Source organism: Gryllotalpicola protaetiae, assembly GCF_003627055.1.
Lineage (GTDB): Bacteria > Actinomycetota > Actinomycetes > Actinomycetales > Microbacteriaceae > Gryllotalpicola > Gryllotalpicola protaetiae.
This window is the reverse complement of record NZ_CP032624.1, coordinates 3,161,731-3,215,058: the sequence shown is the minus strand read 5'-3', so window position 1 is coordinate 3,215,058 and position 53,328 is coordinate 3,161,731. Positions and strand designations below refer to the sequence as shown.

Sequence of the window (53,328 nt, the reverse complement as noted above, 5' to 3'; positions counted from 1 at the left end):
CATCCGTGCCCATCTGGCCGAGCGCCGCGCATGGCACGACCCGGGTCGCCGCGGTGCAGGGCGACGGGCCGGCCGGCTACTTCGACCCGAAGAACGTGTACGGCGCCGTCGAGGACGCGCAGGTCGACGCGACGGTGCCGCTGATCGGCAAGGGGCCGTTCAGCATGGTCGTGTGGCCGGAGGGCGCGGCCAGCGCGAACCCGCTCGAAGACGCGCACAGCGCGAGCGTGCTGAGCGCGCTCTCGAACACCCTCAGCGCCCCGCTCGTCGTCGGCGCCATCACGGAGGATGGCAGGAAGACCTTCAACTCCTCGCTGCTGTGGGACGGCACGAAGGGCAAGACCGCCCAGTACGACAAGCAGCTTCCCGTGCCGTTCGGCGAGTACATCCCGTACCGCACGGTCTTCCACGCGATCGCGCCGGCGCTCGTCGACCTCGTGCAGCGCGACTACACGCCGGGTACGCGGCCGAACGTCTTCGACATCCGCGGCATCAAGGCCGGCATCTCGATCTGCTTCGACATCATCGACGACCGGCAGATCCCGCAGATGATCGACGGGGGAGCCCAGCTCATCCTCGCGCAGACCAACAACGCCGACTTCGGGCAGACGGAGGAGAACGTGCAGCAGCTGGCCATCGCCCGCATGCGTGCCGTCGAGGCCGACCGCTCGGTCGTGAACATCTCGACCGTCGGGACGAGCCAGGTGATCGCGCCCGACGGGCGCACGATCGCATCGATCCCGGCGTACAAGCCGGGGCGACTGGTCGCAGACGTGCCGCTGTCGAGCGGCGTGACACCTGCGATCATCATCGGCTCGGGTGTCGAGGCCGGCGCGGCGACGCTGGGAGCGGCAGGGCTGATCGGATGCTTCGTGCTGGTGCTCCGCGACAGAAAAGGCCGGGCCCTTTCGGACCCGGCCTTGACCGAAGTGCGCTCTTATACGTTCGCGTCCTGGCCGCGGCGCGAGCGCAGGTAGGTGAGGCGCTCCTGCAGGAGCTCCTCGAGCTCCGCCTCTGTGCGACGCTCAAGCAGCATGTCCCAGTGGCTGCGCGGGGCCTTGGCCTCCGCGCGGTCCACCTCGACCGGCTTGTCGTCGACCAGCAGCGTCGCCTCCTGGCCGCAGTACCGGCACTCCCAGGTGTCTGGGGCATCGGCCTCTGCGGCGAACACCATGGTCGTCTCGCGACCGCAGCTCGCACACGCGTAGGTGTGGCTCGCGCGCGGCGAGAAGGCGACGCCCTCTTCGCTCTGCAGGCTCTGAGCACCGAGCCTCATTCCACGTAGGCTTCGATCTGCCATTCGGGACTCCTCCACGCTCGATACGAATTCATGAGGTCCAACGCATTCGCGTTCCCGGTGCTTCCCAGTGAAGCGGCAGACTCAGGGGTTTGCCAGGTCCTTGACAACACTCACAGCGAGATCGACGCGATCTGTCACGATTCCGTCGACGCCCAGCGCGATCAGTCGCCGCATCGCCGCCGCGTCGTTCACGACCCAGACGTGAACCTCGGCCCCCGCGCGGTGCACCGCGTCGATGAAGCGTGGCGTGACGACCGAGAGCGGCCCCTGGCGCTCCGGCACCTGCACGGCATCGACGCCGGCCAGGGCGGCGCGCACGAGGAAGCCCAGGCCGAGGCGCGCGCCGACGAGCGCCCAGATCACACCGCGCTGCGATGCAGAGGTCGCGGCGGCGTGCGATCCGCCGAGCGCAGCGAGCGTTGCCCGGCGGGTGGCGTCGTCGAAGCTCGTGATGAGCACCCGGCGGGTGGCGCCGGCGCCGAGAACCGCGCCGGCCACGGCATCCGCCGCCGCCCTTGCCTTCACGTCGATGTTGAAGCGCGCGTCGGGGAATGCCTCGAGCGCTTCGGCGAGCGTCGAATACGACTGCCCGTGGCCCAGGTCGACCTTCGCCAGCTCGGCGCCGGTGAGCTGCGCGATGCGCGCCTCGCGCCCGGCGAGCCGCTTCAGGTCGGGGTCGTGGCTCACGACCGCGACCCCGTCGGCCGAGACGTGCACGTCGGTCTCGATGTACGGCGCGCCGGCCGCAAGCGCCGCCGCGAAAGCGAGCAGCGTGTTCTCGGGAGCGCTGGTCGCAAGACCGCGATGCGCGAGCACGCGCGGGCGCGGCGGTGCGAAGTAACCGCTGTCGCGGCCGGTCGTTGGGCTCAGGAGCTACTCCGCAGGTGGAGCCGCAGGTGCGCCTGCGCCGGGCAGCTTCGCGCCGAACGCCGAACTGAAGCCCTCGAGCGCCTTGGTGAGCTCGGCCGGGATCATCCACACCTTGTTCGCCTGCCCGTTGGCGATCAGCGGCAGGGTCTGCAGGTACTGGTAGGCGAGGAGCAGGTCGTCGGGCTTGCCTTCGTGGATCGCGGTGAAGACGGTGTCGATCGCCTTCGCCTCTCCCTCTGCGCGCAGCACGGCGGCCTGCTTGTCGCCCTCTGCCTTGAGGATCGCGGCCTGCTTGAAGCCTTCCGCGTTGAGGATCTCGGACTGCTTCGTGCCCTCTGCGGTCAGGATCGCGGCGCGCCGGTTGCGCTCTGCGCGCATCTGCTGCTCCATCGAGTCCTTGATCGAGGCGGGCGGGTCGATCGACTTGAGCTCGACACGGCCGACGCGGATGCCCCACTTGCCCGTTGCCTCGTCGAGCACGATGCGCAGCTGCGAGTTGATGTTGTCGCGGCTGGTCAGCACCTCTTCGAGGTTGAGACCGCCGACGACGTTACGGAGCGTGGTGGTGGTCAGCTGCTCGACCGCGGCGAGGTAATTGGCGATCTCGTAGGTGGCCGCGCGGGCGTCCGTCACCTGGAAGTAGATGACGGTGTCGATCGAGACGACCAGGTTGTCCTCGGTGATCACGGGCTGGGGCGGGAACGACACGACCTGCTCGCGAAGGTCGATGAGCGGCCGCAGGCGGTCGACGTAGGGAACCAGCAGGTTCAGGCCCGGCAGGAGCGTCTTGTGGTACCGGCCGAGCCGCTCGACGACGCCCGCGCGCGCCTGCGGCACGATTCGGATCGCCCGGAAGAGAGTCACGATCACGAAGATGATGACGATGATGACGACGATCACCACGATGATGGCGCCTACTTCGTCCATTTTTCCCCCTTTGTTGTTCCGGGTTATTCCGGCGCGATGACGACGGATGCGCCGTCGACAGCCAGCACGCGCACCTCGGCGCCCGGCGGGATGATCGCTGCGCCGCCCTCCGGTACGCGGGCGCTCCAGGTCTCGCCGTTCGCGAGCTTGACCTGACCGCCGGTCTGCGTCACCTGAAGCAGCACGCGGCCGGTCGTTCCGACGATCGCGTCGATGTTGCTCTTGGTCGGGTCGCCGCTGCGCTCGAGCAGATGCAGCAGCCGCGGCCGCAACAGGAACGTGCCGAGCACGGCGATCGCCGCGGCGATGACCGTCGCGAGCCACCAGGGCGCGCCGAGCAGATCGGCGATCAGGCCGCCGAGCGCACCCAGCGCGAGCAGCATGAACTCGATCTCGGCCGTGAGCATCGCGATCACGACGAAGACGATGATCAGCGCGGCCCAGATGATCCACTCGAAGCCGCCCATGAACCTCACCCTAGCGGCGTTGGTAGGGTCAGTGGGGGCTTTTATCGACCCTGATTCGCACCCCCATTAGGAGTTCCTCGTGACCAACCCCCTCGCCCCCGGATCGCTCGCAGGAAAACGTGTGCTCGTCACGGGCTCGAGCCGGGGCATCGGCGCCGACACCGTCGGGTACCTCGCCGCGGCGGGCGCGAAGGTCGTCATCAACTACCGCAACAAGGCGGCACGAGCCGAGAAGCTGGCGGCGCAGCTCGCTGAGAACGGCACGGAGGCGCTCGTGATCGCGGCGGACCTGACCGATCCGGCATCCCTCGCCGCCATGTTCGCGCAGGTGCAGCAGGAGTGGGGCGGCCTCGACGTGCTCGTGCTGAACGCCTCCGGCGGCATGGAGACCGGCATGGGCGCGGACTACGCCCTGCGCCTCAACCGCGACGCGCAGGTCTCGGTGCTCGAGGCGGCACTGCCGCTGCTGGGGCAGGGCGGCCGGGTGGTGTTCGTGACGAGCCACCAGGCGCACTTCATCCGCACCACACCGACCATGCCGGAGTACGAGGCGGTCGCGACGTCCAAGCGCGCCGGCGAGGACGCGCTGCGCGAGCGGATTCCGGAACTCGAATCCCGCGGCATCGACTTCGTCGTCGTCTCCGGCGACATGATCGAGGGCACGATCACCGCCACCCTGCTCAACCGCCTCAACCCGGGCGCCATCGACGCGCGCCGCCAGTCGGCCGGCAAGCTCTACAACGTGTCGGAGTTCGCCGCAGAGGTCGCTCTCGCCGCGGTCGACCCGGTGCCCGCAGACCACACCCGCCTGGTCGGCGACACGAGCGACTTCGCCGGCGAGTAGACGCGGATGAAGCCGGCCGACCTTCCCCTGATCAACACGGTCTCCGCGCCGTCGCTCCACCCGGGCGGCGGTCGCGCCGTCGTCGCGGTCACCCGGCCCGACCTCGACGCGGACAGCTATGTCGGTCAGCTCTGGGTCGTGCCGCTGTCCGACGATGCGGCTGCGTTCCGGCTCACGCGCGGCTTCCGCGACACCGCTCCGCGGTTCTCACCGGACGGCGGGCTGATCGCCTTCCTGCGCGCAACCCCCAGCGGCCCCGCGCAGCTCTATGTCGTCGCCGCCGACGGCGGCGAGCCGGTGCAGGTCACCGACCGCAAGCTGGGCGTCGGCGCGTTCGCCTGGTCGCCCGACGGCGCGCATCTCGCGTTCTCGAGCCGCGAGCCCGAGGCGGGCCGCTACGGCACGGTCGAAGGAGTGGGGCCGGATGCCGAGCGCGCGCGTCGCTTCGACGGCTATCACCGCACGTCGAACGGTCTCGGCTACTACCTGGACCGGCCGAACCTGCTGTTCGTCGCTCCGACCCCCGACGTGCGGGCCGAGCCGCTCGTGCAGCCCGTCGGCTCGGACGCCGGGCCGGCTGAGCCACGGCCGCTCGTCGCCGAGCCGCTCCGCATCTCGCGGCACGAGGTCGATCACGGCGACTTCGCATTCTCGCCGGACGGGCGGATCCTCGCGGCCGTGGCCGCCGTGCACGCCACTCGCGATGAGGACCTGCGCTCGAGTGTCGTACTGCTTCCGATCGAGGGCGACGCCGAGGCCGTCGACGCCACCATCACGTATGGCGACCTCTCTGTCGACTCGGTCGAATACGGCCCCGACGGCCGCCTCTTCTTCGTCGCGAGCGAGGTGGGGGCACAGGGCGTCGACTTCGTCGGCCGCAACTCCTCGCTCTATGTGATCAGCGCACCCGGCGCCCGTCCCCAGCGGCTCACCGACCCCGCGCAGCACGACCTCGGCGCGAACAGGGTCATCGTGCCGCTGGCCGACGGATCGGTGCTCACCGACGAGGGCTCGCGGGGGACCCACCAGCTCGTGCGCGTCGGCACCGAAGGGTCGGTCACAGCGCTCACCTCGGGTGACGTCGAGGTGAGCGGGGCGGATGCCGCAGGCGGCACGATCGTGGTCGGGTGCTCGCACCCGGGCAGCTACGGCGATGTCGCCGTGGTCGAGGACGGCCGTCTGCGGACGCTCACGGATTTCTCGGCGGCGCTGCGTGCGCGGGGGATCGTGACACCCGTCGAGCTGACGGTGCCAGGAAACGACGGCTACCCCGTACACGGCTGGATCGCCGTGCCAGAGGGCGACGGCCCGCACCCGGTGCTCCTGATGATCCACGGCGGCCCGTTCGCCGAATACGGCGTGCACTTGTTCGACGAGACGCAAGTGCTCGCGGCCGCCGGCTATGCGGTGGTGTACTGCAATCCGCGGGGGAGTCGCACCTATGGCGAGAGCCATGGGCGCAGCATCCGCCAAGCAATGGGCACGGTCGACCTCGATGACGTGCTCGCCTTCCTCGACGGCGCGGTCGCGGCCGATGCGCGCCTCGACGGCTCGCGCACGGGAATCCTCGGCGGCTCGTACGGCGGCTATCTGACCGCCTGGGCGATCGCGCACGAGCACCGCTTCGCCGGGGCCGTCGTCGAGCGCGGCTACCTCGACCCCGAGTACTTCGTGGGCACAAGCGACATCGGCTGGTTCTTCAGCGGACAGTACGTCGGCGACGACCCCGAACGCATCGCGGCGCAAAGCCCACAGGCCGTGGTCGACCGGGTGACGACGCCGACGCTGGTGCTGCACTCCGAGCAGGATCTGCGCTGCCCGCTGGGGCAGGCCGAGCGCTACTACCACTCGCTCAAGCGCAACGGGGTCGAGACCGAACTGGTCGTCTTCCCCGGCGAGAACCACGAGCTGAGTCGTGGAGGCAGGCCGCGCCACCGTGTGCAGCGGTTCGAGATCATCCTCGACTGGTGGCAGCGGCACCTGCCTGTGTGAGCCGGGCGTGCGCTACCAGCCGCTGAACGTGTCCGGCCAGGGGGCGACGTCGACTTCGTTGCCCTCCGGGTCCGCGAGGGTCCACCACTCTGGGCCGTTGTCGAGAACGACGGTGCCGCCTGCGGCGAGTGCCGCCTCAATGCGAGCGGGCGCGAGGTCGGCCGGAACGTAGAGGTCGACGTGGATGCGGTTGCGCTGAGGGCGGGGCTCGTCCATCTGCTGGAACCAGACGTTCGGGCCGACGGCGCCGGGGCCTCCCACGTCCTCGTCGCCGAACAGCTCGTAGCCGAGGACGGCAGCCCAGAACGGCCGCACCTTCGGGATGTCGAGCGCGTCGATCGCGATCTGCATGGCCTGCACCTTGGTCGGATCGGCTGTGATGCCGAGTTCGCGCGCCGCGTGCGAGATCTGCGCCGCCAGGGCGCTGTCGCGTTCGCTGAGCACCCAGCCCTGCTCCATCACCTCATGGGTGAGCAGGCGCACCGTCACACCGCCGTAGCGGAGCTCGACGTCGGGGTGGTGGTTCGCCGCCTCCGCCAGCTCGCCGATGCGATCGACGAGCGCGACGCCCGTCGCGAAGGAACCGGTCACGAAGTGCGCCGCAGCACCCGTGGACAGCACACGCCAGTCCTCGACCCCTGGCGCGGCGTGGAACCGCTGAGACGTGATGACCTCGACCATGGCCGCAGGCTACGCGGGTATCGGGGGTGCGCTCTAGCCTCAAGTCATGACCTCACTCGGTGTGATCTTCCAGCCATGGTCCCCGCCCGAACGGCTCCGCGAGACGGCCGTCGCGGCCGAGCGTGCAGGGCTCGACGAGCTCTGGGTGTGGGAGGACTGCTTCAAAGAGAGCGGCGTGACCTCGCTCGTCGTCGCGCTCACGACGACCGAGCGACTGCGGGTCGGCGTCGGCATCCTGCCGATGCCCCTGCGCAACGTCGCAGTGCTCGCGATGGAGGCCGCGATGATCCAGCGGCTGTTCGCCGGCCGTGCCCGGTTCGGCGTCGGCCACGGCGTGCTGGACTGGATGGGGCAGGTAGGCGCCAGAGTCGCCTCGCCGCTCACGCTGATGCGCGAGTACGTGCCGGCGCTGCGACGGCTGCTCTCGGGTGAGGAGGTGACGGCGGCGGGCCGCTACGTGAACCTCGACCGGGTGAAGCTCGACTGGCCGCCGGCGGTGCCGGTGCCGGTGCTCGCCGCGGCTGAGGGCCCGAAGACGACGGCGCTCGTCGGCGAGGTCGCCGACGGGCTGGTTCTCACCGGCGGCTGGAGCGCCGACATGGTGCGTGACAGCGTGACACGGGCCCGGGCTGCGCGATCCGCTGCCGGGGTCGAGGGCGCTTTCGAGGTGGCGGTATTCCTCATGACCGATTTCGGAGAGGGCGCCGCCGAGCGGATGGAGGCGGAGTTCGACCGCTGGGAGTTCACCGGGGAGCGACGCTATGCCGCGCTGGGCTCGGTGGAAGAGGTCACCGCGACGGTGCGCGAGGTGTTCGACGCCGGGGCGACCTCGGTGCTGCTGCAGTCGCGCACCGACTCCGACGACATCGAGGGCTTCGTCGCGAACGCAGGCAGGGTGCGCGAGCTGCTGCTGCGCTGAGTCAGTGCTTCTTGGCGACCGCGAACGCCGCGTCGAGCTCGTCGAGGTCGAGCGCGCGCTCGGGCAGCGCGCCGCAGGCCGTGTTGCGCAGCCCGTCGAGCAGCAGCCACAGGTAGCGCTTCCAGACGGGCCGGTCGACCGCTTCGCTCGCGAGGAACGTGGAGCCCATCATGAGCAGGATGGCGGCGATGTCTGTGGGGGAGGCGTCTGCACGCAGGCATCCGCCCGCCTTCGCCCGCTCGACGAGCGCCGTGACGGGCTCGAACAGCGCCTCGCGCATCGTCTCGGTCTTGCCGTCGACGTGCATGGGGTGCTCGCCCATGGTGCCGGCCGTCATGATCTCGTACAGCCCGCGGTCTTTGGCGTGCTTCGTGACCGTCGTCTCGACGAAGCTCACGAGCGCGTCCCACGGGTCGTCGACGTCGAGCGCGTCGCGCGCCGACTCGACCATCTGCTCGAGGTCGTCGGCGAAGATCGCCGCGGCGAGCTCCTGCTTGTTGGCGAAATGCCGGTACGCGGTCCCGACGCCGACGCCTGCGCGATGGGCGATCTCGTCGAGCGTGGCCTCGAGACCGCGCGACGCGAACACCTCGCGGCCCGCGTCGACAAGGGCGCTGCGGTTGCGGGCCGCATCGCGCCGAAGCGGCCGGGTAGGGGAATCAGCGGTGCTCGTCACACCGTCCTCCTTTCCGGCCGCTTCGTCGCATGCCTTATGCGTGAATCATCGCAGGCTCGCCTGAGGAGTGGACGAACTCCTCCGGCACGCCGCGGCGCAGCACGATCGCGGTGACGAGCGCGCCGCCCGCGAAGATCGCGGCCGCCAGCCAGAATGCCACGTGATAGCCGTTGATCGCCGCCTGCGCCTGCACACCCAGCTGGGCGGCCTTGGTGGTGGCGTGCGCGATGTGGTCGGCGATGTATGCGGTGATCGTGGTCGTCGCGATGGTGTTGAGCAACGCCGTGCCGATCGAGCCGCCGACCTGCTGCACCGTGTTGACGGTGGCCGAGCCGACGCCGGCGTCTTCGTCGCGGAGGCGGAGCGTCGAGATGCTCATCGCGATCGCGAACAGCGTTCCCATGCCGAGTCCGAGCAGGATCAGACCGGGGAGCACGTCCTGGGCGTAGTGCCCGACGACGCCGATGCGGGTGAAGGTCGCGAGCCCGATCGCGCCGAGCAGCATGCCGACCGGAACGAGGACCTTCGGGCTCACGCGACGCTGCAGGCGCGGCATGATCAGCGCCGCGGTCAGGACGATCGCGCCCGGCAGCGGCAGGAACGCCACTCCCGTCTTGACGGCGCTGTAGCCGAGGTTCGACTGCAGGTAGTAGGTCATGAACAGGAAGACGCCGAACATGCCGGTGGTCGCGAGGAACATGGCGATCAGGCCGCCGCCGCGGTTGCGGTCCAACACGATGCGCAGGGGGAGCAGCGCATGCTTGGAGCGCGCCTCGATGAAGACGAAGGCGATCAGCAGGATGCCGGAGGCGATCAGGAATCCGATCGTCTTGCCGTCGCCCCAGCCGTCGGTGTCGGCGAGTGAGAACCCGTAGACCAGCGCGAACAGGCCCGCCGTGATCGTGACGGCGCCCGGCAGGTCGAGCTTCGGGCGGTGCTGGCTGGCCGAGTGGCGCAGCAGCACGAAAGCGCCGATCAGCGCCGGGATCGCGAAGAAGATGTTCACGAACATCGTCGCGCGCCACGAGAAGTACTCGGTCAGCACGCCGCCGAGCAGCAGGCCGAGCGCCGCACCGCCGCCGCCGATGGCACCGAAGATGCCGAAGGCGCGGCCGCGCTCCTTGCCGTCGACGAACGTCGTGGTGAGGATCGCGAGGACGGCGGGCGCGAGGATCGCGCCGAAGGCGCCCTGGATGACGCGGGCAGTGACGAGCATCTCGAAGTTCGTGGCGAGGCCGCCGAATGCGGAGGCCAGCGCGAAGCCCGCGAGGCCGATGATGAGCGCCCACTTGCGGCCGAACAGGTCGGCGAGACGGCCGGCGAACAGCAGCAGGCTGCCGAACGCGAGGGTGTAGCCGGTGATGATCCACTGCCGGTCGTTGTCGCTGAAGGCGAGGGCCTTCTGCGCGGTCGGCAGGGCGATGTTGACGACGGTGGAGTCAAGGATGACCATGAGCTGGCTGAGCGCCAGGACGACGAGGATGACCCAGCGACGCGAGTGGTGATGCTCAGCGTGCGGGTCCGCGGCCACGATGGGCGCGGTAGCGGTAGCGGACAAAGGGGCTCCCGAGATAGTGAACCGGATTCGGAGAGAAGTACTCCGGTTACTGTACGTCGAAAACGGAACCCTTACCTCCGGATTGGCTGGGTGTCCGGTTTCGCGCTCGTGAACGGCAGGGGAGCGGTGATGTTTCAGGCCTCCAGGCGCGGGCGCAGCAGGCAGAACTCGTTGCCATCGGGGTCCTGCAGGACGTGCCAGGATTCCTCGCCGGTCCGCCCGATGTCGGCCGGGCGGGCGCCGATCGACAGAAGGCGCTCGAGCTCGGCGTCCTGATCCCGATCCGTCGGATTCAGGTCGATGTGCAGCCGCAGCCGCTCGGGCCGCGGGTCCGAGCTTCTGACGAAGAACAGGGTCGGCTGCAGGCCGCCGAAGCCTTCAGCGGGCCCCACTTCGGCGAAGCCGTCGCCGCGGTCGATCACCGTGAAGCCCAGCACCTCGGCCCAGAAATCCGCGAGCCCCTGCGGGTCTTCCGACTTGATCACCAGTTCAGAGAAACGGGATGCCATGGGGGAACGGTACCCGCCGCTGGCGCATCCGGGTGGGTCGCGCTCGACAGGCTCGTCGGCCATTCCAGCGGCCGCCCGGTGTGCGAGAACTATCTCGTCAAGGACGCGGGCGACAGCCCTTGGGCGATGCCGAATTGAGCATCGATTCTTCCTCTCGAGAAAGATTTCTTCCTGGTACGGTGGATGTGTGGCGCTCAACATCAAGGATCCGGATACGGACCGCCTCGCGCGCGAACTCGCCGCGGCGACGGGGGAGTCCATCACAGTGGCCGCTCGGGTCGCGCTTGAAGAAAGGCTGGCGCGAGTTCGCGCACGCACCAATGCGAGTCTTCAAGCTGCCGATCTCGACGCGATCATCGAACGCGGGCGGGCACGAAAGGTTATCGACGCCCGGTCTGCGAACGAGATCCTCGGTTACGACGAGCACGGACTTCCGGCCTGACCGATGGCGATTGCAATCGATACGTCAGCGCTCATTGCAGTGATTTTCGGCGAACCGGATGCGTCGAGCATCGCGCGCACGATGCTCGCGAACGCGGGGGACTGCTCCCTCAGTGCCGCGACCCTCGTTGAGGCTTCGATCGTCGTCGAGGCGAAGCAGGGACCGGCAGCCACGCAGGATCTGCAGTTGCTGATCGAGCGGATCGGCGCAGAAATCATGCCGGTCGACGCACAGACCGCCGCGACTGCGATTTCGGCCTGGAGACGATTCGGCAAAGGCAGGCACCGCGCCGGGCTCAATTTCGGCGACTGCTTCGCATACGCACTGTCCAAGAACTCCGGATTGCCGCTGCTCTTCAAGGGCGACGACTTCACCCAAACAGACATCGCGCAGGCCGGCTGACCGCCTCAGCGGCAAGCGTCAGGCGTTTCGCTCGTCGCGCCAGGCGAGCAGGTCGCGGATCGGGCCCACGTCCCACGTCGGCGCCTCGAGGCCGACGGTGAACAGCCGCGTCCCGACGGCGTAAAGCTTCTCGGCGGAGGCGGGGTAGTCGGCGAGGTCCTCGGGGAAGCGGCCGGGCCTCGGGCTCACGCCCGCCGATCGCTCGATCTCACCCGGGTCGCGGCCGATCTTCGCACACCACTCGTCGAGCACGGCGTGCTTGCGGGCGATCGTCTCGGCGTCGCCGAAGGAGTGCCAGATGCTCGCGTGCTCGGCCGCGATGCGCAGCGTCACCTTCTCACCGCCGCCGCCGATCAGGATCGGAATGTCGCGCGTGGGCCGCGGGTTCAGCTTTCCCCAACGCGCGCGGATGCCGGGCAGGTCGTCGCGCAGCTTGCGCAGCCGGTCGGGGGCTGTGCCGAACTCGTAGCCGTATTCGTCGTAGTCGCGCTCGAACCAGCCGGCGCCGATGCCGAGGATCAGCCGGCCCTCGCCGCCCTTGGCGCTGATGTGGTCGACGGTGCGCGCCATGTCGGCGAGCAGGTTCGGGTTCCGGTATCCGTCGGATGAGACGAGCGCGCCGATCTCGATGCGCTCGGTCGCCTCAGCCCAGGCCGCCAGCATCGTCCACGACTCGAAATGCGCGCCGTCAGGGTCGCCGGACAGCGGGAAGAAATGATCCCAGTTGAACAGCACGTCGGCGCCGAGCTCTTCGACGAGCGCCGCAGCTTTGCGGATCTCGGCGTAGCTCGCGTGCTGCGGCTTGATCTGGACGGCGATGCGGATGGGTCGCTCTGACATGGTCCGAGCCTATGAGGCAACGCCGCTCAGGGGAGGCGGCTCGATCAGGTCCCAGAGCATTCCGGCGGGGTCCTCGAACAAAGCGACGGTGCCGTATGCCTCATGCCGGGGCTCTTCCCGGAACACGATGCCGAATTCGAGCATGCGCTTGTGCTGCGCCATGAAATCGTCGGTCTCCAGGAAGAACGCGACGTCCTCGCCGGCTTGGCGCCCGATTTGCTCCGTGGCCGTGGGGACTAGCACGAACCCTGTGCCGCCGTCTGCGGGCCCGACCACGACCCGCCGCCAGCCGCCGTCGAAGGTCTCGTCTTGCCGCACCACAAAGCCCAGCGCGTCAACGAAGAACCGGATGCCGTCATCCAGGTCACGGACCAAGTAAGTCGCATTCTGCAAACGAATCACCATGCGACCGTATGCGAGCCCTGTTTCACGGGAGTGAACGCTCGCCAGAGCGGCTGTTGTGGGTCGGAAATGCCGCCACAGAACGGGCTGCCAAAGAGATCAGCTCGGCAGCGGCCTGAGCCTGAACATGAGGATGCCGTCATCGTCGATCACAACCCTCCCACGCGGTCAACGGCGATAGGCGTCGCGACGGTGAGCGATTGAGACGACCTCGACGAGAAGCCGGTCTCCAACGATCCGGTAGAGCACGCGGTACTCGCCGCGGCGGGCCGAGTACAGGGGTGCCAACGGTTCCCTTAAGGGCTTGCCCACCCGGTGTGGGTTTTCGCGCAGAGCGCCCATGATGAACTCGAACGCCGCCGCCGCCACTTTCTCTGGCAAGTCCTGTTCCAACGCGCGCCGGGCTGCACGCGTGAAGACGACCTCGTAGAGGTCGCTCACCGAGAAAGCCGACCGCGCGCGATCATCGCTTCCCGCACTTCCTCTGCGGTCGAGACCTCTCCCGCGACCAGATCGGCCAGTCCCTGGCGGATCGCCTCGACCTCATCGGGACGGCTGAGGATATCGACGGTTTCCAACAGTGCGTCATAGTCGTCGGCGCTCAGCAGCACGGCGGCGCGGGCGCCGTTACGGGTCACCTCGAAACGCTCATGCGTGGTGATGGCCGACTCGATCAGCTTGGAGAAGTTCGCGCGGGCATCCGCTACAGAAAGCGTTGTCATGTACACAATTATAGCGTTGTGACGCGCGTGCGAGGCAGCTGACGGATGCCGGATCCCACAACTCGACGACGTATTCGCTGCGGTAATCGCCGCCGATGAGCAGGTGCTCGCCGCATTGTCGACCGACGATCGCGCGGACCTGACGCGAATCCTTGGCGGTTGGATCCGAAGCTCCGGCTTGGACTTCTCCGCTCCTCAATAACTTCCGATAATGCCAGTTATGTCAAGAAGCGGATCTCGCCGCTCTCCCCTTCTTGCCACCGACGCCTGGCACCGACGTGATCTGCGTCATCCATGCGGCGAGCTGAGCCTCATCGATGTCGTCGAGCGACGCGAGCTCCACGCCCCGGGTCGCCTTGCCCATTCCCACCGGCGTCACCGGCGGCACCGGGTCGAGCGTCACCCCGTTGATGAACATCAGCTTGACGTGGGACGCGAAGCCGCCGCAGCTGAAGCACCAGCCGTCGCCGACGCCGTAGTAGGCCATCCCCCACTTCACCGAGCGCTGGAGCCTTGGCAGCGTCGTGGCTGCCAGCGCATCGACCGCCTCGGCGATGCCGCGCTGCGGCTGCGGCAGGCTCGCAAGGTAGGCGAAGACGGGCTTGTCGCCGACAGCGGCCTTCGCCGGGCTCGCCTTTCCAGTCATCGCCTCAGGCAGCTGGAACGCCGCCCGCCTCGAGCCTTCCTCATTGCTGGCCATGTTGGAGCGTAGCGCTCGGCCGCGCCTGCGGCACGCCGAAGACGGGTCAGCCGACGATCTCGCCGTCGGCGAAGACGACGCCGCTCGCGCCGCCCTCGGGCAGCGTCGCGGCCTGGGCGATCCAGGCGGCAGCGACCGACGGCGGCACGTCCTCTTCGTCGGTGCCGAGCTCGGGGTGCGTGTCGGCCCGGCCCGGGTCGACCGAGTTGACGAGCACCTTGGTGTCGCGGAAGGCCGCGGCGAGAATCTGCGTGAGGTAGTTCAGCGTGTGCTTCGCGAAGGAGTACGCCGGGGCACCCACGTCGCCGGGGTTCTGCGGCAAAGAGGCGATCTGCTGGTACGCGCCGCTCGACAGATTGACGACGCGCGCCGCCGGCGCGGCCTCGAGCACGCCGCGCAGCGCGACGGTGAGCAGCCACGGACCGATGACGTCGACGTCGAACGCCGCCTTCACATGCTCGATCGAGACGTCGAGGGCGGAATCAACGCCCATATCGGGAAAAACGCTCGCGTTGTTGATGAGGGCGTCGAGGTGGCCGTGGTCGACGCGGATCCGTTCGGCGACGCGCGCGAACTCGGTCGGGTCGCCGAGGTCGAGGCGGTAGCCCTCTGCGCTGAAGCCCGCCTCGCGCAGCGACTGCGCCTGTTCCTCGGACTGCGCGTCGCTGCGTGAGGTGACGATGATGTGGAAGCCCAGCTCGGCGAGCGCCTGAGCGGTGGCCATGCCCAGTCCGTTGGCACGCCCGGCGCCGGTGACGAGTGCGACCTTCTGGGTCATGTTGGCTCCTCTTTCGGTTGCTGGAACCCATACTCTCGTGGAATGAGCGGCATCCAGGCATCCGATCGTCTGCCCGTCGCGCTCGTGACGGGCGCCACACGGGGAATCGGGCGCGCGATCGCGCTCGAATTGGGGCACACGCACCACGTGCTGATCGGCGGACGCAATGCGGATGCCACAGCCGAGGTGGCGGCGCAGCTGCCGTCGGCCGAGCCGTATGTCGCCGATCTCGCGGCGGGCGGGCTGCCGCCCCTCCCCCAGCGGCTCGACGTGCTCGTGCACTCGGCCGGCGTCGAAGAGGGCGGCCGCATCGGCGACACCGACCGCGCGACCTGGGAGCGCGTGTTCGCCACCAACGTCTTCGCCGTCGCCGAGCTGACCCGCCTCGCACTGCCGGCGTTGCGCGCGGCCCATGGCATCGTCGTCACGATCAACAGCGGATCGGGGTTCAACTCGGGGCCGGGCGGTGGGGTCTACGCCGCCTCCAAGTTCGCGTTGCGGGCCTTCGCCGACGCGCTGCGGGAGGAGGAGCGCGCGGGTGGTGTGCGGGTCTCGAGCGTGCACCCCGGCCGCACCGACTCGGACATGCAGCGGGCGCTCACGGCGAAGCTCGGCGAGGACTACGACACCGAGTTCTTCCTGGCGCCCGAAGACGTCGCCGCCGCCGTACGACTCGTCGTCGACCTGCCCCCTCGCGGCACGGTCGAGACGCTCTCGGTGCGGCCGACCCGGCGGCGCTGAATACCATCGCATCGTGACCTCTGCAGAAACAGACGCTCCCGCCCGCATCGGCGATGCCGTGCTGCGCCGCGCGCAGCCCGGCGATGAGGCGGGCATCCTCGCGTGCATCCAAGCACTCGCCGACTACGAGCATGAGCCGGATGCCGTGAAGAACACGCCTGAGGCGCTCGCCGCCGCGCTGTTCGGCGAGGTGCCCTCGGTGTTCGCGCACGTCGTCGAGAGGGGCGGCGAGATCGTGGCGATCGCGATCTGGTTCCTCAACTACTCGACGTGGAACGGCACGAACGGCATCTACCTCGAGGACCTGTTCGTCAAGGAATCCGAGCGGCGCAGCGGCTTCGGCCGTGCGCTGCTGCAACGGCTCGCCGCCATCGCGGTCGAGCGCGGGTACGAACGATTCGAGTGGTCCGTGCTCGACTGGAACACGCCGTCGATCGCGTTCTACCGATCGATCGGTGCGATCGGCATGGACGAGTGGACCGTGCAGCGCGTCTCGGGCGATGCCCTGACCGCGCTCGCCGCGCCGCGCGGCTAAGCCGCATCCGGCCCGTTCGTCAGCTCGCTGCGCAGCTCGATCGAGATCTCGGTCGCGTCGAGATTGGTGAGCGCGCTCGCCAGCAGATCGGCATCGAACGTGCCGCTGTCGCGAGCGTCGAGCAGCGCCGCGCGCTGCGCGGTGATGACCGCGAGGCGGTGAGTGCGTGCGGCGTCGAAGCGCGCGGCATCCGGCTCGCCTTCAAGCTTCGGCAGCCCGGGCACGCTCTCGGCGCTCGTGCGCAGGATGTCGAAGATGCTCTTCCGCTCGGCGTCGGCCTGCTCCTTCTGGGTGGCAGCGTCGACCTTCGGCGCGAGCCATTTGAGCAGCCAGCCGACGGTGCCGCCCTGCACGAGCAGCGAGAGCGCGGCGACCGTGAACGCGATCAGCACCAGCATCGAGCGCATCGGAGTGCCGTCGGGCAGCGACTGCGCCGCCGCGACGGTCACCGCGCCGCGCATGCCCGCCCACACGACGACCGTGCCCTCGCGCCAGCCGAGCGGCTGACGGCGGAAGTAGTCGATGTCGGCGAGCATCTGCGTGATGCGGCGGCCGACGCGCTCGAACTGCCGCTCTGAGGCCGGCCGGCCGAGCGCCTTGGCCCGGTCGATCGCCTCGAGCCGCCCGGTGGGCGTGCTGATCTTGTCCTGCATGGTGAGCAGGCGCTCCTGCGTCTGCTCACCGCGCTCGCGGCGGCGTCCGAGCACTCCGAGCAGCGGCGCGACGTAGGCGGCGCGCACCACGATGGTCAGGCCGAGCGCTGCGGCCGCGATCAGCACGGCCGCGAGCACGCCGGCATGATCGCGCTGCACGCCCACGACGATCTCTCTGATCTGGATGCCCATGGTGAGGAACACCGCGCCCTCGAGCACCAGCTCGACCGTGCGCCAGTTCTGCGAGTCCGACAGCCGGTTCTGCGGCGACAGATCGCGGGGCGCGCGGATGCCGGTGACGAGTCCCGCCACAACGGCGGCCACGAGCCCAGAGGCCTGCAACGCCTCCACCGGCACCGACGCGAGGAACGGGATGGTGAACGAGATCAGGGTGTTGACCGTCGGCTCCGTGACGCGCTTGCGCACGAACAGACCGAGCCAGCCGACGGCCCAGCCGATCACCACCGCGACGACCACCGAGTACGCGAACGTGCCGACCGCGCCCCAGAACGAGAACGCGGCCGCGGTTGCGACGATCGCCGTGCGCAGCAGCACGAGGGCGGTGGCGTCATTGAGCAGGCTCTCGCCGTCGAGCAGCGCGACGACGCGCTTCGACACCGGGGTCTTCTTGATGATCGACGTCGCGACGGCATCCGTCGGGCTCACGATCGCGCCGAGCGCGACGCCCCAGGCGAACCCGAGCCCCGGCACGACGAGGGCGAAGAACGCGCCGAGCACGAGCGCGCTGCCCACGACGAGGATCACCGACAGTCCGCTGATCGCGCCGAACTCGCGCCGGAAGTTCATCGCCGGCATCGACACCGCCGACGAGTACAGCAGCGGCGGCAGTACCCCGGCGAGAATCAGCTCCGGCTCGATGTGCACGTCGGCGAACACGGGAAGGAAGCTCGCCGCGACGCCGACGGCGACGAGCACGAGCGGCGCGGCGATGCCGAGGCGCGGGCCGAACACGCTCGCCCCGGCGATCGCCACGAAGGCGGCCACCATCACGATCAGCAGTTCGGTCACGCCTCAAGAGTGGCATGATCGCCGCGTGGGGCTCACGCACTCAGCAGACGGCACACCGATCGCGTTCGAGACGGCGGGCGGCGGGCGCCCCGTCGTCATCGTGAACGGTGCGTTCTCGACGGGCCGCGATGCGGCGGCGATCGCCGCCGAACTGGCGCAGAACGGATTCCTCGCCGTGACCTACGACCGGCGTGCCCGCGCCGGCAGCGGCGACACCAAGCCCTACTCCCCCGAGCGCGAGGCAGAGGACCTTGCGGCGGTGATCGCCGAGGTCGGCGGCAGCGCGGCGGTGCTCGGCCACTCCTCCGGCGCGGTGCTGGCGCTGTTCGCGGCATCCGTCGGCGTGCCCGTCGACCACCTGTTCCTGTCGGAGCCGCCGTTCCATTTCGGCGAGGACGAGCCTCCCGCCGACCTGCCGGAGCGCTTGCAGGGGCTGGTCGACGCGGGTCGCCCGGCCGACGCGGTCACGACCTTCCAGCTCGAGGGCATCGGCCTACCGCCCGCCGGCGTCGATCAGATCAGGCAGAGTGCGATGTTCGCCGCGCTCACCGCGCTCGCGCAGTCGACGGTCTACGACGCGGCGCTCACGCGCGAGCTGTCGAGCCCGACGCCCGCCATGCTGACCGCCGCGCCTGCCGTCGTGCTCTGCGGCGTCGACACCTTCCCGTTCCTGAGCGCCGCAGCCGAGCGGCTCGCAGGGCTGATGCCCGGCGCCGAGCTCGTCATCGTGCCCGAATCGGTCGGGCACCGTGTCGAGCCGGTGGCCACGGCTCGCATCATCGCAGCGCGACTCGGTGGCGCAGCGCGCGAACTCTAGCGAGTGACCGCCGTCACGATCCCGAGCACGAGGAACACGCCTCCGGCGATCAGGAGGCCCCAGGTCACGAGCGGCCGCAGATCGCGCTTGAGCAGCCGCGCATAGGACCGGTTTACGCGGGTGGCCACGCCGGGCATCCGTCGCCAGACATAGCCAGCAGCCAGATACGGGCCGACGACGGCCGCGATGAACACGGCGAAGCCGACGACCTGAAGCGTGAGATGCGGGGTCGCGCCCGAGATCACACGCCCGGTGACGTACATCGTCACGGGCGGCCACACGCCGATCGCCGTGTTCGCGAAGCCGACGCCGATCATCGCCTGCGGGTGCTGCTCACGCACGTGCACCTCAGCAGGCACGTGCGGCCGCCTGGGCCGCCGCGCGAACCACGCGAACACCAGACCTCCGATGATCAGCACGGCGCCGGCGATGAAGTCGACGACCGCCTGCACGAGCAGGCGTGCGACCTGGCCGCTCAGCGCCTGGGCGAGCGTGGTGGGGTCGAAAGTGCGGAAGGCGAGCAGCAGAACGGTCGCGCTGAGCGCCATGCCGATGGTCAGGAAGACGATCGGGCGCCGCGGACTGCCGCCGCGCGCCAGCAGGTGCAGGGTGACGCCGTACAGCGGCGGGCTGAAGCCGTAGGTGAGCCCGAGCAGCACGAGGCTGACGAGCGCACCGAGCAACCGCGCCAGTTCACCGCTCACTCCCCGATCGTAGGGTCAGCGGCGGGCCGGGCTCAGCCCCCGCGCCGCGCGCTCTCGGTGGGCGACGGGAGCGGCTGCGGCGGCTGCGTGGGTTGGCGCGGTGCAGGTGCGGTCGTATGGGCCGCAGGCGAGGGCGGCGACGGATGCCCGTGGCCGACGTGGCCCGGCTGCGGGCCACGCACCGGTGCTGTGCCGCCACCGCCCGCGGGCGAGACAGTAGAGGTGGGGGTCGGAGACGACGTCGGAGCGGCGTGGGCCGCCGGGGCGTCGCTCGGAGCGGGGTAGTACGTCGGGGCCGGGGCCGCCGACCACCAGCTGCCCCGCGAGGAATGGGGCGTCCAGGCCGTCCGCGACCAGGTCGAACCGCCCGTCGCCGACGGGCCGTAGCCGACATCGGGTGCCCGGTCACCGCTGGCACCGGCGGGGCTCAGATCAGTCTCCGCCGTCGGAGCGCGGCGGTCATCGCCCGCGGTCGGCGCCGGCGCCCGGCGGCTGGAGTCGGGGTCGGCCGCACGCGGCGGATCTGCGGTCGGCGAGGCGACCGCCTGGTCGGCGTCGGCCGGAAGCACGATCGGCGCGACTCCGACGACGAAGCGCTGCACCGGCTCAGGCAGTCGGTCGGTGGCCGCCGCGCTCAGGCCGCCGCCCGCGGCGACCACGATCGAGACCCCCAACGAGATGCCCCACAGCCCGCCACGGCGCCGCAGGCGGCGGCCACTGCCGCTTGCGGCGCCGCGCGGGGCGATCTCGTCGACCGCGGCCACGATACCGGCGAGGACGGTTACGGCGTGATCGGCTCCGGAATCCGCAGCGCCTGCGGCGATCGCGTCGAGCAGCGCGTCGTCCGCCTCGATCTGCGTCACACCGTCTTCCGGGGTCATCACGCCCCCTTCGCCGTGCTGTCGGTGCCGGGGGCGCCTCCGAGCCCGGCGCGCAGGCTCGCCAGCGCTCGATGCTGGATGACACGCACATTCGCCGCCGTGGTGCCGAGCGCCTCGCCGACTTCTTCTGCACTGAGCTCCGCGACGACGCGCAGCAGCAGCACGTCGCGGTGGCGGTCGGGAAGACCGTCGAGGTGGGCGAGCAGCCCGCGCAGCGCGTCGTCGCGCTCGGCCTGCTCGAGCGGGCCGGGCACGGTCGAGCCCACATCGGGGATGTCCGCGACCGCGACCTCGGGGCGGCGACCACGCGCGCGTTGCGACATCAGCACCTTGTGGGATGCGATGCCGAAGACGAACGATGTGAATCTGCCCGAATCGCCGTCGAATCGGGGCAGGGCTTCCGTCAGCGCCACGCACGTCTCCTGCGTCACGTCTTCTGCTTCCTCTCGGGTCCCGATGCGCGCCATTGCGTATCGGAAGATGCGACCGCGCACCTGGCGGATGACATCGCTCACCGCGGCTGCGTCGCCGGCCTGCGCCCGACTGACCAACCCCGACAGCTCGTCTCCCCCGTCTGCCTGTCGCATCGTCGCCTATTGTCCCCCGTAAGGGGGGTCTGCAATCAAGCGGAGCTCCGGCCGGCGCGACCTGCCTCGCCGACCGGAACGTCTCGTGGTCAGCGGTGGCCGCCGAATGCGGCCTCTCCGCGCGCGACGGGGAATGCCGCATGGCGCGGCAGCTCGGGTGCGGGGTCTGTGGGGTGCGTCGGCTGGGGCGCACGATCAGGCGACGCCGACGGGCTCGGCGTCGGCGCCGAGTCGACGGGTGCCGCGGGCGCCTCGGCCGCCGTGGAGACGATCGCTCTCGGTGTGCTCGCGTTCGCGGCAAATGCTGCGGCCGCTCCGCCGCCGGCGACGGCGACGATACCCGCCGAGAGCGTGATCAACTTTCCGGGCCGGTGCATGGTCGGATGCCTCCGTTCCGTTTCCCCCTGCGGCGGCCGAGGCGGCCGTCATGAGGGTGCATTGCCACGCCCCCCGAAAGTGTTACAGATTCAATCCGCTTCCCATTGGAACCAGCGGATGCCGACGCCGGCGAACACGACGAGATAGCCGGCACAGGCGAGCACGGCCCCGGTCTGCGCCCACGACCATGACGACAGGTCGAGGACGCCGGTGAACACGATGATGAGCGCGCCGACGGGGCTCCAGTTGGAGACCGTCTGCAGTGCGTGGCCGAGCACGCCGGTCGAGCCGAGAACGCCGGTGAGGATGAGCACCACGTAGATGACCCGGCCGACGGCGTTGACGGCTGTCGTGCTGCGGATCAGGCCGGCGATCGCCTGGCCGATGCCGAGGAACATCGCCGCGCCGAAGATCGCGACCGCGAAGATCAGCAGGTACGCGCCGGCGCTGAAGACGACGTGGTGGATGATGCTGCCGACGACGATCACGACGATGGTCGTCACGACAGCGGCCGCGAACTGCACGAGCAGTCGGCTCATCATGATCGCCCACGTCGGCACAGGGGCGACACGAAGTCGCTGGAACACCCCGGCCTCGCGGTCGCGGGCGATCGTCACCGAATAGCCCATCAGCGCGGAGGCGATCAGCCCGAAGGTGATCGCCATGGCGATCTCGAAGCCCGCGCTGCCGAGCAGCGCGACGCGCGACTGGGATGCCGCGGCGCCCTGCTGCTGCGAGCCGGCGAAGCTCGTCACGACGAGGATCAGCAGCGGAACGAAGAGGTTCAGCACGAAGGTCTGCCGCGCGCGCAGCATGACCTGGAGGTCGGCGGTCAGCAGCGAGCGCAGCGCCAGCCCGATCGACGGCTGCGGAGCGGTGGCGGCGCGGGTGTCAGTCACGGAAGTCGCTCCCGGTCAGGGCGATGAACACATCTTCAAGGGTGGGCTCGCCGTGCGCGAGCTCGAGCACGCGCGGGTCGCTGCGATGCCGATCGATGAGCTCCGCGGGGCTGCCGGTGGTCACGAGTCTGCCGTGGTCGATGATGACGATGCGGTCGCAGACCGCCTGCGCCTCCTCCATCGAGTGAGTCGTGAGCAGGATGCTTCCGCCGTCGCGCCTCGACTTCTCGATGCGCGCCCACAGGCTGCGCCGCGACTGCGGGTCGAGGCCGCTGGTCGGCTCGTCGAGCAGCAGGATGAGCGGGTCGTGCACGCTCGCGATGAGCAGCGAAAGCCGCTGCTGCTGCCCGCCGGAAAGTCCCTTGAACCGCTTCCCCGCCTCACGCTCGAGGCCGATCTCATTGAGCGCGTCGAGCGCACCCTGATGCGTCAGCGGGACGCCGTAGAGCCCTGCGTACAGGCGCACGATCTGCTCGATGCTGAGCTCGGGCTGGAACCCCGAGCTCTGCAGCTGCACGCCGAGATCCGCCCGTGCTCCGACCGGGTCCTTGAGCGCGTCGACGCCGTTGACCGTGACGCGGCCGGCCACAGGAATCCGCAACCCCTCGATGACACTGAGCGTCGAGGTCTTCCCGGCACCGTTGGGCCCGAGCAGCCCGACGATCTCTCCACGGCCGATCTGGAACGTGACACCGTCGACGGCGGTGCGCGCCCCGTACTTCACGACCAGTCCCTCGACTTCGAGCACCGCGCCGCCGCCCTGCGTGACCATGTCCTCCCCTGAGCCAGGGTCAGCATTCCACATCGGCGGATGCCGGGCTATGCAACTCGCTGGCCGGCATGGCCGATCATGCGGTTGAGCAGGGTCTGCAGCTGCGCCTGCGACGCGGCGTCGAGCCCGTCGATCAGCGGTGCGAGGGCGGCGGCGACAGCCGCGCGCACCTGGACGGCGAGCCGCTCCCCCGCCGGCGAGATGGTGACGCGGGATGCCCGCCCGTCGGCGTCGTCGGGAACGCGCTGCAGCAGCCCGCGCTTCTCTGCGCGCACGACGAGCCCCGAGAGCGTCGACTTCTCGAGACCGAGGAACTGCGCGAGCTCGCTCATGCGCAGCGTTCGGTCGCGCAGGATCGCGATCGCTCGGAACTGCGTCAGCGACAGATCCCTGTCGGAGGCGGCGGCGCTCAGCACCGCCATCGTCGCGAAGGCCACCTGGGCGAGGGCGTCGATCAGGTCCTCTCCTCCACTCTGCGTCTCGGTCATGAGCGGAGCCTACTTGACAAGGTTCGTATCACCAACTATTTTGATTCGTAACACGAACCAATCAGGAGGTGCCCCATGAAGGCAGCCGTCGTCACCGACTTCACCCAGCCGCCGCGCTTCGCCGACTTCCCCGAGCCCGTCGCGCGCGACGAGGACGAGCTCGTCGTCGAGGTTCTCGCCGCAGGCCTTCACCCCCGGGTGCGCTCGCAGGCGAGCGGCTCGCACTACACCTCGACCGATGCGCTGCCCATGGTGCCCGGCGTCGACGGCGTCGGGCGCGACACGGAAGGACGGCTGCGCTACTTCGTGCTCGACGACCCCGTGCTGGGCGCGATGGCCGAGCGCACGGTGATCGACGCGCGCCGCAGCGTGGTGCTGCCCGATGAGGCCGATCCCGTGGCCATCGCTGCGGCGATGAACCCGGTGATGTCGTCATGGCTCGCGCTCAAGCAGCGGGCCGCCTTCCAGGCTGGGTGCAGCGTGCTGATCCTCGGCGCGACCGGAAGCGCCGGGCGCATGGCCGTGCAGGTCGCGAACCATTTCGGCGCGGCGCGCATCGTGGTCGCCGGACGCGATCCGGAGCGGTTGGCGCTCGCCGCGGCCGGCGCCCAGGCATCCGTCTCTCTGCTCGGCAGCGACGAAGAGATCGCCGCAGCCATCGCGCGCGAGGCCGCCGAGGTCGACGTCGTGCTCGACTACGTCTGGGGACCGCTCACCACCCTCGCGATGACGGCGCTCGTGACCGCGCGGCCCGACCGCGACAAACCGCTGACCTGGGTCGAGATCGGCTCGGTCGGCGGCCAGGCGGCCGCGATCCCATCGGCCGCGCTTCGGCAGGCGAAGCTCGCACTGGTCGGCAGCGGTCAGGGCTCCGTGGGAGTGCGCGAGATCCTGGGCGAGCTGCCCGCGATGGCCGCGGCGATCGCGTCGGCGGTGTTCACCGTCGACGCCGTTCCTGTGCCGCTCGCCGAGGTCGAGCGAGCGTTCGCCGACCCGGCTCTCGCCGAGGCGCGCGTCGTCATCGTGCCCTAGTCAGCCCGCCGCCGCGGCGAGCGCCGGAAGCACGTTGTCGCGCAGCATCGGCGCGAGGTCGTCGGGCAGCTCGCCGTTCGGATCCAGCCAGCGCAGCTCGGCGATCTCGGCTGCGGGCCCCGCGATTTCCACGGTCGGATGCGTGAAGACCGTGCTCTCGAGGCGGTGATCCGGCTCGTTCGCGGCCGCCGAGTGGAAGGTGCCGAGCGGGGCGAGCAGCGCCGGGTCGAGGACGACGCCGAGCTCTTCGTGCGTCTCGCGCAGCGCCGTCTCGACAGCGGTCTCGCCGGGCTCGGGCTTGCCGCCCGGAAGCATGAAACGGCTGGTGCCGCGCTTCCGCACGGTGAGCACGCGGCCCGACTCGTCGCGCAGCACGACGGCGCTCACCCGGATCAGCTTGTCCACAGGGAAAGCCTAGGGCGAGGCATCCACTCTTCCTGGCCGACCTCGCTCAAACGGGGCCGGCCTTCCGCGTTCTAGGGTCGAGTCATGACCGACAGTCCAGCGCGCGTCGTCGCGGTCCATCTGAGCCCGGCGCACTCGTTCTCGAAACCCGACGTCGGCGAGATCCAGCTGCACGAAGGCCGCGGGGTCGTCGGCGACGCGCACTACGGGGTCACCGTGCAGCACCGCTCGCGGGTACGCGCCGACCCGTCGCAGCCGAACCTGCGTCAGGTGCATCTGATGCACGCCGAGCTGTTCGACGAGCTCGCGGACGCCGGGTTCCACGTCAGCCCCGGCCAGCTGGGCGAGAACATCACGACCCGGGGCATCCACCTGCTCGAGCTGCCCGTCGGCACGCGCCTGGCGATCGGCGACGCCGTCATCACCGTCACCGGCTTGCGCAATCCGTGCCAGCAGATCAACGACTTCCAGGACGGGCTGCTGAAGCGGCTCATCTTCACCGACGGCGAGGGCGGCGTCGTGCGTCTCGCAGGCGTGATGGGCATCGTCTCGCGATCGGGGCCCGTGCGGCCCGGCGACGAGATCACCGTCGAGCTGCCCGCCGAGCCCCGCTTCGCGCTCACGCGGGTGTGAGATGCGCTTCTTCGTCGTCGTCCTGCCGCTCGCGCCGCTCGCGGTCGGCGCGGGATTCCGACGCGACAGCTGGCCTGCGCACGTCACGCTGATCCCGCCGTTTGAGACGGATGCACATGCCGAGCCCGTTCTCGAGGCGATCCGCGCCGGCGCGGACGGTCATGCGCCGCTGCTGGCGCGCGGCGAGGGCCGCGCGAGGTTCGGGCGCCGCCGCGACGTGCCCGTCACGACGATCGAGTTGTCGCCCGAGTTCGAGGCGCTGCACGTCGACGTGCTCGCCGCGGTCGACCGGTTCCTCGGTCGCGGCGTGCACCTCGCGCACGTCGGTCCGCGCAACTACCGGCCGCACGTGACGGTGCAGGCCGGCGGCGGGCTCGAGCCCGGCGCGTCCGTCACGCTCTCCCAACTCGCCGTCATCGATATGCGCCCGCACGGCGACGCGCGCCACCGCGCGGTCGTCGCGACCGTGCCGCTCGCGAAGGAGGCCGAATGAGGTCCGAGCGGCTCGCCATCGCCCGTGTGGGCGAGTACCCCGGCGACCCGATGCCGCGGAAGCAATGGCCCGCGACGATTCCCGCGGTGCGGCAACTGCTCGACGAGGGGCTCGAGCTCGGGCCGGCGACCGTGTTCGTCGGCGAGAACGGCGCAGGCAAGTCGACGATCGTCGAGGCGATCGCCGCTGCGTTCGGACTGTCGGCGGAGGGAGGATCGACCGGCGCGAACCTGCACACCCGTCGGTCGGAATCCGAGCTCTGGGAGCACCTCTCGATCGCGCGGGCGCCGGGCGGCCCGCGGCGCGGGTTCTTCCTGCGCGCCGAGACGATGCACGGCTTCTTCACCTACCTCGAGCAGAACCCGCCGCCGGCGGGGCGCGAAGAGCCCGTCTTCCACGAGTTGTCGCACGGCGAGTCGTTCCTCGAGCTCATCGTGAACCGCTTCCAGGGCCGCGGCCTGTGGGTGCTCGACGAGCCGGAGTCGGCACTGTCGTTCAGCGGGTGCCTCGCGCTGCTCGGGGCGCTTCAGCAGCTGCTCGTCGATGGCGGGTCGCAGGTGATCATGTCGACGCACTCCCCTGTGCTCGCACGGCTCGAGGGCGCGCAGATCCTCGAGGTGGGCGAGTGGGGCATCCGGCCGAGCGCATGGGAGGACCTCCAGCTCGTGCGCAACTGGCGCTCCTTCCTCGATGCGCCCGAGCGTTATCTGCGGCATCTGCGCTGACGCGAGCATCCCGATCGGGCGCAGATGCGCCGATCGGGGGGACCGCCGCGCGCGATTCATGCGCCCGATCGTCTCGTTCGCGCCCGATCGGCCCCCGCACTCAACGCCGCTGCGCCTGCGCCTCTGCTGCGCGCTTCAGGGCGCCGAGCTGCTGCTGCCACGAGCGCGCGAGCGATTCGAGCCACTGCGCCGTGTCGATGAGCGCCTCTGGCTGCGCCGCGAATACGTGCTCCCGCCCGCGCCGCTCGCGCGCGACGAGGCCGGCGCCCTCGAGCGCCGCGAGGTGCTTGACGAGGGCCTGTCTGGTCAGCGGCATCCGCTCGGCCAATCTCGACGCGCTCGCCGGCCCGGACGTGAGGTGCTGCATGATCGCCCGCCTTGACGGCTCCACGAGCGCCGCCATGACGGCGAGCTCGCGCGCGGGGGCGGCGGTCATTCCGCAGCCGCTTTGAGCGCGGCGAGCTCCTGGCCCCAGCCCTCGTCATTGTCGCGGTAGTTCGCGGCGATCTTCTCGGCGCTGAGGTCGAGTTCGTCGAACCCGCTCTCGACGACTTCGACGACAACGCGATCGGATGCCTGTCGCAGGATGAATTCGATCAGGGTCGACCCCGTCGGCCCGGTCGCGTCGCGGCCCGCCGCGGCGTGCGGCGCCCAGCGGAAGGCCGCGTACTCGTTCTCGAGCAGTTCGACGACGACAAGCCGCCAGGTCCCCCAGCTGTGCCCGCGCACCTCGGCGATCATCGTGCCGTCGGCATCGGCGCTGAGCGAGACCTCGTGCGGCTCAAGCTCGCCGTCGTTGATCCACCACCCCGGCTCGCTGACGAGCCGCCAGACCGTCTCGATCGGCGCGCTGATCTCGATGCTCTGCCTGATCTCCATACGCCCTCCAATGTGCAACTTCAGAGTTGCATTAAATGGATGCCTGCGCAAGGCCCCGGAGGTCGATGACGTAACTCTGACTGAGCCAGTGAAGCAGCGTGTGCTCGAACGGCTCGCCATGGGGGCGCCATCCGGCGCGCTCGTAGAGGCGCACCGCAGCCGCATTGTCGGCGAGCACGTGCAGCACGGCCTCGGTGAATCCGGCGTCAGCCAAAGCTCCCGAGATCTCGGCGAGCATGCGCCGGCCCAGCCCGAGTCCCTGGGCGACCGGATCGACCGCGAGCAGCCCCAGCACGGCGGCGCCGCCGGGGTCGCTCGGCGCCCCGGAGCCCGGCTCGGTCGCGAGGGCGAAGCCGACGATCCGCTCCCCCGATTCCGCCACCCGCCAGGCGGTGCGGCGGTCGAACTTGGCGCGTGCACGCTCGGCGACGCCGGCAACCGCCCTACCGTCTCGCTCGGCGCACGCGCGCACCCACAAGGCGACGCACGCGTCCACCTCCGACGCCTCAGCCGCTCGGATCGTGACGTTCGGCGCCGCACCCGGCCCCGACCCCATCGGAGCGACCGGCTCGGGCGAGATGTCGACGACGGCGCGCAAGTGGCCGCCGGTGACGTGCGCCTTACTTTCAGTGGGTTCCTGCACCGCACCAGTCTCACGCAGCCGCCGATGTCGGTGGTCGCTCCTAGCGTGGAATCACCGTCAAGGAGGACTTCAATGGCTGCAACAGACTGGAAGATCGAGCTGATCTTCGTCCCCGTCTCCGACGTCGACCGCGCGCGAGACTTCTACGTCGACCAGGTGGGCTTCCACCTCGACTACGACCAGCGCGTGAGCGACGAGCTGCGCTTCGTCCAGCTGACCCCCGACGGCTCGGCGTGCTCCATCGCGTTCGGCACCGGGCTCGGTGTCGACATGCCGGTCGGCGGCCAGCGGGGAATCCAGGTCGTGATCCCCGATGCCGAGGCCGCGCGCGATCACCTGCGCGCCAACGGGGTCGACGCGAGCGAGGTCGACGAGCAGGCGTGGGGCCGCTTCGTCACCTTCTCCGACCCCGATGGGAACCGCTGGACTCTGCAGCAGATGCCACAGCGCGGCTGAGCCGGCTCAGGCGAGCGACTTCGACCAGGCGACCTCGCGGCTCAGCTGGCCGGTCTCGACGAAGAGGCGCACCTGGTGCGTCTGCGGAAGAACGCGCGCGAGTTCCTCGCGATCCGCCGACTCGAACCCGAGCTTCTGCCAGAAGGGACCTGAGCGCCGCGAGAACAGCCATGCTCGCGTTGCACCAGCAGAGCGAGCTTCCTCGAGCGCGTGCCGCGCGAGCCGGGAACCGGCGCCCACAGTGCGGCGCTCGGGCGCGACCGCGACGCTGCGGATCAGCGCGTGCGCCCCGTCGTTGCTCAGCTCGAAGCCCGTGCTGCCGATAATCGCACCGACATCGTCGCGCTCAATCCAGAGCCGTACCGTCGGAGCGTCCAGGCCCGAGAGCGTGAGATCCGCATCGGCGAGGAACCCGCGCACCGCATCGACATCGGTCGGAGAGACTGCGTGGAACGGCACCGTTCCATCCTGCCCGACGTGACTGACGCCCGTTTCCGTCACCACAACGCACGCCTACGAGTCGAGGATGCCGCGCAGCAGCTTGATCGCGGCGACGCGCTCCTCGTGGGTCTGGTCGGCGGGCTGCACGAGCAGGGTCGTGGCCCCGCCCCGAACGAGCGCGTCGACGCGCTCCGCGATCTCGTCTCGAGTGCCGATCAGCGAGACGGCTCGCGCGAGCTCCTCGGGAACCGCGAACGCGGCGTCGTCCTTCTCACCCGCGAGGAAGAGCTTCTGGATCTCGGCCGCTTCGCTCTCATAGCCGTACCGCACCGCGAGGTCGTAGTAGAAGTTGCGACCGCGCGCGCCCATGCCGCCGACGTACAGCGCGATCTGCTGGCGCACCATCATCAGGGCGTACTCGGTGAACTCCCCCGTGTACAACCCGACGGGCACGAGCACGTCGAGCTTCCCGAGCTCGGGCGAACGCAGCGCGGCGCCTGCGGCAAGCGCCTCACCCCAGACATCCGCCGCCCGCTCGGGGTGGAAGAAGATCGGCGTCCACCCGTCCGCGATCTCGGCCGCTTGTGCAACCGATTTGGGCGTGAGGGCCGCGATGTGCACGGGCACCGCAGGGCGCACGGGGTGGTTGATGATGCGCAGCGGCTTGCCCGCGCCGACTGCTCCCGGCGCCGAGACGGGCAGCGGCAGCTCGTAATAGCGACCGGAGTGCGCCAGCGGCTCGCGCCGCCACACCTGCCGGCAGATCTCGATGATCTCGCGCGTACGCCCGAGCGGCGCGTCGAACGGCACGCCGTGGAATCCTTCGATCACCTGCGCACCGCTCGAACCGAGCCCGAGCTCGAACCGCCCGCCCGACAGCGCGTCGAGACCCGCGGCCGTCATGGCGAGCAGCGCGGGCGTGCGCGAGTAGATCGGCAGGATGTCGCTCGCAAGCGCCGCCGTCTTCGTGATCGCCGCGAGGTAGCCGAGCTGGCTGACCGCGTCGAACGAGTACGTCTCGCTCACGCTGAACAGCTCGGCACCTGCCGCCTCGAAGTCCGGCACCTCGGCCACGACCTGCCGGAAGTCCTGTGCGTAACCGAGCACCACGCCCAGTCTGGCTCGCCCCATTGCGATCCTCTCTCGTCCTCTGACGCCGCGGTCAGTCCCGCGACGCGTATTCCTCGGCCGCCGCCACCTGCTCAGGCGTCACCGCGACACCCGTGTACAGCTCGAACTGCGCAGCAGCCTGCAGGGCGATCACCTCGCTGCCCGTCACCACGTGCTTCCCGGCCGCACGTCCGGCGCGGATCAGCGGGGTCTCGACCGGCATGGCGACGACGTCGAAGACGACGGATGCCTGAGCCACCTGCTCGTCCGAGAAGGCCTGCGCCTCGGCATCCGCCCCGCCTGCCATGCCGATCGGCGTGACGTTCACGATGATCGGGGCGGTGATGCCGTCGGGCGCCTCGGCCCAGTCCCAGCCGAGCTCGGCGGCGAGCCCCTGGCCCGCGACCGGGTTGCGCGCGGCGATCGTGCCCGCGAAGCCCGCGTCGCGGAAGGCGGCCGCGACCGCGCGGCCCATGCCGCCGCTGCCGCGCAGCAGCACCTTCTCGTCGCGCGACAGCCCGTGCGAGGCGATCAGCTGCTCGATGGCGAGGTAGTCCGTGTTGTACGCGGTGAGCCGCCCGTCGGTGTTCACGATCGTGTTCACCGATTGGATCGCGGCCGCCGACGGCGTGAGCTCGTCGACGAGAGGGATGACGGCTTCCTTCCACGGCATCGACACCGAGCATCCGCGGATGCCGAGCGCGCGCACGCCGCCGATCGCCGCGTCGATGTCGGTCGTCGTCATCGCCTTGTAGACGAAGTCGAGGCCGAGCTGCTCATACAGCCAGTTGTGGAAACGGGTGCCGTGGTTGCTCGGCCGGGCGGCGAGGGAGATGCACAGCCGGGTCGACTTGTTGAGCTCGGGCCGGGTCATCGGTCGGTCCTTTCGAATCCGGTCGCGACGAGGTCGGCCAGCGCGTCGACCGCGCCCCGCCCGTCGAGGTCGTCGGTGGCGATCTCGAGCTCGGCGCCCTGCATGAGGCCGAGCGACAGGATCGCGAGCAGGCTGCGCGCATCGCGGCCGTTCACGGTCACTCGTCCCCCGGACGAACCGGCGAGCTTCACGAACTCGGCGGCGGGCCGCGCATGCAGGCCGTCGGCGTTCACGAGCGTCACGACGCGCGCGTACCGGGAGGAGACGCCCGTCATCGGGCGGCCGCCACCCATTCCTCGAGCTTGGCCGCGGCCGCGCCCGAGTCGACCGTCTCGCCCGCGAACTCGAGGTTCTCGCGGAAGCGCTGCAGGATCGGGGTGTCGCCCTGCGCCGGGTCGACCGCCAACTGGTAGGCGATGAGTCCGGCTGCGGCGTTCAGCAGCACGATGTCGCGCACCGCGCCGCGCTCGCCGTCGAGCATGCGCCGGATGACCGCGGCGTTGTGCGCGGGGTCGCCGCCCGTGATGTCGGCGATCGTCGCGCGCGGCAGGCCGAGGTCGCGCGGCTCGATGTCGTGCTCGGTGACCAGGCCGTTGCTGATCTCCCAGATGTGGCTGTGACCGGTCGTCGACAGCTCGTCGAGCCCGTCGTCGCCGCGGAACACGAGGGCGGTCGCCCCGCGGGTCTGGAAAACGCCGGTGATGAGCGGCACGCGATCGAGGCTCGACACGCCGACGGCGGATGCCTCGGGCCGAGCCGGGTTGCACAGCGGCCCCAGGAAGTTGAACACCGTGGGAACGCCGAGGTCGCCGCGCGTGCGCGCCGCGTTCCCGAAGCCGGGGTGGAAGAGGGACGCCCACGCGAACGTGATGCCCGCCTTGTGGAACGTGTCGGCGACCGCCTCGGGCGAGCGGGAGAGGTCGATGCCCAGCGCGGCCAGCACGTCGGACGCCCCAGAAGAGGAGGAGACGGCCCTGTTCCCATGCTTGATGACGGGGATGCCTGCTGCTGCGCACACGATCGAGGCCATCGTCGAGATGTTCACCGTGCGGAAGCGGTCGCCGCCGGTGCCGACGATGTCGAGGGCCATCGGGTCCAGCGGAAGGGGCTTCGCGTGCTCGAGGATCGCGTCGCGGAATCCCACGATCTCATCCACCGTCTCGCCCTTGACCCGCAGCGCGACGAGGAAGCCGGCGATCTGGGCGTCCGTTGCGGCACCCAACATGATCTGGTCCATGGCCCAGCTGGCCTCGGTGATGCTCAGATCCTCTCCCTCGAGCAGCGCGCCGATGATCGCCGGCCAAGTGAGGGATTCCGCCATGCCGAGAATCCTAACGGGCGCAACCCCCTCCGGGATTCGGACATAATGGGGTTTGTGACGAGCACCTCCATTACTCCGCAGGCGGCTCCGGTCGTCTCTCGACCGAACGTCGTCGCCGTCGGCACGATCGTCTGGCTGGGAAGCGAGGTGATGTTCTTCGCGGGCCTGTTCGCGATCTACTTCACCCTGCGATCCACCTCGCCGAGCCTGTGGGCGATCTCCACCCCGCACCTCAACATCCCGTGGGCGACGGGCAACACGATCATCCTGGTGCTGAGTTCGTTCACCTGCCAGGCCGGCGTGTTCGCGGCAGAGCGCCTGCAGGCCCGCAAAGAGGGCTCGGCCTTCCAGTTCTGGAAGTGGGGCATGGTCGAGTGGTTCACGCTCACCTATGCGATGGGCGCGGTGTTCGTCTGCGGCCAGATCGTCGAGTACGCGAACCTCGTGCATGAGGGCATCTCGATCGGCTCGACCGCCTACGGCAGCGTGTTCTACCTGACCACCGGCTTCCACGCCATGCACGTGACGGGCGGCCTCATCGCCTTCCTGCTGACCATCGGGCGGGCCTTCGCCGTCAAGAAGTTCGGCCACAAGGAAGCCACCACGGCGATCGTCGTGTCCTACTACTGGCACTTCGTCGACGTGGTGTGGATCGGTCTGTTCCTCGTCATCTACGTCCTCAAGTAAGCACCTCGGAGAGATCCCCCTCACATGGCAAAGCTGAACCAGCCGACGACGAGCGGACGGAAGTCCGCCCAGCGCAAGACCGGTCGCCGTCACCCCCTCGCCACCCTCGCGCTGATCGCCATCGGCCTCGGTCTGACCGGCGGCGTCTACGCCGTCGCGACGTCGACCTCGTCGGCCTCCGCCGAGACCGCCACGGCCTCGCAGCAGCAGATCGATGACGGCCAGAAGCTCTTCGAAGCGAACTGCGCCACCTGCCACGGCATGAACGCCGTCGGCACCACGGTCGGCCCGAGCCTCATCGGCGTCGGTGCGGCCGCGGTGGACTTCCAGGTCGGCACCGGCCGCATGCCGATGGCCTCGAGCGGCCCCCAGGCGCAGGAGAAGACGCCGCAGTTCACGCAGGCGCAGACCGACCTGCTCGCCGCCTACATCGCGTCGCTGGCCCCGGGGCCCGGCGTGCCGGCCGAGCAGTACACCGACGGCAAGGGCGACGCCGCAGCAGGCGCCGAGCTCTTCCGCATCAACTGCGCCATGTGCCACAACGTGGCGGGCGCGGGCGGCGCGCTCACCGAGGGCAAGTACGCCCCGCCGCTCAAGGGCGTCACCCCCGTGCACATCTACGAGGCCATGCTCACCGGCCCGCAGAACATGCCCGTCTTCAACGATCGGAACATCACGCCGACGCAGAAGGCCGACATCATCACCTATCTGACCTTCCTCGAGAAGAACCCCTCGCCCGGCGGCTTCGCCCTCGGCGACCTCGGCCCCGTCGCCGAGGGTCTGTTCCTCTGGATCTTCGGTCTCGGCTCGATCGTGGGCCTCGCCGTGTGGATCACGGCAAAATCCAACTGACGATCGAACCGACGACAACACAGCAGCGCAAGAAGGAGAGCAATGGCACAGGACGATAGCGGGAGCGTCGAGCTCGCCGAGACGTCGTCGACCGCCGTCGAGCACCCGGCCGAAGAGCACCGTCTCGGCGACCCCGGCACCGCGGTCGTCCTCGCGGACGCGCCGGTCAACCCCGGGTTCCCGGCCCACCGGCCCCGCCTCGGTGACATCGACCCGAAGCAGAACCGCCGGAACGAACGCACCATCTTCACGCTGTTCTATCTGTCGATCGCCGGCAGCGTGTGGGCCATCGCGGCCTACCTCGCGTTCCCCATCGAGTCGGGCGACCTGCACGACGTGCGCCTGTCCACGCTGTTCATCGGCCTCGGCATGGTGCTCGCACTGCTCGGCATCGGCATCGGCGCTGTGCACTGGGGCAAGGCCCTCATGGCCGACCACGAGGGCATCGACATCCGCCACCCCGTGCGCGGAACGGACGAGACCCGCGAGCGCTCCATCGAGATCTTCGAAGAGGCCAACGAGGAGTCCGGTTTCGGTCGCCGCACCCTGATCCGCAACTCGCTGATCGGCGCGCTCGTCGCCTTCCCTCTCCCCGCGGTCGTGCTGTTCCGCGGGCTCGCGCCGCAGAACGTCGACCCCGTCAAGGAGCTCAAGCACACGATGTGGGCCAAGGGCACGCGGCTCACGAAGGACCCGACCGGTCTGCCGATCAAGGCGTCAGATGTCACGATCGGCTCTGTCTTCCACGTGATCCCCGACGGGCTGACCGACCGCGCCGACGCACTCGAGCAGAAGGCCACCGCGGCCGTGCTGCTCATGCGGCTCAAGCCCGAGCAGTTGCACGTCTCCCCCGATCGCAAGGACTGGAACTACCACGGCATCGTGGCCTACTCCAAAATCTGCACCCACGTCGGCTGCCCCGTGGCCCTCTACGAGCAGCAGACCCACCACCTGCTGTGCCCGTGCCACCAGTCGCAGTTCGACATCACGCACGAGGCGCGCGTGATCTTCGGTCCGGCCGGCCGGCCGCTGCCGCAGCTGCCCATCACGGTCGATGACGAGGGCTACCTCGTCGCGCGCAGCGACTTCCACGAACCCGTCGGCCCGAGCTTCTGGGAGCGCAATTCATGAGCACGAGCACTGAGACCCCTCGCGCCGAGTCCGCTCGCGGCGGAATCCCGCCGGTCAAGCGCGACGGCTTCTTCGGCGCCACCGCCAACTATCTCGACGAGCGCACGAGCATCTCGGCCGTCGTCAAGGAGTTCGGCCGGAAGATCTTCCCCGACCACTGGTCGTTCCTGCTCGGCGAGGTCGCGCTCTACAGCTTCGTGGTGATCCTCATCACGGGCGTGTTCCTGACGTTCTTCTTCCAGGCGTCGATGGCCCAGGTCGTCTACAACGGCCCGTGGGTCCCCCTCAAGGGCATCCCGATGTCGGCCTCGCTCGACTCGACGCTGCACATCAGCTTCGAGGTGCGCGGCGGTCTGCTGATCCGCCAGATCCACCACTGGGCGGCGCTGCTCTTCGTGGCATCTATCGGCCTGCACATGCTGCGCATCTTCTTCACCGGTGCGTTCCGCAAGCCGCGCGAGATCAACTGGGTGATCGGCTTCACGCTGTTCATCCTGGCTCTCGCCGAGGGCTTCACCGGCTACTCGCTGCCCGACGACCTGCTCTCCGGCAACGGCCTGCGCATCATCTCGGGCATGATCGAGGGCATCCCCCTCGTCGGCACCTGGATCAACTTCCTGCTGTTCGGCGGGGCATACCCGGGCACCGCGATCGTTGGCCGCCTGTACACCCTGCACATCCTGCTGCTGCCGGCGCTCGTCGTCGCGTTCATCGCGATCCACCTCGTGTTCGTGGTCGTGCACAAGCACACCCAGTTCGCAGGCCCCGGCCGCACGCAGAACAACGTGGTCGGCTACCCGATCCTCCCCGTCTATGCGGCGAAGGCCGGCGGCTTCTTCTTCATCGTGTTCGGCGTCATCGTGCTGATGGCCTCGCTCTTCACGATCAACCCGATCTGGGAGTACGGGCCCTATGACCCCTCCCCCATCTCGGCAGGAACCCAGCCCGACTGGTACATCGGCTTCGCCGACGGCATGCTGCGCCTGATGCCGCCACATCTCGAGACGTACTGGCTGAGCCGCACCTGGTCGTGGTTCATCATCATCCCGATCGCGATCCTCGGCATCTTCATCGTGCTCGTCTGGATCTACCCCTTCATCGAGGCGTGGGTCACCGGCGACAAGCGGGAGCACCACATCCTCGACCGCCCGCGCAACGCGGCGACCCGCACGGCCATCGGCGCCGCCGGCGTCGTGTTCTACGCGGACATGTGGGCTGCGGCATCCGGTGACCTCATCGCCACGCACTTCAAGCTGACTATCGAGGGCGTGACGCACGTCATCCAGATCATGCTGATCGTGGGCCCGATCCTCGCCTACTTCATCACGAAGCGCATCTGCATCGCGCTGCAGAAGAAGGACCGATCGCTCGCGCTGCACGGCTACGAGTCCGGCCGCATCGTGCGCCTGCCGGGCGGCGAGTTCATCGAGGTGCACCAGCCCGTCGACGAGTACACGCGCTGGCACCTGGTCAGCCAGGAGGGCTACGCGCCGCTTGTGCTGCGCCCGGACTCACGCGGCCGCATCACCCAGGCAGCCCGCTTCCGCGCCGCGATGTCACGCTGGTTCTTCCAGGACCGCCTGACGCCGCTCACGCAGACCGAGATCGAGGCGGCCGCACACCACGGCCACGGCGAGCACACCCCCGAGCTCGAGGGCGCCTCGCACTAGACGCTCCACGCCGATTCGGGCATCGCATGTCTGTGCAGACTCTTGCTGCATGGCTGCGGTGCCCGAATTGCTTTAGGGAGCTGGGGGCGCCGGATGCCGCGGGCCGCGTGCTCGGCTGCGAGACCGGCCATCGCTTCGACGTCAACCGGCGTGGCTACGTCACTCTGCTGCCGCCCCGCTCGCGCGTCGCCGGCGACAGCGCGGCGATGCTCGACGAGCGCGACGCGCTGCTCTCCTCCGGCGCCTACACGCCGATCCGCGATGCGCTGATCGAGGCTGTGCGCCCGTTTGAGCCGCGAACGGTGCTCGATTCCGGCACCGGCACCGGCTGGTATCTGCACGGGCTTCTCGACGTGCTGTCCGGCCGCGCACGCGGCCTCGCCTCAGACCTCTCCCCCGCTGCAGTCGCACGCGCCGTACGCGGCCGCCCCGATGTCGACGGGCTGGTCGCCGACGTGCACGCACCGCTGCCGGTGCGGGATGAGGCGGCGGATGCTGTGACCGTCGTCTTCGCGCCCCGGAATCCGCCCGAGTTCGCGCGTGTGCTGCGAACAGGCGGAGTGCTCGCCGTCGTCGTGCCGCGCCCTGACCACCTCGCCGAGCTGCGCACCGTCACCGACATGCTCGACGTGCCCGCGGGGAAGGCCGAGTCGGTCGAGGACTCGCTCACGGAGTGGTTCGGTCCAGCATCCGCCCGCCACGTGAGCCATGAGCTGCCGCTCACCGTCGGGCTCGCGCACCAGCTGCAGGGCATGGGGCCGTCCGCGCATCACATGGCGGCCAGGGTCGAGGCATCCACCCCGCCCCTGCCCTCATCCGTCACCGTCTCGGTCGACGTGCTCGCCTTCACGCGCCGCTGAGCCGCGCACGCGCGATAGGAACCGGGCGCAATGCGCACGACCGGCCCTACCTCGCGGCCCAAACGGTAGGAACATTCGTGCGCATTGCGGCTCGGTCCTACGCCGCGCGGTATGACAGCGCCCGAGAAGGTGACTATCTGACGACCCGACGACGACGGCCGCGCCCAGTCGTCGCTAAGTCCGCGGATCCTGCGAAAACAGGCGACTTTGTGACGACCGGATGCGACACGCGAAAGCGCCCCTCCACCGAGGCGGAGAGGCGCTTTACACGCGGAGACTAGCGGGCGAAGTGGCCGCGGTAGTACTCGAAGACCCAGCCGGCCAGCGCGACCAGCAGGATCGGGACGCCGATGAACGACACCCAGAAGCCGACCGCGAGCCCCAGAGCGATGACGGCGATCGCCGCGCCCAGCACGAAGGGCCACCAGCTCCACGGGCTGAAGTGGCCGATCTCGGGGTCGGCGTCGTCGATGTTCGCATCGAGACGGTCCTCGGGCAGCAGGTTGCCGTAGCCCTTGGCCGTGCGGCCGAGGAAGAAGGCGAGGAACACACCCAGGATCGCGGACAGCGTGAGCGCGACGGTGCCGACGAACTCGATGTGGCCGTGGTAGTAGATCAGCGACCAGACCGAGTAGGTCGCCGCCATGATGGCGAAGAAGATCGCGAGGATCCAGAAGATGATCGAGTTAGACCGCACTGGGGTTGCTCACCTTCTCGCCCACCGTGGCGTTGGCTGCAGGATCGATGATTCCGGAGACCTCGGGGTGGTTGAGGTCGAAGGCCGGCGACTCCGAGCGGATGCGCGGGATCGACGTGAAGTTGTGCCGCGGCGGCGGGCAGCTGGTCGCCCACTCGAGCGAGCGGCCGTAGCCCCACGGGTCGTTCACGGTGACCTTGGGCGCGTTGCGGGCGGTGATGTACACGTTCAGCAGGAACGGGATCATCGAGACCGCGATCGTCATGGCGCCGATGGTCGACAGCTGGTTCATCCACGTGTAGCCGTCGGATGCCGCATACGTGTAGTAGCGGCGGGGCATGCCGACGACGCCGAGCCAGTGCTGGATGAGGAACGTCGTGTGGAAGCCGATGAACAGCAGCCAGAAGTGCCAGACGGCGAGCTTCTCGTTCAGCATCTTCCCCGTCCACTTCGGCCACCAGAAGTAGAAGCCGGAGAACATCGCGAAGACGACGGTTCCGAAGACCACGTAGTGGAAGTGGGCGACGACGAAGTAGCTGTCGGAGACATGGAAGTCGAGTGGAGGCGACGCCAGGATGACGCCGGTGAGCCCACCGAAGGTGAACGTCACGAGGAAGCCGATGGCGAAGAGCATCGGCGACTCGAACGTGAGCGAGCCGCGCCACATCGTGCCGATCCAGTTGAAGATCTTCACGCCGGTCGGGACCGCGATGAGCATGGTCATCAGCGAGAAGAACGGCAGCAGCACCGCACCGGTGACGTACATGTGGTGCGCCCACACCGACACCGAGAGCGCCGCGATCGAGATCGTCGCGTAGATCAGGGTCTTGTAGCCGAAGATCGGCTTCCGGCTGAAGACAGGGAACACCTCTGAGACGATGCCGAAGAACGGCAGCGCGATGATGTAGACCTCCGGATGGCCGAAGAACCAGAACAGGTGCTGCCAGAGCAGCGCCCCGCCGTTGGCCGCATCGAAGATGTGCGCTCCGAAGACGCGGTCGGCGCCGGCGGCGAAGATCGCGGCGGCGAGCACCGGGAAGGCGAGCAGCACCAGGATCGAGGTGACCAGCGTGTTCCAGGTGAAGATCGGCAGACGGAACATCGTCATGCCCGGGGCGCGCAGAGTGATGATCGTCGTGATGAAGTTCACCGCGCCGAGGATCGTGCCGAAGCCTGAGATGCCGAGGCCGAAGAACCACAGGTTCCCGCCGTCACCCGGCGAGAACGTCGAGTTCGCGAGCGGCTGGTAGGCGAACCAGCCGAAGCTCGCCGCACCCTGCGGGGTGAGGAAGCCGAGGACCGCGATCGCGGAGCCGAAGTTGTACAGCCAGTAGGCCAGCGCGTTGAGTCGCGGGAAGGCGACGTCGGGGGCGCCGATCTGCAGCGGCATGATCGCGTTCGCGAAACCGGCGAACAGCGGGGTCGCGAACATGAGCAGCATGATCGTGCCGTGCATCGTGAACAGCTGGTTGTACTGCTCGCGGGTCGGCACGACGTCGAGGCCCGGCGCGAACAGCTGTGCGCGGATGATGAGGGCCATCACGCCACCGATGCAGAAGTAGACGAACGACGTGACCAGGTACATGTACGCGATCGTCTTGTGGTCGGTGGAGGTGATCCAGTTGACGAGGATGTTGCCCTTACGGTCGAACGAGTTCTTCGTGTAGGGCAGCGCGGCGGTTGTTGAAGTCATGATCCTTGTTCGCCTCAGTCCGTGCCGTTGCTGGTGAAACCGGAGTCGGTCCCGTTGCCGGGGAGGTTCTGGTTGCGGTTCTCGTCGTCGCCGAGCGAGCCGGTGAAGCCCTGGGCCTTCAGCGCGTCGATGTGTGCGTCGTAGTCTGCCTGCGAGACGACCTTGACGCGGAACAGCATCGCCGAGTGGTACTCACCGCACAGCTCGGCGCAGTCGCCCTTGTACGTGCCGATGCGGGTCGGTGTGACGTACATGTGGTTGACGTGCCCGGGGATGACGTCCTTCTTGTAGAGGAACGCCGGAACCCAGAACGAGTGGATGACGTCACGCGACTTGAGCGTGATGTCGACCTTCTCGTTGACGGGCAGGTACAGGGTCGGCAGCTGGGCTTCGTCGACGTTGCCGTGGGTCGGGCCCTGAGCGGCGTTCGACGCCGGCTGCGCCTGGATGCCCGGGTCGTACACGCCGTTGGTCGTGTAGTCCCAGTCCCACGCCCACTGCTTGCCGTAGACCGTGACCTTGAGGTCGGGGTGCGCGTACGGCTTCTCGATCGCGTCCTGGTCCTTCGCGGTGAAGGCGAAGAAGCCGATGATGAGGATGAACGGCACGATCGTGTAGAAGATCTCGATCGGCATGTTGTAGCGCAGCTGCACCGGAAGGCCGGTCTGGCCCTTGCGGCGGCGGTACACGACGACAGCCCAGATGATCAGGCCCCACACGATGATGCCGACGACGAGCAGCACGATCCAGCTGGTCACCCAGAGGCCGGCGACGCGGCTCGTCATCGTCGTGACGTCTTTCTCGCCCTTCACGAAGCCGGGGAGGTAGCCGTGCAGCTGATCCTGGGAACAGCCGGCGAGTACCAGAGCGAGCGATGCTGCGATCGGGATCGCGGCCCATCGAATACGACGAGTGTGACGCACCGGTGACCTTTCGTGTGGAACGTTGGGGGACCTTCGCTTAGCCTAGCGCGCTCCCGAAGCCGTGCTGATGTGGTACAGGGGCCGTGGCGTGCGGATTAACGAGTTCAGGCCGCCTCGAAAGGCGGCCTGAACGTTGCAGACGACAAGATCAGTGGAAGCTGTCGCCGCACGCGCACGAACCCTGCGCGTTGGGGTTGTCGATCGTGAAGCCCTGCTTCTGGATGGTGTCCTCGAAGTCGACGGTCGCGCCGTCGAGATACGGCTGGCTCATCTTGTCGACGATCACCTCGACGCCTTCGCCGAACTCGACAACGCCGTCGCCGTCGAGCATCCGCTCGTCGAAGTAGAGCTGGTAGATCAGGCCGGAGCAGCCGCCGGGCTGCACCGCGAGACGCAGGCGCAGATCGTCGCGGCCCTCCTGCAAGAGCAGGCTCTTGATCTTGTCTGCTGCCGCGTCGCTCAGAAGGACGCCGTGCGCCTTCTCGTCGACCTGGGGTGCCACTGCGGTGTCGGTCATGCCGAGCTCCTCTCCGGGTAAGTCTGCGCTCAGTGTAAGCAGATCACGCTTGATTTCGGTTGAGTCTCGACAGCAAAAGCGCCTCGGTGAGGATCGCGCGCCGGAAGACCCCGAGGTGCAGCGACTCGTTCGGGCTGTGCGCCCGCGTGTCAGGGTCCTCGACGCCGGTCACGAGGATCTGCGCGTCGGGGAACACCCGGACAAGGTCCGCGATGAAAGGGATCGAGCCGCCGATGCCGGCCTCGACGGGAGCTTTGCCCCAGGCATCCGTCATCGCCTGCTTCGCCGCCTGCGCCGCCCAGCCGTCGGTGTCGACGAGGAACGGGTCGCCGCCCTCGATATCCGAGAACGAGAGCTGCGCGCCGAACGGCGCGTTCGCCTCAAGGTGCGCGAGCAGCGCGTCACGGGCGTCATCTGATGCCTGACCAGGCGCCACGCGCATGCTGATGCGCACCGTGACGGACGGCACGAGCGTGTTCGAGGCGTTCGCGATCGACGGTGCGTCGATGCCCGTGACGGTGATGGACGGCTGGAACCAGAGGCGGTCGAGAACGCTTCCAGTGCCGATCGCGCGCACCCCGTCGACGAAGGCGGCCGAGGCCGCGAGCTCGGCCTCGTCGAACGGCGGCGTCGGCGCGTCGTGGTGCGTGAGGCCGGAGACGGCGACCGAGCCGTTCTCGTCCCACAGCGTCGACAGCAGCTTGATCGCGGCGAGCATCGCGTCAGGCGCGGCGCCGCCCCACATGCCCGAGTGCGAGGCGTGGCCGAGGGTCGTGACCGTCAGGTTGAAGGCGCACGCGCCGCGCAGGGCGACGGTGAGGTTCGGGGTCTCGGTGTCCCAGTTGTCGCTGTCGGCGACGACGATGACATCGGCGGCGAGGGCGTCGCGGTTGTCTTCGAGGAAGTTCACGAAAGAGTGCGAGCCGTGCTCCTCCTCTCCCTCGATGAAGACGGAGAGGCCGAGCTCGAGCGGGTCCGCGGTCTCCGCAAGCGCACGGATCGCCGCGAGGTGCGAGACGACGCCCGCCTTGTCGTCGGCGGCGCCGCGGCCGTACAGCCGGTCGCCGACGACGGTGGGCTCGAAGGGCGTGGTCTGCCAGTTCGCCTCGTCGCCGGGCGGCTGCACGTCATGGTGGGCGTAGAGCAGCACGGTCGGCCTGCCGTTCCGCGCCGCGCGCGTCGCGAGCACCGCCGGATGGCCGAGTTCGCCGTCGGGGAAGCCGGCCTTCTGCGCGCGCTTCACCTCGACGGTGTCGAAGACACCGGTGCCGCGCAGCAGCTCGGCCACGGCATCCGCGCTCGCAGCCACGTGGGCCGCATCGAACGCGGGCCATGACACCGAGGGGATGCGCACGAGCTTGCCGAGTTCGGCGACGGCCGCGGGAAAACCCCCTGCGACGGCCTCGGCGATGGAGTGATCTTGGGATTCGGCTGAGGGGGCGGCATCCGTCATGCGGCTAAGCTTAATCAGATAGGAAACCCGAGGAATCGCCGTGTTCAACCGCTCCAAATCTGATGCTCCGACCGTCGCCGACGCGAACGAGGCCGCCCGCGCGCAAGCCGAAGAGATCGCATCGGGCAAGGGCCACGCCACGCCCAGCAGGAAGGACCGCGAGGCCGCGAACCGCCGCCCGCTCGTCCCCGCCGATCGCAAGGCTGCGCGCGTCGCCGACCGCGACCGTGCCCGCACCGACCGCGAGCGCCAGCAGGCCGGCATGGCTGCGGGCGACGAGCGCTACCTGCCGGTGCGCGACAAGGGCCCGCAGAAGAAGTTCGCGCGCGACTTCGTCGACGCGCGCTGGAGCGTCGGCGAGTTCCTCATTCCCGTCGTGGTCGTGCTGCTGCTCGTGACCTTCCTGCCCTTCCCGGCCGCCACCAAGAACACGATCTCCTCCTATGTATTGATCGTCGTCTGGGGCTTCTTCCTGCTCACCGTCATCGACTGCCTGGTCATGGGCGGCCTGCTCGCCAAGCGGCTGCGCGAGAAGTACGGCACGGTCGAGCGCGGCGTGCGCTGGTACGCTTCGATGCGCGCGATCCAGCTGCGGCCGCTGCGCATGCCGAAGCCGCAGGTCAAGCGCGGCCAGCAGCCGTCTTGATCGTTGCGGCCGCCGACGGCTCAGCCCTCGGCAATCCCGGCCCGGCCGGCTGGGCGTGGTACGTCGACGACGACCGGTGGGCCGCAGGCGGCTGGCCGCACGGCACCAACAACCAGGGCGAGCTGATGGCCGTCGTCGACCTGCTCGAGCAGACCGCTGCCGCCGGGCTCGCGCGCGAGCGGCTCACGGTGCTCTGCGACAGCCAGTACGTGATCAACACCGTCACCAAATGGATTCCCGGGTGGAAGCGCAAAGGGTGGCGGAAGGCCGACGGCTCCCCCGTGCTCAACCTCGAGCTCGTCAAGCGGCTCGACGAGCTGGTCGCGGGGCGCGACGTCGCGTTCGAGTGGGTCAAGGGTCACGCGGGGCACGCGATGAATGAGGCGGCGGATGCCAGGGCGCGCGCCGTCGCCACGGCCTTCCAGCGCAAGAGCCCATCCATTCCGGCTGGGCCGGGGTGGAGTGGGGCTGCCGCGTCGACCGAGGCGGCAGCAGAATCCGCCGCCGTCACGGCCGAGCCCCAGCCTGCGCTCTTCGACGCCGCGCCGGAGCCCGAGCGCGACGAGGAGCTCGTCGTCAAGCTAGAGCGCCTGCTGCTGACGCCGGAGGTGCGCGGCGACGCCTCGCGGCTCGCCGAACTGCTGCACCCCGACTTCGAGGAGATCGGCGCGTCAGGGCGGCTGTGGGATCGCGACACGACAATCCAGGCGCTGCTGTCCGCGCCGGACTCGGGAGCCGAGGTCTCGGCCGTCATCGGGGTTTCGCGGCCGGCATCCGACGCCCTGCTCGTCATCTTCGAGACGTCGGGCCCGCGCGGTCTCGCCCGCCGCTCGTCGCTGTGGGTGCGCACCGCCTCGGGGTGGAGGCTGCGCTTCCATCAGGGGACGCCTGCGGCCTGACCGCCGCCCCGCCTTTCTTCCGGAAGGGATTCGAGGGACGCGCCGTGCGCCGGGTTGCGACACACCGCCGGGAGGCGCGAATCTCTTCCGCTGGGAGCGCAAGGAGACATCCGTGATCGAGCTGGTGAACTACGACTCCGATTGGCCGACGATGTTCGCGGTGGCCGCCGCCGAGCTGCGCCGCATCGAGCCCGCGTGGCTGATCGAGCACATGGGCTCGACTTCGGTTCCCGGGCTCATCGCGAAGCCGCTCATCGACATCGCTGTTCGCCGCACCGGCGAGGGCGATGTCGATCGGCATCGCGCCTCACTCGAAGAACTCGGGTGGAGTCTCAACGCCGGCGGTCCAGCGAATCGAGTCACGTTCGTGCGTCGAGATGCAGCGGGCAATCGCACGCACCACGCCCATTTCTTCCGGCCTGAGCTCTGGGAGGGCGCGAACCAGCGCATCTTCCGCGACTGGCTGCTGACCCACGATGACGAGCGCGAGCTCTATGCCGCGGCGAAGCGGGCGGCAGCGGCAGAGAGCGTCGACGGCGCCGACTACACGAAGCGCAAGACGGCTGTCGTGCAGCAGATCACGAACCGGGCGCGAGCGGCGCGCGGATTGCCGCCCGTCGATGTCTGGGAGAAATGAGCAGCCGCTCAGAACCTGAGCACGCGCCCGCCAGCGAGGCTCACCTTGAGCCGCGATAGGGCGGCCGTGCGGCTCTGCGTCGGGAACCACGGGCGACCGGGCGCCACCAGGATCAGCAACCCGTGCACGTCTCCGACCGGGGCGAACGATTCGCCTGGCGGGTTCGCGTACGGCTCGATCCCCGCTGCCGCAAGCTCGGCCGCGGTTGCGAGCACGTCAGGCACAGCGAGGCCGATCTCGCTGACGCAGAGAAGCTGCTGGGGCCCGAAGTCGCCTGCCACCGCGTTGTCGAGGTCGCGCCGTTCGATCAGCTCGAGAATCGAGCCGTCTGGCCCGTAGAAGTACAGCGAGCTCGAGTTCCAGCTCGGCGGCCCGTCGAACTCGTCGACCCCGCCGAGGCCGAGCAGGGGTACCCGCGCCTCGAGCCAACCTCGCGCCGCTGCGAACGACCCCGTCGGGATCGTGAAGGCGAGGTGCTGATCGCCCGCGGCATCCGTGTCCTCTTGGAAGACGAGCACGCTCGAGCCGATCGCCACCGTCACCTCCCCGGGCTCGCGCACCACGTGCAGTCCGAGCACGCCCGCGTAGAAGGCGGCCGTCTCGTCGAGCGCACGTGTTGTGAGGACAACGTGTGTGATCTCCATCGATCCCTCCCCCGATTCCCCAAGCTCACACCACGCGGCGGATGAGGCAACGGAACAACCGCCGCAGCACTTGCAACGCGATCTCGGAGTGCCGACGAACATCCTCGCCACGCGCCTGCGCGAGCTCGAAGCGGCCGGTGTGCTGTCCCGCCTGCCCCTGCGCCACAACACCCGGGCCTACGCACTGACCGATCGCGGGTTCGCGTTGCGCGAGGCGATCATCGCGCTCGGACGTTGGGGGGCGGAGGAGGATCTGAGCTAGCGGGAACGGTCAGCCGACGGCGCGGTTCTGCGTCAAGATTCTCTTGACAGACCACGTCGTCAATCATAGGTTGACAGCATGAAGACCTCGTCCCCTCGTCCAGCAGCTGCGGCGCTTCTGCCGCTCGTGGTCGTGCCGATCCTCGCCGTCACCGTGATCGGCCGCTTCGACGGCGTTCCCGATTTTGTGCTCGGCCTCGTCTACGGCGCCTCGATCGCCCTCATGCTCGGGTTCTGCGTGTTCGCCGGAGCCGAACTGCGCGCCACACGCCATCGCAATGGCCGCCGTCGCCTCGACGACCTCGACCCGCTCGGCGAACTGCCACCCGACACGGACAACCAGCGATGACCGCCGCGCAGGCGGTGACGGAGGCTGAGGCGCAGGCTATCCGCGACGCAGTGGCCGACGCGGTGATCCGCACGCCCCATGGCCTCGGCGGCGCCCTCGAGACCGAGCCGGCGGCCGCCCTCACCCTCGTCGACTCGGCGCGGGTCGCTTCAGAGGAGGCCAGCCGCCTACTGCGCGAGTCGATCAGCGGGGCGCGCAGCGCCGGCCACAGCTGGGATGCGATCGGCCGTGTGCTCGGCGTCAGCAAGCAGGCTGCGCAGCAGCGCTTCGGCACCTCGCCGGCGCCCGTAGCGACGGGCTCGCGCCGGGTTCTGTCGCCGGTCACCGCATTCGACGAGATGGCGGCACTTGCCGAAGCCGGCCGCCACGGCTGGCACTCGGTCGACTACGGCACACTGCACCACGTGCTGGAGAAATCCGATGAGCAGTGGGAGCACCAGCGCGTAGTCTGGGGAACCGGCTCGCGCGGCAGGCTGACGGCGGACGGCTGGCAGCTGATCCGCCACAACACCTTCCCCTGGGGCTACTGGGCACGCCCCACGGGCGCTCCTGCAGCGCCTGAAGGCCGAGCCTGAGGGCTGAGAGTGCGCGCCCATGGCGGAAGGGATTCGGGCGGCACGCCGTGCGCGAGTCCGCGACACGCGGGCATGCGGGCCGGATCCCTTCCCTCAGGGCACCGGCTCCCGCGCGCAGGCCTCCGCTACTTCTTCAGCAGCTTGTCGAGGCCGCGGTTGATCGAACGCACCCAGAGCGGCCCTGAGTAGATGAACTCGCTGTAGCCCTGCACGAGGGTCGCGCCCGCGGCGAGGCGCTCGGCGACATCGGCTGCGGTGCGCACGCCGCCGACGGAGATCACGCACATCGTCGCCGGCACATGCTCGCGGATGAGCTTCAGCACCTCGAGCGAGCGCGGGGCGAGCGGCGCCCCCGACAGACCGCCGGGGCCGAGAGCGGCGACCGCCGAAGCATCCGTCGCGAGCCCCAAGCCGTCGCGCGCGATCGTCGTGTTCGTCGCGATGATGCCGTCGAGGCCGACATCGACGGCCAGGCCCGCAATGCGTACCACCTCGTCATCGCTGAGGTCCGGAGCGATCTTGACGAGCACCGGAGTTCCTGCCGAATGCAGTCGGACGGTCTCGAGGATGGGGGCGAGCTTCTCGATCTCCTGCAGGCCGCGCAGACCGGGCGTGTTCGGCGACGACACATTGACGGCGAGGTAGTCGGCGACCGGAGCCAGCACCGACGCGGACTCGCGGTAATCGTGCAGCGCGTCGTCGACCTCGACGACCCGGCTCTTGCCGATGTTGACGCCGAGCACGGGGCGCGGGCGCAGTCGCTCGACGTGCCGCAGCCGCTGTGCCGCAGCGGCCGCGCCGTGGTTGTTGAAGCCCATGCGGTTGATGAGGGCGCCATCGGCGATCAGCCGGAACAGCCGCGGCTTCGGATTCCCCGGCTGGGCGATCGCGGTGAGGGTGCCGACCTCGACGTGGCCGAAGCCGAGGCCGCCGAGGCCCATGACGATCTTGCCGTCCTTGTCGAACCCGGCCGCGAGGCCGAACGGCGTCTCGAAGGTGCGGCCGAGGGTATGTACGGTGATGTCGGTGCGCGGGCGGGTGAAGTCGTGCACGAGCTGAGACAGCCCGAGCGCCTGGATCACCTGGATGAACACGTAGGCGAGGTGGTGGGCCCGTTCCGGGTCCATACGCTTGAAGACGAGGTTGAAGATGATCCGGTACATGCCGAGATCAGAATATCGGGGCTATTCGGATGCCGGCGCGTGGTCGCGACGCAGCTGGCCGATCGCCGACTCGAAGTCGTCGAGCGAGTCGAAGGCCAGATAGACGCTCGCGAAGCGCAGGAACGCGACCTCGTCGAGCTCGCGCAGCTCGGGCAGCACGGCGACGCCGATCTCGTTGGCGTCGATCTGGGAGGCGCCGGTGGCCCGGATGGTCTCCTCCACCTTCTGCGCGAGGACCGCGAGGTCGGTGTCGGTCACCGGTCGACCCTGGCACGCCTTGCGCACCCCCGCGATGACCTTCTCGCGGCTGAACGGCTCGACGACGCCCGAGCGCTTGATCACGTTGAGGCTCGCGGTCTCGATCGTCGAGAAGCGGCGGCCACACTCGGGGCACTGCCTGCGACGCCGGATCGAGAGGCCGTCGTCACTCGTGCGCGAGTCGATCACGCGGGAGTCAGGGTGGCGGCAGAACGGGCAGAACATGCCGGAACCCTAACCCTCGAACCTGGCCGTGATCGCCTCGCCGTGCGCGGGGAGCGACTCGGCATCGGCGAGCGAGACAATGCGGTCGTGCAGCTCGGCCAGCGCAGCCCGGTCGTACTCGATGACCTGCTGCGGGCGCAGGAACGAGTATGCGCCGAGCGCGGCCGAGTAGCGCGCGGCGCCGCCGGTCGGCAGCACGTGGTTCGAGCCGGCCATGTAGTCGCCGAGGCTCACCGGCGAGTAGCCGCCGAGGAAGATCGCGCCGGCGTCCGCGATGTTCGCGAGCGTCGCGTGCGGGTTCACGGTGTGCAGTTCGAGGTGCTCGGGGCCGTACGCGTTGCTGATCGCCGCGGCGACGATCTCGTCCTCGACGAGGATGATCGCCGACTGCGGGCCGGCGAGCGCCGTCGCGGCGCGCTCGGAGTTCGCGGTGTCGGCGGCCCGCTGCTCGAGAACCTCGGCCACGGCATCCGCCAATTCGGTCGAATCGGTGACCAGGACGCTCGCCGCCGCCTCGTCGTGCTCGGCCTGGCTGAGCAGGTCGGCCGCGACGAGCGCGGGGCTCGCGGTCTCGTCGGCGATGATCAGGATCTCGGTCGTGCCGGCCTCTGAATCGATGCCGACGACGCCGCGCACCAGCCGCTTGGCGGCGGCGACATAGATGTTGCCGGGGCCGGTGATGATCTGCACGGGCGCGAGGCCGGCGTCGGGCACACCGTAGGCGAGCGCGCCGATCGCTCCGGCGCCGCCCATCGCCCAGACCTCGTCGACGCCGAGCAGGCCGGCCGCCGCGAGGATCGTCGGGTGCGGCAGGCCTCCGAACTCCTTCTGCGCGGGGCTCGCGAGGGCGAGCGATCGCACGCCGGCGGCCTGAGCGGGCACGACGTTCATCACGACGCTCGACGCGAGCGGCGCCTTGCCGCCGGGCACGTAGAGGCCCGCGCGGTCGACGGGCTGCCAGCGCTGCACGACCGTCGCACCGTCGGCGAAGGTGGTGGTCTGCGGCGGCGGCACCTGCGCGGCGCTGCCCTTGCGCACGCGCACGATCGCCTCGTCGAGGGCCGCGCGCACCGTCGGGTCGAGCCCGTCGACTGCGGCCAGGATCGCTTCGCTCGGCACGCGCAGGGCCGGCGGGCGGATGCCGTCGAAGCGCTCGCTCTGATCGAGAAGCGCACTCGAGCCGCGCTCTCGCACCGCCGCGATCAGCTCGGCCGCGGCCTGCGACGCCACCTCGACATTGACGACGGGGCGAGGAACCAGGGTGCGGAGATCGGCCGTCGCCAGGTCGATTCCGCGCAGGTCGATGGTGCGCATAGGCCGTTAAGCCTACCGGCGACTCACGCCAGGCACGCCGGCCCCAGGAGCCCCTTGAGCTCGCCGAACAGGTCAGGGGTGACGGAGACCTGGTAGGGCAGCTCGAAGATGCGCGCGACTCCCCCGCGGGTGAGCCTGAGGCGCACCTCGTTCGCGCCGGCGTGCCGGATCAGCACGTCGCCGAGCTCGGTGACGACGTCGACGGTCGCCCGATGCTCTGGCATCGTGAGGACGAGAGGACCTGAGACCCCGCTCGACTGCTCGAACTGCAGCGTGACGAGGTTGTAGGCGTGCAGGTTCATGCCGTCGTCGCGCATCGACACGCGGCCGCGTACGGTCACGATCGAGTCGGCGGTCAGTGCGGGCGCGAACTCCTGATACGCCTTGCCCATGAACATGACCTGGATCTCGCCGCCGAAGTCCTCGACGCTGATGATCCCGTACTGGTTCCCTGACTGCTTGGCGACGCGGTGCTGGACGCCGGTCACGAGGCCCGCGATCGTCACCTGGTCGCCGTCCTGCGTGGCCTCGGAGCCCGTGAGGTCGGCGATCGACGTCGACGCCTGCTTCGCGAGGTCGAGCTCGAGCCCCGCCAGGGGATGGTCGGAGACGTAGAGCCCGAGCATCTCGCGCTCGAAGGCGAGCTTGTCGCGCTTGCTCCACTCCGGTCGATCGGGCACGACCGAGATCGGGCCGGTGCCGGCGTCGGCCGAGGCATCCGCCATGAGCATGTCGAAATCGAAGCCCGCCTGCCCGGTAGCCTCGACGCGCTTCTCGTTCACGACCGACTCGACGGCGCCCTCGTGGATCTCGAGCAGCGCGCGCCTGCTCGCGCCGAACGAGTCGAACGCGCCCGCCTTGATGAGCGACTCGACGGTGCGCTTGTTCGCGACGTGCAGCGGCACCTTCTTCAGGAAGTCGTGGAACGACTCGAAGCGGCCCTTCTCGGTGCGGGCGGCGACGATGCCGTCGACGACGTTCATGCCGACGTTGCGCACGGCGCCGAGGCCGAAGCGGATGTCGGAGCCGACGGCCGCGAAGAACCCGATCGACTCGTTCACGTCGGGCGGCAGCACCTTGATGCCCATGCGGCGGCACTCGTTGAGGTAGATCGCCATCTTGTCCTTCGAGTCGCCGACGCTGGTCAGCAGCGCGGCCATGTACTCGGCGGGGTAATGGGCCTTGAGATATGCGGTCCAGTAGGAGACGACGCCGTATGCGGCCGAGTGCGCCTTGTTGAAGGCGTAGTCGGAGAACGGCAGCAGGATCTCCCACAGCTTGTCCATCGCGGACTTCGAGTAGCCGCGCTCCTGCATGCCCTCGTAGAAGCCCGCCTGCTGCTTGTCGAGCTCCGACTTCTTCTTCTTGCCCATCGCGCGGCGCAGGATGTCGGCCTGGCCGAGCGAGAAGCCGGCGACCTTCTGCGCGATGGCCATGACCTGCTCCTGATAGATGATCAGGCCGTAGCTCGTGTCCAGGATGTCTTTGAGCGGCTCTGCGAGCTCGGGGTGGATCGGGGTGACCTCTTGCAGGCCGTTCTTGCGCAGCGCGTAGTTGATGTGCGAGTTCGCGCCCATCGGGCCCGGGCGGTACAGGGCGATGAGCGCCGAGATGTCTTCGAAGTTGTCGGGCTTCATCTGCCGCAGCAGCGCGCGCATCGGGCCGCCGTCGAGCTGGAAGACACCGAGGGTGTCGCCACGGGTCAGCAGTTCGTATGCGGGCCGGTCGTCGAGGGCGAGGCCCTCGAGGTCGAGCTCGGTGCCCGTGTTGGCCTTGATGTTGTCGAGGGCGTCGCTGATGATCGTCAGGTTCCTGAGGCCTAGGAAGTCCATCTTGATGAGACCCAGCGCCTCGGCGGCGTGATAGTCGAACTGGGTGACGATCTGCCCGTCCTGCTCCCGCTTCATGATCGGGATGACGTCGATGATCGGGTGGCTCGACATGATGACGCCGGCGGCGTGCACGCCCCACTGGCGCTTGAGGCCCTCGAGGCCGAGCGCCGTGTCGAACACGGTCTTGGCCTCGGGGTCGGCCTCGATAACGGCGCGGATGTCGACGGCCTCTTTGAAGCGCGGCGCGTCTTTGCGGAAGATGTCGCCGAGCGGGATGTCCTTCCCCATCACCGCGGGCGGCATCGCCTTCGTGAGCTTCTCGCCCATGGAGAAGGGGAAGCCGAGCACGCGGCCGGCGTCCTTCAGGGCCTGCTTCGCCTTGATGGTGCCGTAGGTGACGATCTGCGCCACGCGCTCGGAACCGTACTTCTCGGTGACGTACTTGACCGCCTCGAGGCGGCGCCGGTCGTCGAAGTCGACGTCGAAGTCGGGCATCGAGACGCGATCGGGGTTGAGGAAGCGCTCGAAGATCAGGCCGTGCTGCAGCGGGTCGAGGTCGGTGATGCGCATGGCGTATGCCGCCATCGAGCCGGCGCCGGAGCCACGGCCGGGACCCACGCGGATGCCGTTGTTCTTCGACCAGTTGATGAAGTCGGCGACCACGAGGAAGTAGCCGGGGAAGCCCATCTGGGTGATGATGCCGATCTCGTAGTCGGCCTGCGCCCGCACCTTCTCGGGGATGCCTGCCGGGTAGCGCTTCTCAAGGCCGGAGTTGACCTCTTTCACGAACCAGCTCGCCTCGGTCTCGCCCTCCGGCACGGGGAAGCGCGGCATGTAGCTCGCCTTCGTGTCGAACTCGACGTGGCAGCGCTCGGCGATGGCGAGCGTGTTGTCGCAGGCATCCGGATGATCGCGGAAGATCTGCCGCATCTGCTCCGGCGTCTTGAGGTAGAACTCGTCCGCGTCGAACTTGAAGCGGTTCGGGTCGTTCAGCGTCGAGCCGGACTGCACGCACAGGAGCGCCGCGTGGCTCGTGTGGTCCTCCGCATGCGTGTAGTGCAGGTCGTTCGTGGCCACCAGCGGCAGCCCGAGATCTTTCGCGAGCTTGATGAGGTCGCCCATGATGCGGCGCTCGATGCCGAGGCCGTGGTCCATGATCTCGGCGAAGAAGTTGTCTTTGCCGAAGATGTCGCGGAACTCGGCGGCAGCCTCGACCGCCTCCTTGTACTGGCCGAGCCGCAGCCGCGTCTGGACCTCGCCCGACGGACAGCCCGTCGTCGCGATGATGCCCTTCGCATAGGTGTTCAGCAGCTCGCGGTCCATGCGGGGCTTGAAGTAGTAGCCCTCGATGGACGCCAGCGACGACAGCCGGAAGAGGTTGTGCATTCCCTCGGTCGTCTCGGCGAACATCGTCATGTGCGTGTAGGCGCCGGAGCCCGACACGTCGTCGCCGCCCCCGTCGCCCCAGCGCACGCGGGTCTTGTCGGTGCGGTGCGTGCCCGGCGTCAGGTAGGCCT

Annotated in this window: 66 protein-coding genes (2 of these 66 cut by a window edge); 25 read left to right on the top strand and 41 right to left on the bottom strand. The window is 69.2% G+C overall.

Annotated elements, in window-relative coordinates; all coding sequences use genetic code 11:
- A protein-coding gene (gene lnt / locus D7I44_RS15670) for an apolipoprotein N-acyltransferase (RefSeq protein ID WP_120790351.1) crosses the window boundary here: on the top strand, positions 1-977 show its 3' portion. The gene continues 718 nt to the left of window position 1, outside the view; only the last 977 of its 1,695 coding nucleotides appear in the window; its start codon lies off the left edge, out of view; its stop codon occupies positions 975-977.
- Here lnt and D7I44_RS15665 read toward each other — a convergent pair.
- The 4 genes from D7I44_RS15665 to D7I44_RS15650 form a co-directional block, all read right to left on the bottom strand.
- A complete protein-coding gene (locus tag D7I44_RS15665) occupies positions 938-1,300 on the bottom strand; it encodes an RNA polymerase-binding protein RbpA (RefSeq protein ID WP_120790350.1) in 363 nt (120 codons plus the stop codon). The genes lnt and D7I44_RS15665 overlap by 40 nt on opposite strands.
- 81 nt (positions 1,301-1,381) lie before the next feature.
- Positions 1,382-2,116, bottom strand: a complete 735-nt coding sequence (locus D7I44_RS15660; protein WP_245979741.1) for a glycerophosphodiester phosphodiesterase family protein — start codon at positions 2,114-2,116, stop codon at positions 1,382-1,384.
- Positions 2,117-2,173: 57 nt separating this feature from the next.
- Positions 2,174-3,097 carry an SPFH domain-containing protein gene (locus tag D7I44_RS15655; RefSeq protein WP_120790348.1) on the bottom strand — a complete coding sequence of 308 codons (924 nt, stop codon included), beginning with the start codon at positions 3,095-3,097 and terminating at the stop codon, positions 2,174-2,176.
- Between the two features lie 23 nt (positions 3,098-3,120).
- Positions 3,121-3,564 carry an NfeD family protein gene (locus tag D7I44_RS15650; RefSeq protein ID WP_120790347.1) on the bottom strand — a complete coding sequence of 148 codons (444 nt, stop codon included), beginning with the start codon at positions 3,562-3,564 and terminating at the stop codon, positions 3,121-3,123.
- 79 nt (positions 3,565-3,643) lie between these two features.
- On the opposite strand from D7I44_RS15650, the gene D7I44_RS15645 reads away from it, so the two are divergent.
- Both D7I44_RS15645 and D7I44_RS15640 read left to right on the top strand, forming a co-directional pair.
- Positions 3,644-4,408, top strand: coding sequence for an SDR family oxidoreductase (locus tag D7I44_RS15645; RefSeq protein WP_120790346.1), 765 nt, complete (start codon positions 3,644-3,646; stop codon positions 4,406-4,408).
- A gap of 6 nt (positions 4,409-4,414) precedes the next feature.
- A complete protein-coding gene (locus tag D7I44_RS15640) occupies positions 4,415-6,400 on the top strand; it encodes an alpha/beta hydrolase family protein (protein WP_120790345.1) in 1,986 nt (661 codons plus the stop codon).
- A gap of 12 nt (positions 6,401-6,412) precedes the next feature.
- On the opposite strand, the gene D7I44_RS15635 is transcribed toward D7I44_RS15640, so the two are convergent.
- Complete coding sequence (locus D7I44_RS15635; RefSeq protein ID WP_120790344.1) at positions 6,413-7,081, bottom strand: VOC family protein; 669 nt, start codon at positions 7,079-7,081, stop codon at positions 6,413-6,415.
- A gap of 46 nt (positions 7,082-7,127) precedes the next feature.
- Here D7I44_RS15635 and D7I44_RS15630 point away from each other — a divergent pair, with 46 nt between their 5' ends.
- Positions 7,128-8,000 carry an LLM class flavin-dependent oxidoreductase gene (locus tag D7I44_RS15630; RefSeq protein ID WP_120790343.1) on the top strand — a complete coding sequence of 291 codons (873 nt, stop codon included), beginning with the start codon at positions 7,128-7,130 and terminating at the stop codon, positions 7,998-8,000.
- 1 nt (position 8,001) lies between these two features.
- On the opposite strand, the gene D7I44_RS15625 is transcribed toward D7I44_RS15630, so the two are convergent.
- From D7I44_RS15625 to D7I44_RS15615, 3 genes are all read right to left on the bottom strand, one after another.
- Positions 8,002-8,676, bottom strand: coding sequence for a TetR/AcrR family transcriptional regulator (locus tag D7I44_RS15625; RefSeq protein WP_120790342.1), 675 nt, complete (start codon positions 8,674-8,676; stop codon positions 8,002-8,004).
- 34 nt (positions 8,677-8,710) lie between these two features.
- On the bottom strand, positions 8,711-10,207 hold the full coding sequence (locus D7I44_RS15620; RefSeq protein WP_220093789.1) for an MFS transporter: 1,497 nt from the start codon (positions 10,205-10,207) through the stop codon (positions 8,711-8,713).
- 161 nt (positions 10,208-10,368) lie between these two features.
- Positions 10,369-10,743 carry a VOC family protein gene (locus tag D7I44_RS15615; protein WP_120790341.1) on the bottom strand — a complete coding sequence of 125 codons (375 nt, stop codon included), beginning with the start codon at positions 10,741-10,743 and terminating at the stop codon, positions 10,369-10,371.
- A gap of 187 nt (positions 10,744-10,930) precedes the next feature.
- On the opposite strand from D7I44_RS15615, the gene D7I44_RS15610 reads away from it, so the two are divergent.
- Positions 10,931-11,185: a type II toxin-antitoxin system VapB family antitoxin gene (locus tag D7I44_RS15610; protein ID WP_120790340.1), complete on the top strand. Its 255-nt coding sequence runs from the start codon at positions 10,931-10,933 to the stop codon at positions 11,183-11,185.
- 3 nt (positions 11,186-11,188) lie between these two features.
- Positions 11,189-11,587: a type II toxin-antitoxin system VapC family toxin gene (locus D7I44_RS15605; protein WP_120790339.1), complete on the top strand. Its 399-nt coding sequence runs from the start codon at positions 11,189-11,191 to the stop codon at positions 11,585-11,587.
- 18 nt (positions 11,588-11,605) lie between these two features.
- Here the strand turns inward: D7I44_RS15605 and D7I44_RS15600 are convergent, their stop codons facing one another.
- The 6 genes from D7I44_RS15600 to D7I44_RS15575 all read right to left on the bottom strand — a co-directional run bounded on the left by D7I44_RS15600 (position 11,606) and on the right by D7I44_RS15575 (position 15,029).
- Complete coding sequence (locus tag D7I44_RS15600; protein WP_120790338.1) at positions 11,606-12,427, bottom strand: LLM class F420-dependent oxidoreductase; 822 nt, start codon at positions 12,425-12,427, stop codon at positions 11,606-11,608.
- Between the two features lie 9 nt (positions 12,428-12,436).
- A complete protein-coding gene (locus tag D7I44_RS15595) occupies positions 12,437-12,829 on the bottom strand; it encodes a VOC family protein (protein ID WP_220093788.1) in 393 nt (130 codons plus the stop codon).
- A 168-nt stretch (positions 12,830-12,997) separates the two neighbouring features.
- Complete coding sequence (locus tag D7I44_RS15590) at positions 12,998-13,270, bottom strand: type II toxin-antitoxin system RelE family toxin (RefSeq protein ID WP_120790336.1); 273 nt, start codon at positions 13,268-13,270, stop codon at positions 12,998-13,000.
- The gene (locus tag D7I44_RS15585) at positions 13,267-13,551 is read right to left on the bottom strand and encodes a type II toxin-antitoxin system Phd/YefM family antitoxin (protein ID WP_120790335.1); all 285 of its coding nucleotides are present in this window, start codon (positions 13,549-13,551) and stop codon (positions 13,267-13,269) included. The genes D7I44_RS15590 and D7I44_RS15585 overlap by 4 nt, the downstream gene beginning before the upstream one ends.
- 223 nt (positions 13,552-13,774) lie before the next feature.
- Positions 13,775-14,251, bottom strand: a complete 477-nt coding sequence (locus D7I44_RS15580; protein ID WP_245979739.1) for a DUF1801 domain-containing protein — start codon at positions 14,249-14,251, stop codon at positions 13,775-13,777.
- A gap of 46 nt (positions 14,252-14,297) precedes the next feature.
- A complete protein-coding gene (locus tag D7I44_RS15575; protein WP_120790334.1) occupies positions 14,298-15,029 on the bottom strand; it encodes an SDR family NAD(P)-dependent oxidoreductase in 732 nt (243 codons plus the stop codon).
- Between the two features lie 42 nt (positions 15,030-15,071).
- Here D7I44_RS15575 and D7I44_RS15570 point away from each other — a divergent pair, with 42 nt between their 5' ends.
- Positions 15,072-15,770 (top strand): SDR family oxidoreductase, encoded by a 699-nt coding sequence (locus D7I44_RS15570; RefSeq protein ID WP_120790333.1) that lies wholly within the window; start codon positions 15,072-15,074, stop codon positions 15,768-15,770.
- A gap of 13 nt (positions 15,771-15,783) precedes the next feature.
- On the top strand, positions 15,784-16,305 hold the full coding sequence (locus tag D7I44_RS15565; RefSeq protein ID WP_245979738.1) for a GNAT family N-acetyltransferase: 522 nt from the start codon (positions 15,784-15,786) through the stop codon (positions 16,303-16,305).
- Here the strand turns inward: D7I44_RS15565 and D7I44_RS15560 are convergent.
- Positions 16,302-17,987, bottom strand: coding sequence for a cation:proton antiporter (locus D7I44_RS15560; protein ID WP_120790332.1), 1,686 nt, complete (start codon positions 17,985-17,987; stop codon positions 16,302-16,304). The genes D7I44_RS15565 and D7I44_RS15560 overlap by 4 nt on opposite strands.
- A gap of 25 nt (positions 17,988-18,012) precedes the next feature.
- Here D7I44_RS15560 and D7I44_RS15555 point away from each other — a divergent pair, with 25 nt between their 5' ends.
- Entirely contained in the window at positions 18,013-18,804 is a 792-nt protein-coding gene (locus tag D7I44_RS15555) for an alpha/beta fold hydrolase (protein ID WP_245979736.1), read from the top strand.
- On the opposite strand, the gene D7I44_RS15550 is transcribed toward D7I44_RS15555, so the two are convergent.
- From D7I44_RS15550 to D7I44_RS15520, 7 genes are all read right to left on the bottom strand, one after another.
- Entirely contained in the window at positions 18,801-19,508 is a 708-nt protein-coding gene (locus D7I44_RS15550; protein ID WP_162940323.1) for a hypothetical protein, read from the bottom strand. The genes D7I44_RS15555 and D7I44_RS15550 overlap by 4 nt on opposite strands.
- A gap of 32 nt (positions 19,509-19,540) precedes the next feature.
- On the bottom strand, positions 19,541-20,389 hold the full coding sequence (locus tag D7I44_RS15545; RefSeq protein WP_120790330.1) for a hypothetical protein: 849 nt from the start codon (positions 20,387-20,389) through the stop codon (positions 19,541-19,543).
- On the bottom strand, positions 20,389-20,976 hold the full coding sequence (locus tag D7I44_RS15540) for a sigma-70 family RNA polymerase sigma factor (RefSeq protein ID WP_120790329.1): 588 nt from the start codon (positions 20,974-20,976) through the stop codon (positions 20,389-20,391). Before D7I44_RS15540 ends, D7I44_RS15545 begins: the two co-directional genes overlap by 1 nt.
- A gap of 89 nt (positions 20,977-21,065) precedes the next feature.
- The gene (locus D7I44_RS15535) at positions 21,066-21,353 is read right to left on the bottom strand and encodes a hypothetical protein (RefSeq protein ID WP_120790328.1); all 288 of its coding nucleotides are present in this window, start codon (positions 21,351-21,353) and stop codon (positions 21,066-21,068) included.
- Between the two features lie 90 nt (positions 21,354-21,443).
- The gene (locus D7I44_RS15530) at positions 21,444-22,253 is read right to left on the bottom strand and encodes an ABC transporter permease (protein WP_120790327.1); all 810 of its coding nucleotides are present in this window, start codon (positions 22,251-22,253) and stop codon (positions 21,444-21,446) included.
- Entirely contained in the window at positions 22,246-23,025 is a 780-nt protein-coding gene (locus D7I44_RS15525; protein WP_162940322.1) for an ABC transporter ATP-binding protein, read from the bottom strand. Before D7I44_RS15525 ends, D7I44_RS15530 begins: the two co-directional genes overlap by 8 nt.
- Positions 23,026-23,072: 47 nt before the next feature.
- Positions 23,073-23,513 (bottom strand): MarR family winged helix-turn-helix transcriptional regulator, encoded by a 441-nt coding sequence (locus tag D7I44_RS15520; protein WP_120790325.1) that lies wholly within the window; start codon positions 23,511-23,513, stop codon positions 23,073-23,075.
- A 75-nt stretch (positions 23,514-23,588) separates the two neighbouring features.
- On the opposite strand from D7I44_RS15520, the gene D7I44_RS15515 reads away from it, so the two are divergent.
- The gene (locus D7I44_RS15515) at positions 23,589-24,545 is read left to right on the top strand and encodes a quinone oxidoreductase family protein (RefSeq protein WP_120790324.1); all 957 of its coding nucleotides are present in this window, start codon (positions 23,589-23,591) and stop codon (positions 24,543-24,545) included.
- On the opposite strand, the gene D7I44_RS15510 is transcribed toward D7I44_RS15515, so the two are convergent.
- On the bottom strand, positions 24,546-24,950 hold the full coding sequence (locus tag D7I44_RS15510) for an NUDIX hydrolase (protein WP_220093787.1): 405 nt from the start codon (positions 24,948-24,950) through the stop codon (positions 24,546-24,548).
- 84 nt (positions 24,951-25,034) lie between these two features.
- On the opposite strand from D7I44_RS15510, the gene D7I44_RS15505 reads away from it, so the two are divergent.
- Genes D7I44_RS15505 through D7I44_RS15495 form a run of 3 tightly spaced genes read left to right on the top strand, consistent with a single transcriptional unit; the run spans position 25,035 to position 26,801 of the window.
- The gene (locus D7I44_RS15505; RefSeq protein ID WP_120790323.1) at positions 25,035-25,583 is read left to right on the top strand and encodes an MOSC domain-containing protein; all 549 of its coding nucleotides are present in this window, start codon (positions 25,035-25,037) and stop codon (positions 25,581-25,583) included.
- 1 nt (position 25,584) lies between these two features.
- Complete coding sequence (locus tag D7I44_RS15500; protein WP_120790322.1) at positions 25,585-26,076, top strand: 2'-5' RNA ligase family protein; 492 nt, start codon at positions 25,585-25,587, stop codon at positions 26,074-26,076.
- Positions 26,073-26,801: an AAA family ATPase gene (locus D7I44_RS15495; protein ID WP_120790321.1), complete on the top strand. Its 729-nt coding sequence runs from the start codon at positions 26,073-26,075 to the stop codon at positions 26,799-26,801. Before D7I44_RS15500 ends, D7I44_RS15495 begins: the two co-directional genes overlap by 4 nt.
- A gap of 100 nt (positions 26,802-26,901) precedes the next feature.
- Here the strand turns inward: D7I44_RS15495 and D7I44_RS15490 are convergent, their stop codons facing one another.
- Genes D7I44_RS15490 through D7I44_RS15480 form a run of 3 tightly spaced genes read right to left on the bottom strand, consistent with a single transcriptional unit; the run spans position 26,902 to position 28,323 of the window.
- Entirely contained in the window at positions 26,902-27,237 is a 336-nt protein-coding gene (locus tag D7I44_RS15490) for an ArsR/SmtB family transcription factor (RefSeq protein ID WP_120790320.1), read from the bottom strand.
- Complete coding sequence (locus D7I44_RS15485) at positions 27,234-27,680, bottom strand: SRPBCC domain-containing protein (RefSeq protein WP_162940321.1); 447 nt, start codon at positions 27,678-27,680, stop codon at positions 27,234-27,236. The genes D7I44_RS15490 and D7I44_RS15485 overlap by 4 nt, the downstream gene beginning before the upstream one ends.
- Positions 27,681-27,711: 31 nt before the next feature.
- Positions 27,712-28,323 carry a GNAT family N-acetyltransferase gene (locus D7I44_RS15480; protein WP_162940320.1) on the bottom strand — a complete coding sequence of 204 codons (612 nt, stop codon included), beginning with the start codon at positions 28,321-28,323 and terminating at the stop codon, positions 27,712-27,714.
- Between the two features lie 72 nt (positions 28,324-28,395).
- On the opposite strand from D7I44_RS15480, the gene D7I44_RS15475 reads away from it, so the two are divergent.
- On the top strand, positions 28,396-28,779 hold the full coding sequence (locus D7I44_RS15475) for a VOC family protein (RefSeq protein WP_120790317.1): 384 nt from the start codon (positions 28,396-28,398) through the stop codon (positions 28,777-28,779).
- A 6-nt stretch (positions 28,780-28,785) separates the two neighbouring features.
- On the opposite strand, the gene D7I44_RS15470 is transcribed toward D7I44_RS15475, so the two are convergent.
- Genes D7I44_RS15470 through trpD form a run of 5 tightly spaced genes read right to left on the bottom strand, consistent with a single transcriptional unit; the run spans position 28,786 to position 32,525 of the window.
- Entirely contained in the window at positions 28,786-29,238 is a 453-nt protein-coding gene (locus D7I44_RS15470) for a GNAT family N-acetyltransferase (protein WP_120790316.1), read from the bottom strand.
- Positions 29,239-29,292: 54 nt separating this feature from the next.
- Entirely contained in the window at positions 29,293-30,351 is a 1,059-nt protein-coding gene (locus tag D7I44_RS15465; RefSeq protein WP_120790315.1) for an LLM class F420-dependent oxidoreductase, read from the bottom strand.
- A 31-nt stretch (positions 30,352-30,382) separates the two neighbouring features.
- The gene (locus tag D7I44_RS15460; RefSeq protein WP_120790314.1) at positions 30,383-31,204 is read right to left on the bottom strand and encodes a shikimate 5-dehydrogenase; all 822 of its coding nucleotides are present in this window, start codon (positions 31,202-31,204) and stop codon (positions 30,383-30,385) included.
- A complete protein-coding gene (locus tag D7I44_RS15455) occupies positions 31,201-31,479 on the bottom strand; it encodes an HPr family phosphocarrier protein (RefSeq protein WP_245979733.1) in 279 nt (92 codons plus the stop codon). The genes D7I44_RS15460 and D7I44_RS15455 overlap by 4 nt, the downstream gene beginning before the upstream one ends.
- Positions 31,476-32,525: an anthranilate phosphoribosyltransferase gene (trpD, locus tag D7I44_RS15450; protein ID WP_120790312.1), complete on the bottom strand. Its 1,050-nt coding sequence runs from the start codon at positions 32,523-32,525 to the stop codon at positions 31,476-31,478. Before trpD ends, D7I44_RS15455 begins: the two co-directional genes overlap by 4 nt.
- 45 nt (positions 32,526-32,570) lie before the next feature.
- On the opposite strand from trpD, the gene ctaE reads away from it, so the two are divergent.
- Genes ctaE through D7I44_RS15425 form a run of 5 tightly spaced genes read left to right on the top strand, consistent with a single transcriptional unit; the run spans position 32,571 to position 37,725 of the window.
- Positions 32,571-33,212: an aa3-type cytochrome oxidase subunit III gene (gene ctaE, locus D7I44_RS15445; RefSeq protein WP_120790311.1), complete on the top strand. Its 642-nt coding sequence runs from the start codon at positions 32,571-32,573 to the stop codon at positions 33,210-33,212.
- Positions 33,213-33,236: 24 nt separating this feature from the next.
- Complete coding sequence (gene qcrC, locus D7I44_RS15440; RefSeq protein ID WP_120790310.1) at positions 33,237-34,064, top strand: cytochrome bc1 complex diheme cytochrome c subunit; 828 nt, start codon at positions 33,237-33,239, stop codon at positions 34,062-34,064.
- Positions 34,065-34,106: 42 nt separating this feature from the next.
- Positions 34,107-35,195: a cytochrome bc1 complex Rieske iron-sulfur subunit gene (gene qcrA / locus D7I44_RS15435; RefSeq protein WP_120790309.1), complete on the top strand. Its 1,089-nt coding sequence runs from the start codon at positions 34,107-34,109 to the stop codon at positions 35,193-35,195.
- Positions 35,192-36,865, top strand: a complete 1,674-nt coding sequence (gene qcrB, locus D7I44_RS15430) for a cytochrome bc1 complex cytochrome b subunit (RefSeq protein WP_120790308.1) — start codon at positions 35,192-35,194, stop codon at positions 36,863-36,865. Before qcrA ends, qcrB begins: the two co-directional genes overlap by 4 nt.
- A gap of 32 nt (positions 36,866-36,897) precedes the next feature.
- Positions 36,898-37,725 carry a methyltransferase domain-containing protein gene (locus D7I44_RS15425; RefSeq protein ID WP_245979731.1) on the top strand — a complete coding sequence of 276 codons (828 nt, stop codon included), beginning with the start codon at positions 36,898-36,900 and terminating at the stop codon, positions 37,723-37,725.
- 277 nt (positions 37,726-38,002) lie between these two features.
- Here the strand turns inward: D7I44_RS15425 and D7I44_RS15420 are convergent, their stop codons facing one another.
- From D7I44_RS15420 to D7I44_RS15400, 5 genes are all read right to left on the bottom strand, one after another.
- Positions 38,003-38,422, bottom strand: a complete 420-nt coding sequence (locus tag D7I44_RS15420) for a cytochrome c oxidase subunit 4 (RefSeq protein WP_120790306.1) — start codon at positions 38,420-38,422, stop codon at positions 38,003-38,005.
- Entirely contained in the window at positions 38,412-40,115 is a 1,704-nt protein-coding gene (gene ctaD / locus D7I44_RS15415; protein WP_120790305.1) for an aa3-type cytochrome oxidase subunit I, read from the bottom strand. The genes D7I44_RS15420 and ctaD overlap by 11 nt, the downstream gene beginning before the upstream one ends.
- 14 nt (positions 40,116-40,129) lie before the next feature.
- Complete coding sequence (gene ctaC, locus D7I44_RS15410; RefSeq protein ID WP_120790304.1) at positions 40,130-41,038, bottom strand: aa3-type cytochrome oxidase subunit II; 909 nt, start codon at positions 41,036-41,038, stop codon at positions 40,130-40,132.
- Positions 41,039-41,186: 148 nt separating this feature from the next.
- On the bottom strand, positions 41,187-41,555 hold the full coding sequence (locus D7I44_RS15405; protein ID WP_120790303.1) for a HesB/IscA family protein: 369 nt from the start codon (positions 41,553-41,555) through the stop codon (positions 41,187-41,189).
- A 43-nt stretch (positions 41,556-41,598) separates the two neighbouring features.
- Complete coding sequence (locus tag D7I44_RS15400; RefSeq protein WP_120790302.1) at positions 41,599-43,008, bottom strand: dipeptidase; 1,410 nt, start codon at positions 43,006-43,008, stop codon at positions 41,599-41,601.
- A gap of 40 nt (positions 43,009-43,048) precedes the next feature.
- Here D7I44_RS15400 and D7I44_RS15395 point away from each other — a divergent pair, with 40 nt between their 5' ends.
- From D7I44_RS15395 to D7I44_RS15385, 3 genes are all read left to right on the top strand, one after another.
- Positions 43,049-43,654: a DUF3043 domain-containing protein gene (locus tag D7I44_RS15395; RefSeq protein WP_120790301.1), complete on the top strand. Its 606-nt coding sequence runs from the start codon at positions 43,049-43,051 to the stop codon at positions 43,652-43,654.
- Positions 43,651-44,553 (top strand): ribonuclease HI family protein, encoded by a 903-nt coding sequence (locus tag D7I44_RS15390; RefSeq protein WP_120790300.1) that lies wholly within the window; start codon positions 43,651-43,653, stop codon positions 44,551-44,553. The genes D7I44_RS15395 and D7I44_RS15390 overlap by 4 nt, the downstream gene beginning before the upstream one ends.
- A gap of 112 nt (positions 44,554-44,665) precedes the next feature.
- Positions 44,666-45,190, top strand: a complete 525-nt coding sequence (locus tag D7I44_RS15385) for a GrpB family protein (protein WP_120790299.1) — start codon at positions 44,666-44,668, stop codon at positions 45,188-45,190.
- 8 nt (positions 45,191-45,198) lie between these two features.
- On the opposite strand, the gene D7I44_RS15380 is transcribed toward D7I44_RS15385, so the two are convergent.
- Positions 45,199-45,834: a VOC family protein gene (locus tag D7I44_RS15380; RefSeq protein WP_162940319.1), complete on the bottom strand. Its 636-nt coding sequence runs from the start codon at positions 45,832-45,834 to the stop codon at positions 45,199-45,201.
- Between D7I44_RS15380 and D7I44_RS15375 the strand changes: the two genes are divergently transcribed.
- The 3 genes from D7I44_RS15375 to D7I44_RS15365 all read left to right on the top strand — a co-directional run bounded on the left by D7I44_RS15375 (position 45,824) and on the right by D7I44_RS15365 (position 47,019).
- Positions 45,824-46,096 (top strand): winged helix-turn-helix transcriptional regulator, encoded by a 273-nt coding sequence (locus tag D7I44_RS15375; protein ID WP_120791000.1) that lies wholly within the window; start codon positions 45,824-45,826, stop codon positions 46,094-46,096. The two genes, D7I44_RS15380 and D7I44_RS15375, sit on opposite strands and share 11 nt — an antisense overlap.
- Positions 46,097-46,174: 78 nt before the next feature.
- The gene (locus D7I44_RS15370) at positions 46,175-46,444 is read left to right on the top strand and encodes a hypothetical protein (protein ID WP_120790297.1); all 270 of its coding nucleotides are present in this window, start codon (positions 46,175-46,177) and stop codon (positions 46,442-46,444) included.
- Positions 46,441-47,019, top strand: coding sequence for a hypothetical protein (locus D7I44_RS15365; RefSeq protein ID WP_120790296.1), 579 nt, complete (start codon positions 46,441-46,443; stop codon positions 47,017-47,019). Before D7I44_RS15370 ends, D7I44_RS15365 begins: the two co-directional genes overlap by 4 nt.
- 125 nt (positions 47,020-47,144) lie before the next feature.
- Here the strand turns inward: D7I44_RS15365 and D7I44_RS15360 are convergent, their stop codons facing one another.
- The 4 genes in view from D7I44_RS15360 to dnaE are tightly spaced (at most 23 nt apart) and all read right to left on the bottom strand, a layout consistent with a single transcriptional unit that may run on beyond the window.
- Positions 47,145-48,182, bottom strand: coding sequence for a quinone-dependent dihydroorotate dehydrogenase (locus D7I44_RS15360; protein WP_120790295.1), 1,038 nt, complete (start codon positions 48,180-48,182; stop codon positions 47,145-47,147).
- A 21-nt stretch (positions 48,183-48,203) separates the two neighbouring features.
- Complete coding sequence (nrdR, locus tag D7I44_RS15355) at positions 48,204-48,665, bottom strand: transcriptional regulator NrdR (RefSeq protein WP_120790294.1); 462 nt, start codon at positions 48,663-48,665, stop codon at positions 48,204-48,206.
- Positions 48,666-48,674: 9 nt separating this feature from the next.
- Complete coding sequence (gene hisD / locus D7I44_RS15350; protein WP_120790293.1) at positions 48,675-49,979, bottom strand: histidinol dehydrogenase; 1,305 nt, start codon at positions 49,977-49,979, stop codon at positions 48,675-48,677.
- Positions 49,980-50,002: 23 nt separating this feature from the next.
- Positions 50,003-53,328: the 3' portion of a DNA polymerase III subunit alpha gene (gene dnaE, locus D7I44_RS15345; RefSeq protein WP_120790292.1), read on the bottom strand. The gene runs 205 nt beyond the window's last position; 3,326 of the gene's 3,531 nt are visible here — the last part of the coding sequence; its start codon lies beyond the right edge, outside the window; it ends in the stop codon at positions 50,003-50,005.

Excerpts from the sequence above, each read along its gene's own strand:
- D7I44_RS15665 (WP_120790350.1), bottom strand. The coding sequence starts at position 1,300 with ATGGCAGATCGAAGCCTACGTGGAATGAGGCTCGGTGCTCAGAGCCTG.
- D7I44_RS15655 (WP_120790348.1), bottom strand. The coding sequence starts at position 3,097 with ATGGACGAAGTAGGCGCCATCATCGTGGTGATCGTCGTCATCATCGTC.
- D7I44_RS15650 (WP_120790347.1), bottom strand. The coding sequence starts at position 3,564 with ATGGGCGGCTTCGAGTGGATCATCTGGGCCGCGCTGATCATCGTCTTC.
- D7I44_RS15640 (WP_120790345.1), top strand. The coding sequence starts at position 4,415 with ATGAAGCCGGCCGACCTTCCCCTGATCAACACGGTCTCCGCGCCGTCG.
- D7I44_RS15635 (WP_120790344.1), bottom strand. The coding sequence starts at position 7,081 with ATGGTCGAGGTCATCACGTCTCAGCGGTTCCACGCCGCGCCAGGGGTC.
- D7I44_RS15630 (WP_120790343.1), top strand. The coding sequence starts at position 7,128 with ATGACCTCACTCGGTGTGATCTTCCAGCCATGGTCCCCGCCCGAACGG.
- D7I44_RS15615 (WP_120790341.1), bottom strand. The coding sequence starts at position 10,743 with ATGGCATCCCGTTTCTCTGAACTGGTGATCAAGTCGGAAGACCCGCAG.
- D7I44_RS15605 (WP_120790339.1), top strand. The coding sequence starts at position 11,189 with ATGGCGATTGCAATCGATACGTCAGCGCTCATTGCAGTGATTTTCGGC.
- D7I44_RS15600 (WP_120790338.1), bottom strand. The coding sequence starts at position 12,427 with ATGTCAGAGCGACCCATCCGCATCGCCGTCCAGATCAAGCCGCAGCAC.
- D7I44_RS15585 (WP_120790335.1), bottom strand. The coding sequence starts at position 13,551 with ATGACAACGCTTTCTGTAGCGGATGCCCGCGCGAACTTCTCCAAGCTG.
- D7I44_RS15580 (WP_245979739.1), bottom strand. The coding sequence starts at position 14,251 with ATGGCCAGCAATGAGGAAGGCTCGAGGCGGGCGGCGTTCCAGCTGCCT.
- D7I44_RS15575 (WP_120790334.1), bottom strand. The coding sequence starts at position 15,029 with ATGACCCAGAAGGTCGCACTCGTCACCGGCGCCGGGCGTGCCAACGGA.
- D7I44_RS15570 (WP_120790333.1), top strand. The coding sequence starts at position 15,072 with ATGAGCGGCATCCAGGCATCCGATCGTCTGCCCGTCGCGCTCGTGACG.
- D7I44_RS15545 (WP_120790330.1), bottom strand. The coding sequence starts at position 20,389 with ATGACCCCGGAAGACGGTGTGACGCAGATCGAGGCGGACGACGCGCTG.
- D7I44_RS15540 (WP_120790329.1), bottom strand. The coding sequence starts at position 20,976 with ATGCGACAGGCAGACGGGGGAGACGAGCTGTCGGGGTTGGTCAGTCGG.
- D7I44_RS15535 (WP_120790328.1), bottom strand. The coding sequence starts at position 21,353 with ATGCACCGGCCCGGAAAGTTGATCACGCTCTCGGCGGGTATCGTCGCC.
- D7I44_RS15525 (WP_162940322.1), bottom strand. The coding sequence starts at position 23,025 with ATGGTCACGCAGGGCGGCGGCGCGGTGCTCGAAGTCGAGGGACTGGTC.
- D7I44_RS15520 (WP_120790325.1), bottom strand. The coding sequence starts at position 23,513 with ATGACCGAGACGCAGAGTGGAGGAGAGGACCTGATCGACGCCCTCGCC.
- D7I44_RS15515 (WP_120790324.1), top strand. The coding sequence starts at position 23,589 with ATGAAGGCAGCCGTCGTCACCGACTTCACCCAGCCGCCGCGCTTCGCC.
- D7I44_RS15505 (WP_120790323.1), top strand. The coding sequence starts at position 25,035 with ATGACCGACAGTCCAGCGCGCGTCGTCGCGGTCCATCTGAGCCCGGCG.
- D7I44_RS15500 (WP_120790322.1), top strand. The coding sequence starts at position 25,585 with ATGCGCTTCTTCGTCGTCGTCCTGCCGCTCGCGCCGCTCGCGGTCGGC.
- D7I44_RS15495 (WP_120790321.1), top strand. The coding sequence starts at position 26,073 with ATGAGGTCCGAGCGGCTCGCCATCGCCCGTGTGGGCGAGTACCCCGGC.
- D7I44_RS15490 (WP_120790320.1), bottom strand. The coding sequence starts at position 27,237 with ATGACCGCCGCCCCCGCGCGCGAGCTCGCCGTCATGGCGGCGCTCGTG.
- D7I44_RS15485 (WP_162940321.1), bottom strand. The coding sequence starts at position 27,680 with ATGGAGATCAGGCAGAGCATCGAGATCAGCGCGCCGATCGAGACGGTC.
- D7I44_RS15475 (WP_120790317.1), top strand. The coding sequence starts at position 28,396 with ATGGCTGCAACAGACTGGAAGATCGAGCTGATCTTCGTCCCCGTCTCC.
- D7I44_RS15465 (WP_120790315.1), bottom strand. The coding sequence starts at position 30,351 with ATGGGGCGAGCCAGACTGGGCGTGGTGCTCGGTTACGCACAGGACTTC.
- D7I44_RS15460 (WP_120790314.1), bottom strand. The coding sequence starts at position 31,204 with ATGACCCGGCCCGAGCTCAACAAGTCGACCCGGCTGTGCATCTCCCTC.
- D7I44_RS15455 (WP_245979733.1), bottom strand. The coding sequence starts at position 31,479 with ATGACGGGCGTCTCCTCCCGGTACGCGCGCGTCGTGACGCTCGTGAAC.
- trpD (WP_120790312.1), bottom strand. The coding sequence starts at position 32,525 with ATGGCGGAATCCCTCACTTGGCCGGCGATCATCGGCGCGCTGCTCGAG.
- ctaE (WP_120790311.1), top strand. The coding sequence starts at position 32,571 with ATGGGGTTTGTGACGAGCACCTCCATTACTCCGCAGGCGGCTCCGGTC.
- qcrC (WP_120790310.1), top strand. The coding sequence starts at position 33,237 with ATGGCAAAGCTGAACCAGCCGACGACGAGCGGACGGAAGTCCGCCCAG.
- qcrA (WP_120790309.1), top strand. The coding sequence starts at position 34,107 with ATGGCACAGGACGATAGCGGGAGCGTCGAGCTCGCCGAGACGTCGTCG.
- qcrB (WP_120790308.1), top strand. The coding sequence starts at position 35,192 with ATGAGCACGAGCACTGAGACCCCTCGCGCCGAGTCCGCTCGCGGCGGA.
- ctaD (WP_120790305.1), bottom strand. The coding sequence starts at position 40,115 with ATGACTTCAACAACCGCCGCGCTGCCCTACACGAAGAACTCGTTCGAC.
- D7I44_RS15405 (WP_120790303.1), bottom strand. The coding sequence starts at position 41,555 with ATGACCGACACCGCAGTGGCACCCCAGGTCGACGAGAAGGCGCACGGC.
- D7I44_RS15400 (WP_120790302.1), bottom strand. The coding sequence starts at position 43,008 with ATGACGGATGCCGCCCCCTCAGCCGAATCCCAAGATCACTCCATCGCC.
- D7I44_RS15380 (WP_162940319.1), bottom strand. The coding sequence starts at position 45,834 with ATGGAGATCACACACGTTGTCCTCACAACACGTGCGCTCGACGAGACG.
- D7I44_RS15370 (WP_120790297.1), top strand. The coding sequence starts at position 46,175 with ATGAAGACCTCGTCCCCTCGTCCAGCAGCTGCGGCGCTTCTGCCGCTC.
- D7I44_RS15365 (WP_120790296.1), top strand. The coding sequence starts at position 46,441 with ATGACCGCCGCGCAGGCGGTGACGGAGGCTGAGGCGCAGGCTATCCGC.
- D7I44_RS15360 (WP_120790295.1), bottom strand. The coding sequence starts at position 48,182 with ATGTACCGGATCATCTTCAACCTCGTCTTCAAGCGTATGGACCCGGAA.
- nrdR (WP_120790294.1), bottom strand. The coding sequence starts at position 48,665 with ATGTTCTGCCCGTTCTGCCGCCACCCTGACTCCCGCGTGATCGACTCG.
- hisD (WP_120790293.1), bottom strand. The coding sequence starts at position 49,979 with ATGCGCACCATCGACCTGCGCGGAATCGACCTGGCGACGGCCGATCTC.